General features: G+C 39.0%; 39 protein-coding genes and 1 pseudogene (1 of these 40 running past the window's edge). 17 read left to right on the plus strand and 23 right to left on the minus strand.

The window, feature by feature from the left end; translation table 11 throughout:
• The first annotated feature begins 70 nt into the window (after positions 1-70).
• From E7480_02420 to E7480_02435, 4 genes are all read left to right on the plus strand, one after another.
• Positions 71-1,582, plus strand: a complete 1,512-nt coding sequence (locus tag E7480_02420) for a DNA methylase (protein MBE6903441.1) — start codon at positions 71-73, stop codon at positions 1,580-1,582.
• Between the two features lies 1 nt (position 1,583).
• Positions 1,584-2,021 (plus strand): YolD-like family protein, encoded by a 438-nt coding sequence (locus tag E7480_02425; GenBank protein ID MBE6903442.1) that lies wholly within the window; start codon positions 1,584-1,586, stop codon positions 2,019-2,021.
• Positions 2,022-2,096: 75 nt separating this feature from the next.
• Positions 2,097-2,870: an RNA polymerase sporulation sigma factor SigG gene (gene sigG, locus E7480_02430; protein MBE6903443.1), complete on the plus strand. Its 774-nt coding sequence runs from the start codon at positions 2,097-2,099 to the stop codon at positions 2,868-2,870.
• 302 nt (positions 2,871-3,172) lie between these two features.
• Positions 3,173-5,242 carry an elongation factor G gene (locus tag E7480_02435; GenBank protein ID MBE6903444.1) on the plus strand — a complete coding sequence of 690 codons (2,070 nt, stop codon included), beginning with the start codon at positions 3,173-3,175 and terminating at the stop codon, positions 5,240-5,242.
• A gap of 81 nt (positions 5,243-5,323) precedes the next feature.
• Here the strand turns inward: E7480_02435 and E7480_02440 are convergent, their stop codons facing one another.
• Positions 5,324-5,632: a helix-turn-helix transcriptional regulator gene (locus tag E7480_02440; GenBank protein ID MBE6903445.1), complete on the minus strand. Its 309-nt coding sequence runs from the start codon at positions 5,630-5,632 to the stop codon at positions 5,324-5,326.
• Between the two features lie 145 nt (positions 5,633-5,777).
• Between E7480_02440 and E7480_02445 the strand changes: the two genes are divergently transcribed.
• Both E7480_02445 and E7480_02450 read left to right on the plus strand, forming a co-directional pair.
• Positions 5,778-5,996 (plus strand): hypothetical protein, encoded by a 219-nt coding sequence (locus E7480_02445; GenBank protein ID MBE6903446.1) that lies wholly within the window; start codon positions 5,778-5,780, stop codon positions 5,994-5,996.
• 101 nt (positions 5,997-6,097) lie between these two features.
• Positions 6,098-6,439: a hypothetical protein gene (locus E7480_02450; protein ID MBE6903447.1), complete on the plus strand. Its 342-nt coding sequence runs from the start codon at positions 6,098-6,100 to the stop codon at positions 6,437-6,439.
• A 328-nt stretch (positions 6,440-6,767) separates the two neighbouring features.
• Here E7480_02450 and E7480_02455 read toward each other — a convergent pair whose 3' ends face one another.
• From E7480_02455 to E7480_02480, 6 genes are all read right to left on the minus strand, one after another.
• Entirely contained in the window at positions 6,768-12,605 is a 5,838-nt protein-coding gene (locus E7480_02455) for a VWA domain-containing protein (GenBank protein MBE6903448.1), read from the minus strand.
• Between the two features lie 21 nt (positions 12,606-12,626).
• Positions 12,627-13,307: a TetR/AcrR family transcriptional regulator gene (locus E7480_02460; GenBank protein ID MBE6903449.1), complete on the minus strand. Its 681-nt coding sequence runs from the start codon at positions 13,305-13,307 to the stop codon at positions 12,627-12,629.
• Positions 13,308-13,543: 236 nt separating this feature from the next.
• Positions 13,544-14,653, minus strand: a complete 1,110-nt coding sequence (locus E7480_02465; GenBank protein MBE6903450.1) for a hypothetical protein — start codon at positions 14,651-14,653, stop codon at positions 13,544-13,546.
• A gap of 80 nt (positions 14,654-14,733) precedes the next feature.
• Positions 14,734-16,278: a sodium/proline symporter gene (locus tag E7480_02470; protein MBE6903451.1), complete on the minus strand. Its 1,545-nt coding sequence runs from the start codon at positions 16,276-16,278 to the stop codon at positions 14,734-14,736.
• Positions 16,279-17,277: 999 nt separating this feature from the next.
• On the minus strand, positions 17,278-18,507 hold the full coding sequence (locus E7480_02475; protein ID MBE6903452.1) for a hypothetical protein: 1,230 nt from the start codon (positions 18,505-18,507) through the stop codon (positions 17,278-17,280).
• Positions 18,508-18,515: 8 nt separating this feature from the next.
• Positions 18,516-19,901 (minus strand): alpha-glucosidase/alpha-galactosidase, encoded by a 1,386-nt coding sequence (locus E7480_02480; protein ID MBE6903453.1) that lies wholly within the window; start codon positions 19,899-19,901, stop codon positions 18,516-18,518.
• A gap of 180 nt (positions 19,902-20,081) precedes the next feature.
• Between E7480_02480 and uxaC the strand changes: the two genes are divergently transcribed.
• The 10 genes and pseudogenes from uxaC (at position 20,082) to E7480_02530 (ending at position 32,536) form a co-directional block, all read left to right on the plus strand.
• Complete coding sequence (gene uxaC, locus E7480_02485) at positions 20,082-21,476, plus strand: glucuronate isomerase (protein MBE6903454.1); 1,395 nt, start codon at positions 20,082-20,084, stop codon at positions 21,474-21,476.
• A complete protein-coding gene (locus tag E7480_02490) occupies positions 21,473-22,459 on the plus strand; it encodes a LacI family transcriptional regulator (GenBank protein MBE6903455.1) in 987 nt (328 codons plus the stop codon). The genes uxaC and E7480_02490 overlap by 4 nt, the downstream gene beginning before the upstream one ends.
• A 12-nt stretch (positions 22,460-22,471) precedes the next feature.
• Positions 22,472-23,527, plus strand: a complete 1,056-nt coding sequence (locus E7480_02495; GenBank protein MBE6903456.1) for an alpha/beta fold hydrolase — start codon at positions 22,472-22,474, stop codon at positions 23,525-23,527.
• The gene (locus E7480_02500) at positions 23,524-24,663 is read left to right on the plus strand and encodes a Gfo/Idh/MocA family oxidoreductase (GenBank protein ID MBE6903457.1); all 1,140 of its coding nucleotides are present in this window, start codon (positions 23,524-23,526) and stop codon (positions 24,661-24,663) included. The genes E7480_02495 and E7480_02500 overlap by 4 nt, the downstream gene beginning before the upstream one ends.
• A 9-nt stretch (positions 24,664-24,672) precedes the next feature.
• Positions 24,673-27,204 (plus strand): hypothetical protein, encoded by a 2,532-nt coding sequence (locus tag E7480_02505; GenBank protein ID MBE6903458.1) that lies wholly within the window; start codon positions 24,673-24,675, stop codon positions 27,202-27,204.
• Positions 27,201-28,394, plus strand: a complete 1,194-nt coding sequence (gene nagA, locus E7480_02510; protein MBE6903459.1) for an N-acetylglucosamine-6-phosphate deacetylase — start codon at positions 27,201-27,203, stop codon at positions 28,392-28,394. Before E7480_02505 ends, nagA begins: the two co-directional genes overlap by 4 nt.
• 1 nt (position 28,395) lies before the next feature.
• Positions 28,396-29,138, plus strand: a pseudogene (locus tag E7480_02515) (glucosamine-6-phosphate deaminase).
• 17 nt (positions 29,139-29,155) lie between these two features.
• Complete coding sequence (locus E7480_02520; protein ID MBE6903460.1) at positions 29,156-30,502, plus strand: tagaturonate reductase; 1,347 nt, start codon at positions 29,156-29,158, stop codon at positions 30,500-30,502.
• Positions 30,495-31,886: an altronate dehydratase gene (locus tag E7480_02525; GenBank protein MBE6903461.1), complete on the plus strand. Its 1,392-nt coding sequence runs from the start codon at positions 30,495-30,497 to the stop codon at positions 31,884-31,886. The genes E7480_02520 and E7480_02525 overlap by 8 nt, the downstream gene beginning before the upstream one ends.
• A gap of 86 nt (positions 31,887-31,972) precedes the next feature.
• Positions 31,973-32,536 (plus strand): hypothetical protein, encoded by a 564-nt coding sequence (locus E7480_02530; GenBank protein ID MBE6903462.1) that lies wholly within the window; start codon positions 31,973-31,975, stop codon positions 32,534-32,536.
• A gap of 116 nt (positions 32,537-32,652) precedes the next feature.
• Here E7480_02530 and E7480_02535 read toward each other — a convergent pair whose 3' ends face one another.
• Positions 32,653-33,195 (minus strand): YgjV family protein, encoded by a 543-nt coding sequence (locus E7480_02535; protein ID MBE6903463.1) that lies wholly within the window; start codon positions 33,193-33,195, stop codon positions 32,653-32,655.
• Positions 33,196-33,392: 197 nt separating this feature from the next.
• Here E7480_02535 and E7480_02540 point away from each other — a divergent pair, with 197 nt between their 5' ends.
• Complete coding sequence (locus E7480_02540) at positions 33,393-34,019, plus strand: hypothetical protein (protein MBE6903464.1); 627 nt, start codon at positions 33,393-33,395, stop codon at positions 34,017-34,019.
• A 181-nt stretch (positions 34,020-34,200) separates the two neighbouring features.
• On the opposite strand, the gene E7480_02545 is transcribed toward E7480_02540, so the two are convergent.
• The 15 genes from E7480_02545 to E7480_02615 all read right to left on the minus strand — a co-directional run.
• Positions 34,201-34,854 (minus strand): site-2 protease family protein, encoded by a 654-nt coding sequence (locus E7480_02545; GenBank protein ID MBE6903465.1) that lies wholly within the window; start codon positions 34,852-34,854, stop codon positions 34,201-34,203.
• A 14-nt stretch (positions 34,855-34,868) separates the two neighbouring features.
• A complete protein-coding gene (uvrC, locus tag E7480_02550) occupies positions 34,869-36,671 on the minus strand; it encodes an excinuclease ABC subunit UvrC (protein ID MBE6903466.1) in 1,803 nt (600 codons plus the stop codon).
• Positions 36,672-36,953: 282 nt separating this feature from the next.
• Positions 36,954-37,217, minus strand: a complete 264-nt coding sequence (locus E7480_02555; GenBank protein ID MBE6903467.1) for an HPr family phosphocarrier protein — start codon at positions 37,215-37,217, stop codon at positions 36,954-36,956.
• Between the two features lie 295 nt (positions 37,218-37,512).
• Positions 37,513-40,422 (minus strand): hypothetical protein, encoded by a 2,910-nt coding sequence (locus tag E7480_02560; protein MBE6903468.1) that lies wholly within the window; start codon positions 40,420-40,422, stop codon positions 37,513-37,515.
• Between the two features lie 329 nt (positions 40,423-40,751).
• Positions 40,752-42,290 (minus strand): glycoside hydrolase, encoded by a 1,539-nt coding sequence (locus tag E7480_02565; protein MBE6903469.1) that lies wholly within the window; start codon positions 42,288-42,290, stop codon positions 40,752-40,754.
• 11 nt (positions 42,291-42,301) lie between these two features.
• Entirely contained in the window at positions 42,302-44,530 is a 2,229-nt protein-coding gene (locus E7480_02570) for a hypothetical protein (GenBank protein ID MBE6903470.1), read from the minus strand.
• Between the two features lie 16 nt (positions 44,531-44,546).
• A complete protein-coding gene (locus tag E7480_02575; protein MBE6903471.1) occupies positions 44,547-45,248 on the minus strand; it encodes a hypothetical protein in 702 nt (233 codons plus the stop codon).
• The gene (locus E7480_02580) at positions 45,245-46,720 is read right to left on the minus strand and encodes a hypothetical protein (protein MBE6903472.1); all 1,476 of its coding nucleotides are present in this window, start codon (positions 46,718-46,720) and stop codon (positions 45,245-45,247) included. Before E7480_02580 ends, E7480_02575 begins: the two co-directional genes overlap by 4 nt.
• 16 nt (positions 46,721-46,736) lie before the next feature.
• Positions 46,737-47,594 (minus strand): carbohydrate ABC transporter permease, encoded by an 858-nt coding sequence (locus E7480_02585; GenBank protein MBE6903473.1) that lies wholly within the window; start codon positions 47,592-47,594, stop codon positions 46,737-46,739.
• Positions 47,595-47,674: 80 nt separating this feature from the next.
• The gene (locus E7480_02590) at positions 47,675-48,562 is read right to left on the minus strand and encodes a sugar ABC transporter permease (protein MBE6903474.1); all 888 of its coding nucleotides are present in this window, start codon (positions 48,560-48,562) and stop codon (positions 47,675-47,677) included.
• A 10-nt stretch (positions 48,563-48,572) separates the two neighbouring features.
• The gene (locus E7480_02595; protein ID MBE6903475.1) at positions 48,573-51,467 is read right to left on the minus strand and encodes an extracellular solute-binding protein; all 2,895 of its coding nucleotides are present in this window, start codon (positions 51,465-51,467) and stop codon (positions 48,573-48,575) included.
• Between the two features lie 19 nt (positions 51,468-51,486).
• A complete protein-coding gene (locus tag E7480_02600) occupies positions 51,487-52,461 on the minus strand; it encodes a carbohydrate ABC transporter permease (GenBank protein MBE6903476.1) in 975 nt (324 codons plus the stop codon).
• Between the two features lie 70 nt (positions 52,462-52,531).
• Positions 52,532-53,422: a sugar ABC transporter permease gene (locus E7480_02605; protein ID MBE6903477.1), complete on the minus strand. Its 891-nt coding sequence runs from the start codon at positions 53,420-53,422 to the stop codon at positions 52,532-52,534.
• A 97-nt stretch (positions 53,423-53,519) separates the two neighbouring features.
• Complete coding sequence (locus E7480_02610; GenBank protein ID MBE6903478.1) at positions 53,520-55,049, minus strand: hypothetical protein; 1,530 nt, start codon at positions 55,047-55,049, stop codon at positions 53,520-53,522.
• A gap of 1 nt (position 55,050) precedes the next feature.
• Positions 55,051-57,671: the 3' portion of a hypothetical protein gene (locus tag E7480_02615; GenBank protein ID MBE6903479.1), read on the minus strand. Its footprint extends 820 nt past the window's final position; only the last 2,621 of its 3,441 coding nucleotides appear in the window; its start codon lies beyond the right edge, outside the window; it ends in the stop codon at positions 55,051-55,053.

The following is a 57,671-nucleotide window of genomic DNA, read 5'->3' on the forward strand; positions in this document are numbered from 1 at the left end:
AATTATAACAGAAATGCCGAATAATATTTTGAATTACGCTTGAAAATATGGTATAATTAAATTATTCGGCATTACTTTACTTTCGGCATTATTCAGGAAAAGCCGAATTCGGCTTTTTTTGAAGTCTTTCTACGCCTCTGTGGAATGTGTTGAAAGAGGTCTTGACCCGCTGACAACAAACTTACTTGTTGCCGATGTTTCCAAAACAGAAAAAACTATCTGCCTTGCGGTCACGCCAAGCCTTAAGGCGCACGGAATATCGGGACGTGCAAGGCTGTTTGAAGCAGTCAGTCAGGTTAAGGCTGCCAATGCAAAGAGAAAGGCAAGGCTCAAGGGTGAAGATTTTACAGGCTCCTCCTACGATGACAAGGAGCTTAAGAAAAATCTCTTTCTCGCAATAGATTATATTGCGGCTCCGCCGAGAATGTCTTTATACCGTGAATGCAGTTCAAAAATTGTTGCCACATATTTAAAATATGTTTCCATAGAGGATATTTTTCCCTATAGCATTGATGAGGTCTTCATTGATGCCACTCATTATCTTGACACCTACAAAATGAATGCCCACGATTTTGCCACAATGCTTATAAAGGATGTGCTTGAAACTTACGGTGTAACTGCAACGGCAGGCATAGCTGAAAATATGTATCTGTGTAAGGTTGCTTTGGATATTACAGCAAAACATATTCCCCCTGATAAAGACGGGGTACGAATTGCCTCTCTTGATATGATGAGCTATCGCAGAACCCTTTGGACACATACAGATCTGACTGACTTCTGGATGGTTGGAAGCGCAACGGCAAAAAGACTCAGGAAGCTTGGACTTTATACAATGGGTGATATTGCCCGTTGCTCACTTGACAACGAAGAAATTCTCTATAAAGAGTTTGGCAAAAATGCCGTATTTCTCATTGATCAGGCGTGGGGCTGGGAGCCTGTTGACATTTCGAGCATCAAAGCATACAGACCTGAATTTACAAGCACAAGCTCAGGACAGGTATTGACGCGTCCCTACACCTATGATGAAACACGGATTATTATCTTGGAAATGGTTGATAAGATTGTTTTATCGCTTGTTGAAAAGGGTTTAACAACCGACCAGGTTGTCCTGACCGTTGGATATGATGTTAAAAATCTGACAGATTCAAAACGCAGAGCAGAATATAAAGGAGAAATTACAACAGACCATTACGGCAGACAGATACCAAAGCATGCCAGAGGCACAGCCAACATGGGCAGGCACACCTCCTCCACAAAGCTTATTACAGAGAAAACTGTAGAATTGTTTGAACGTATTTCAGACAAAAATCTGCTGATACGCAGACTTACAATTACTGCAAATCATCTGTTGACCGAAAAAGAGGCAGAAGAAGCTGCCGTTTCTGAACAGCTCACTCTTTTTGAAACTCCCGAAGCTTTATTGCAAAGAGATACAGAAGAAAAACGAGAAAAGCGTATGCAAAAGGCAATGCTTGATATAAAAAACCGCTTTGGACCCAATGCAATTATGAAAGCTACAAGCTATCAGGATGCCGCAACCGGCATTGAAAGAAATCAATCAATCGGAGGTCACAAAGGTTAATATGACTAAAAAGTTTCCATATGAAGATATTATCAATATTCCGCGCCACGTTTCCCCAAAATACTCACAGCCGACAATGATGGACCGTGCAGCACGCTTTCATCCCTTTGCGGCTATTGACGGATATGAGGAAATGGTGCTTGAAGAAGCCCGTGTTACCGAGGATTATATCGAGCTTGAGGAAGGAACTTTGGCTTTGCTCAATAAAAAGCTGAATATTATTCAGAATTTTATTGACAAAAAACCGACGGTTAAAATAACCTATTTTGAACCTGACGATAAAAAATCGGGTGGCGCTTATATCAATATAACGGGTACAGTTAAGTGTATTGATAAATATAAACAGCTTATCATCATGAGCGATGGCAAGAAAATCAAAATCAAGGATATTTATAATATTGAGAGTGATTTGTTTTATTCCCAAGGTTTAGAAGATTAACTTTTAATTTCAGTGAATGTATCAGCCTTTAATTGACAATAATAATTACAAAATTATTGTCATGGGGGCTTTGTTATGCAATTCGGCAAGGTTGAAATCTGCGGGGTAAATACTTCCAAATTAAAGGTTCTTTCAAACGAAGAAAAGAAACAGCTTCTTTTGAAAATAAAGCAAGGAGACACTTTGGCAAGAGAAGAATTTGTAAACGGCAATTTAAAGCTTGTTTTATCTGTAGTTCAGAAATTTGCAGGCCGTGGCGAAAGTATGGACGATTTGTTTCAGGTGGGCTGTATCGGGCTTATAAAGGCAATAGACAATTTTGATTTATCCCAAAACGTGTTTTTTTCAACCTATGCAGTACCGATGATTATAGGTGAAATACGCAGATATTTAAGGGATAACAACACAATAAGAGTAAGCCGTTCAATGAGAGATACCGCCTATAAGGCTCTGTGCGTTAAAGAAAAAATGACAAATGCAAATTTCAAGGAGCCGACTGTTGAGGAAATTGCAAGGGAACTGGACCTTCCCAGAGAGGAAATAATTATAGCTTTAGACTCTATTGTGGACCCCGTTTCCCTGTATGACCCTGTTTACAATGACGGAAGCGATGCAATTTACGTTATGGACCAGATAAAAAGCACAGCCGAAAATGACGATAACTGGCTTGATGAAATAACAATCAAAGAAGCTATAGATTCTTTGGGAGAAAGAGAAAAAAGAATTTTAAATCTTCGCTTTTTCAAAGGGCTTACGCAGACAGAGGTTGCCAAAGAAATAGGAATTTCTCAGGCGCAGGTCAGCCGTCTTGAGAAAAATGCTATAGATAAAATAAAAGAAAACAGATAAACTTTTGAGGCACTCTTCCTTACGAAGAGTGCCTCAGCTATATTCGCCTTACGGCGAGCGATATTGCTTCGCAGTGATATTATGCTTCGCATAGCTATATTGTCCTTCGGACAGCTAAGGGCGAAATTGGCTTGTTATGTGCTTTTTTTAAATCCCTTTTTGTTGCTTTTGCACTTTTTTTGTGTTGGAATTTTATACAAAACATATAGTATGTATTTTTAACAAATCTATTGAAAATTTTGAAGATTTGTTGTATAATTAATTGGTAAACTTTATTATACCCATATGAAAGGATGAACACTATGAAATTCTACCCCACCGAAAAAATCAGAAATGTTGCCCTGTTGGGACAGGGACACAGCGGAAAGACCGCTTTTGCAGAAGCTATGTTGTATATTACTAAAGCAACAGACAGATTGGGAAAGGTTGCCGACGGAACAACCGCTTCCGATTTTGATTCTGAAGAAATAAACAGAAAAATTTCTATTTCCACATCTGTAATTCCCGTTGAGCATGACGGATATAAAATCAACTTTTTGGACACTCCCGGATATTTTGATTTTGAGGGTGAGGTAATCGAGGGCGTTCGCCCTGCAGACAGCGCAATTATCGTTGTTTCAGGAAAATCGGGTATTGCCGTAGGTACCGATAAGGCTGTTAAGCTTACCGATATAAAGCATATCCCGAAAGCCTTCTTCATCTCAAAGCTTGACGAAGAAAACGCTGACTATTTTAAAATTTTACAAAGCCTTAAGGATAAATACGGCGTACACGTATGCGCTTTGAATATTCCCTTGATTGAAAACGGAGTTATTAAGGGTATTCTTAATGTTGTTGATATGATAGCCAGAGTTTATGACGAAAAGGGCAACAGAATAGTTGTAAACGTGCCCGACTCTTTAAAAGCCTTAGCCGAAGAGTACCGTGCCGCATTGGACGAGGCTATTGCCGAAACCGATGACGAGCTAATGGAAAAATTCTTCGCAGGCGAGAAATTTACCGATGAGGAAACTAAAAAGGGCGTGCGTTTAGGCATAAGCACAGGAACTCTTATTCCCGTTTTATGCGGCTCTTCTTCAACCTTTGTCGGCTTAGGCTCTGCTCTTGAAGCTATAACTGAGTTTTTCCCCGACCCCTCCATTTACACAGAGAGAGCTATGGCGGCAGCTCAGCAGCTTGAAATTGATGTTGAAACCGATTCTCCCACAAGCCTTTTGGTTTTCAAAACAGTTGCCGACCCATTTGTAGGAAAAATGTCCTACTTTAAGGTTGTAAGCGGAAATGCTACATCAGGTCAGTCCCTTTATAATTCAAGAACGGGAAATATTGAAAAATTAGGCCATATTTTCTACGTAAGAGGTAAAAAACAGGTAGAAACAGATAAAATAGGCGCAGGTGATATCGGCGTTGTAACAAAGCTTTCCGAAACAATTACAGGAGATACTCTTTGCGATCCTGCAAGAAAGCTTACCTTTAAGGGCCTTAAATTCCCCACTCCCTGTCTTTCAATGGCAGTTGTTCCCGCCGCTAAGGGCGACGAGGAAAAAATCTCCGCAGGTATGAAAAAGCTTGCAGAAGAGGATTTGACCTTTACTCTTAAAAATAATACCGAAACAAAACAGATGGTTATTACCGGAATGGGCGAAATGCATATAGACGTGCTTGTTTCAAAGCTTAAGAACAAATTCGGTACAGGCGTATCTCTGATAGCTCCTAAGGTTGCATACAGAGAGGCAATCCGTAAAAAAGTAAAGGTAGAGGGCAAGCACAAGAAGCAATCGGGCGGTCACGGTCAGTACGGTCACGTCTGGATTGAATTTGAGCCCTGTATGGAAAACGAAGGCCTTACCTTTGAAGAGAAGATTTTCGGTGGCTCAGTGCCTAAGAATTTCCACCCTGCAGTTGAAAAGGGATTACAGGAATGTATGTCAAAGGGTGTTTTGGCAGGCTATCCCGTTGTAAATCTTAAGGCTACTTTGGTAGACGGCTCATATCACGATGTTGACTCTTCGGAAATGGCGTTTAAGGTTGCTGCTTCCCTTGCCTTCAAGGCAGGACTTACAGCCGCAAATCCCGTACTCTTAGAGCCGATAGGAAACCTTTCAGTTATCGTTCCCGACAGCCTTATGGGTGACGTTATAGGCGACCTTAACAAGCGTAGAGGTCACGTTATGGGAATGAGCCCCACCAACGAGGGCACTCAGATAATAGAGGCTCAGGTTCCTATGTCAGAGATGCACGATTACGCAATTGATTTGCGCTCTATGACAAGAGGCGCAGGAAGCTTTACCTTTGAGTTTGCTTGCTATCAGGACGCTCCTGCAAACGTTGCGCAAAAGGTTATAGCAGAATCACAAAAAGAACAGGAATAAAAAAGAATACAAAAAATGCGAGTGCAGTGTTACATACTGCACTCGCTTTATTTTGTAAAGATAACAAAGTTCATAAGTTTATCACTTTTTCATTTTCTTTGCTACAGAAATGAGAACTTTCAAATCATCTTCTGAAAAATATTTCACTGTATCATTAAGTTCGTGAATAAGTATAGGCTCATTGATTTCGGTATCAAAAAATTCTTTTGGGGTAACACCTAAATACTCGCAAATTGAAAGGAATTCAGAAACCGAAGGAAGATTACGTCCCGAAGAAATACTTTGAATATAGTTTTTACTCCGTCCCAAATCGGTACTCATTTTATATTCGGAAACATTTTTTCTAATTCTCAAAACAGAAATTCTTTCTCTGATGAAAGAAGCATCCATACTTATCACCTCACGATAATATTTTATACTATTTTAAAAGGGAATATTCCCATTTCGCCTACTGATTTATATTGCATTTTCCCATTTAAAATGTTATTATGATTATAATATAGCTATTTTTGGTGTTATCGGATGGTGCGAGAATATGAAAAAAGTATATGTTTTATTTTTATATATTATTATTTTGTTTTTGCTGACAGGATGTTATTCGGGATTGAAATCAGAGACAGCAAAAGGAAATCAAAAACAAGAAACAAAAAATATCTTTTATATCAAGCCCGATAAAACAGAATTACAAAAATTGTTATACAAAGCTAAAAAATTGATAAAAACAAATTTACAACTAAGTCTGCTAAAAAATTAAAAATTGTAATTTTTTCTGTAACACAAACCATAAACAATCAGATTTCCACACAAAACGATATTAATATAGCTTACAAAACATTACAATCTGCAGTTGATAATATGGTCAAAGCAACAAAAGGAATTTATCAAATAAATTGTTCTCTTGACTGTATATCAATAAATCACGTGGGTGATGATTGGATAGAAGAAATTACATACAACGAAAAGTCAATTGAAGATGGAGATATAATAATTGCATCTCTAAAGGACGATATTACAATCATAGGAAAAGTAATAGAAAATGATAATATTCCTGATTATGGCAGCAGTTCAGTAACTATATCAGTTTCAGGAGGCGAAAAAACAACGCAGTTTTATGTGAAAGAAAACAGAGGAAGATACGCAGGCAATTCAGCTGTTTGGGAATTAAACTGTTCTGTTAAACTTTTAGAAAGAGTGTAAGAACCTGACCCGCCTACGCATTAAAAATGCGTGGCAGGTACCCCAGAACCTTGTTGTTCTCACAATAAGAACCTGACCCGCCTACGCAGAGAATATATTTTTGATAACTCTTTAAAAATATTGTGCACCATTGAGTCAAAACTACCGTGATTACCAACAGAGAATTTGTTAAGAAATAAAATAACTTCTGATAAATAATACAAGGACACAGAATAATGTTGTTCGGTGTCCCTTTTTTATATAACGAAAACCATACGACTATTGCAGAGCTTTCGTTATACAAAAAGGGAAGGTTCAGATTGAACCTTCCCTTTAATTTTTATTTGGCTTATTCTTCTCTATATTTCTTTATACCGTAGAAAAGGGTTGCTGTGAGGCAGCTTGTGCTTATGAAGAAAAGAGCAATTAACAAATTCATATAATTTGTTGAGTCAACTCCTGTGTCAGGGCTTGTAGCAGGAGCTTCGGGAGTGTAAACATTTTCAAAGACTATTTCGGAAATTTCATCGGTGCTGTTTTCTTTTGTGATAACAGTTTTTGTTACAACGAGCTTTCCTGTTGTGTTGTCTTCAACTGTGAGTTCAACAATGTATTTTGTCTTATCATAGGTTATGTTTTTAACAGCTGTATTTTCTTCATAAACTACGTATCTATATGTGCCTGCAGCGTCAATAACGAACTTGTCAAATACAATATTTCCGTTTTTGTCATTGGTTGCTGTTGCTATTGTTTTGCCCTGTTCGTCTTTAAGAGTAAATTTGAATTCTCCGCCAACAAAGCTGTAGGCATTGTCCTTAGGTGATGTAACCTTTTTAACAGCGCTGAACTCAATATCATTAGTTGACTGTACGGAGTAGGTGTTTGAGAAATCAAGGGTTATTTTGTCAGTATTCTGATTGTTGATATTAAGCTTTATTTTAGCATTTGCGCTGTCGTCGGTTGCAACTATAACAACATCATAGTCGTTGGTGTCATAAGCTACACCGGGGATATTGCCCTGTACCTCGCTTACCTTGAATTTATAAGTACCTGCTTTGTTTACCTTTACAATGTGGGAAGCCAACTGACCTTTTGCATTTATAGTTTTTGTTGCTGTGTCAGTGCTGCCGTTGTCAAGCTGGAATTCGATTTCACCATTTGCAATAGCTTGCTTGGTTTCATCGTCAAGCGCGCTTATTGTGAAGTCAAAGGAGTCGGTAGCTAACCATTCATTATTTTGACGTCCTGTAAAGCTTTTGCTTATTTCAATTTGCGCCTCGGCAGCTTCGGGATTATATCTGTTTATGATATCGTCGCCGCCGACAAACTGAGTAAGAACAGCTGTAAGATTGCCGTTTCTGTCGTCTGTTACTCTGTAGGTAGCAACAATTTCCTGAGTGCTGTAGGTGATGCCTGCAACCTTGTTTGCATCGTCAGGGATAATTTCCTTAACAGAAACAATGTAGGTGCCTGCCTTTGAGAATGTAATTGCATCAAAAATGATGTTGCCGTTAGCCGCATTGGAAACGATTGTTGCAGAAGGAAGAGTCATTCCGTCAGAGGGATTTGCAGAAACTGCCTTCAATTCAAATTGGAATTCGTTGTCCTGTAAGGGCTTGCTTCTGTCACCTGAAATAATCTTGTTGATTAAAGGTAATGTAGCAGTTGTGGGGTCGGGAGTATATGTGTTAGCAAAGACAATATCAGAAACCTCTGACCAGGTAGAGCCGTCTGAAATTTCTTTTTTGGTGGAGGTAATAATAAGACTGCCGTCTAAATTGTCTTCAACAATTACTGTAAGACGATACTTAGATTGGTCATATACTGTGCCTTTTACTTTTTCAACAGGAATAAACTCTGAAATATAGTATTCATATGTGCCTTCTTTGTCATAGGTATCATCTTCGATAAATGAGATAGCGCCTGAATATACGCCGTTATTTCCTGTTACATCTTTTGTATGGGTAACAAGACCTTGGTTGATTATTGTGCCGTTATAGTATTTTTCAACGTTAAAATAGAACTCGCCTTCCAAAAGTGTTTTGCCGGTAAGCTCTTTTGCACCGCTAAGACTTACAGGATTTCCGCTGAAGGTTGAAGAATAAACATTTGTAAATTCAGCAGCATTTTTGCCGTTGCTATATGTGGTAGATGCAATTTCAAGATTTCCGTCTTTATCGGCATCGTCAACAATTATAGTAACAGTAATTACGCTGTCATCATATTCAACTGCTAAAGAATTGCCCTGAGTCTCGGAAACGGTAAATACATAAGTGCCCGCTTTTTTGAAGGTGACGTCTTCAAAGGCAAAGGCTTTTGCAACATTATCCTTAGCATCTGTTACTGTTGCAACGTTTGAATTTGCAGGGATAACAACTATGCCGTCTCTTATAGCGTTGCCTGTTGAAGCGTTAGAGCCAAGAACAAATTCAAAGCTTTCATTATTCTTCATATCTCTGCCGATAAGAGTTTTTGTACCGTTAATATCGGCAGTAACAGGAGTGGGAGTATATACGTTTTCAAAAACTGCAACTCGCTGGTCATTGGAATACATTGGAGATACATTCAGCTCGTGGCTGTTGGGGTCAATAGAAACTACAACATCAACAGTATATATTGTGTCATCATAGGTCATTCCGTTAACTCTGTCTGCGACATCGGGAATAACTTCACTCATCTGATATCTGAAGGTTATAGAGTCAGCGCCCTGGGGAATAACGTCTTGAGCAAAGCTTACAGCGGGGAAGGTTATGTTGTGGCCTTCGTTAGATGTTGTTACAAATCTATCTGCTGTAGGCATGGGAACACTTGAAATGCTGTTGGGAACTACCATATTGTTTTCCACAACGCCTATAGCTTCAAGCTTAAATTCAAACATACCTGAAACAAGAGGATTTTGTCCTGAATTATCGGTATAATTTTTAGTTGCTACAGGAACACGTGTTACCGCATTTGCAACATAAGTGTTGACAAAGACAATAGCGTCCTCAGCTTCCTGACCGGCATTCATAACAATTTCATTGTTGACATATGTAAATAGAGGATTTGCGCTATCGTCATATAGCTTTTGAATTTCAGCATCAGCGCTCATTGTGCCGTCTCCGTTATCGGTTACAGTAACTACAAGACGGTATAACGCTCTGGAATAGGATATTCCGGGGAGATAAGCATCATTTTCGGGTTCTTGTTCCGCAATAGTATAACGGTATACGCCCGGAGCTGTAAATTCAATAGTGCCAAAATCAAAGGTTGCAGCATCGTCGCCGTTAACGGTTGTGTTAGGCTGATTTACTGTTATGCCGTTTACAGCATCATACCCATCAGGAAGAGGCGCATTGTTATAGGGTCGGATTAAGAAGGTGAAGGAGTCTGTACCAACCTGCCAATTACGTCCTGTAAGCACCTTTGTTCCGCCTAAATCATTGTTTACGGGAAAGGTTATAGGAGTAACGTTATATGTATTGGTAAATTCAGCAACAGCTGTACTGCCGTTTTGAATTGTGCCTGTTGCGCCTTCAGAGTAGGATGTAAAGCCTGCAACAGCTGTTTCAGTTACCTGATAGGTAGTGTTGGGAGGTAAGCTGAAAATAGTAGCAGTCTGAGAGTCCTTAAGATATACTTTGGGGTTAGCTGCAGAAACTGTACCTGTGCTTGCTACCGCACCGTCGGCATTGGATATAGTGTAATCATAGGTGCCGCCATTTACATTAGAGCCATTAAGGTCAATTGTAAATTCAAAGGTTGCATCGGGAGCAGTAGTACCGTTGGAAGCATTAACTGTTTTTGAAATTTTAAGATTTCCGCCTGCAGCCAAGGACAATACACCGTTATTTCCTAAATAGATTACAAATTTGCCTTCATAGGGGTCGGTGCTTCCGGGAGCGTGCTCAAAGGTGGGAGCATAAAAATCCTCGGCGGTTTGTGTGATATTTTGTACTTTTGTGCCTTCAAACTTAAGAATTCTGTTAAGACGGGGTGAGCCTGCCGATCTGTAGAGATAACCGTCTGCACCTGTTTTAATTTCAGTTCTCTTAAGCTGTGCGCCTGTACGGGCTATTGCCGCTACTTCCGTTGAGTTACCGTGATAGTATTCGTCTTTATAATAATATACGGTATCATCGTCTAAGCCTTCGCTTGCAGGTACCTGATTTTTGAATTCAGAGTCCTTATAAATGGGCATATCCTCAAGGATATAGTAGAAGCCGTTTGTGTGAGAAGGCTCAAATTCTACTGTAGCATCGCCCACTGTAGAGCCGTTTACTGTTTTTGAATTGGAGTAAAGGCTGCTGTAGAAATTTATATTTCCGTCAGCGGTAGTATTCTGAGCAAGATATTCTGCTGAAATTTTTGATTTATCTATGTAATAGGAGCCGTCATCAGCTTGCTTTACTATTTCTGACTGAAGACCTATTGAATAGATAATTCTTGCAGGGAAAGCGCCGTTGTTTGTGTGAGTTTTTACGCTACCATCCTCGTTGAGAACAACGGAGTTTACACGAAGAGGAATAACTGCAGCGGGAATTTTAATTGTAATAACTTCATTTCCGGAAGCTTCCTTTTCAACAGTGATGATGATATTGTTCAGCTCCTGCTGTCCGTAAACAGCATTGTTAACACTACCGGAAAATGTATATGTAGTTGTATTTCCGTTTGTAGCTACATTTTTTGCGGTGAATTTCTGACCTGCATATATGATAGCTTTTACATCTTTAACCTCCATATATTCGCCGATAGGGTCAGTGTAAGTGATGTATCCGTCTGTCAAGGGGTTGTCGCCTTTGATTTCGGTGGGAACCTGAGGAGAGGAGATGTTGATATTTGCAACAATCTCATCAAAAACAGTTGTAATTGCAGAGGCATTGTCTGCATCATAATAATCGTCTACATAATTATATCCGTCAACAGCGTCTACATCGTAGCCTGTAGTGGGGTGAGTTAAATAATAGTTTTTATCAGTACTGCTAAAGAAGCCGCTTGTTCCTACATTGATATTCAATGTACCTGTGTTGTTGTTAGCTGTATATGAAGACCAATAATTTTTTATTGTAGTCTTCATAGTGTTGCTTGTGTTGTCATTCCAATAGGTGCCTGGGTCAAGAGTCATATAAGCAAGATTTTTCTGGCTTCCGCTGAGATTTGTAATACCCATACCTACTGTATAAACAGTTGTAGCAAAGCTTGTATTGGCTACACCGTAATTACGGTCAATGGCTTTCTTCATATAAGAGCCTGTCAATATAGCCTTCATACCGTTGCCTGCATATGCGTCGTCGCCGGGGCCGTCATCGTCATTGTTAGAGGGAGCCCACCAGCTTCTTGAATCTGAAGAAAAGGTGGGAGCACCGTCAGAAAGAAGAATAACGGAAGGAGTTCTCTGAATATTTGTACCGTTGATATTTGCTTTTGTAGAAGTTTCATTCGCAAGCAAATTCATACCTTGGTAAAGGCCCATTTGAATATTTGTACCGCCGGAAACAGAGGTATTCTTTTCAATTGTACCGGAAGCAGTGCCGATGGCTCTTGTATACAGCGTAGCGTTATTGCTGCTGCCTGTTTCTCCGCTTAAAGTAAAATAAGAAACGTTTGAGGCTGTTTTTGTGTAGCGGTCAAGAGGAAGCAGGGTTTGCGCTGTGCTGCTGAAGGCTACAACTGCAACACGGTTATAGGGGTTCATTTCCATAAGAGAGTCTATGGCAGTATTAGCCGCCTGAACAGCGTTATAAATACGGCTTTTATTATTATCCATATTACTGCTTTGGTTACTCATTGAACCGGAAATGTCCAGAATAAGAACTACGTCTACAGGAGAATGGGATTGACCTGAAACTGACATAGAGGTTGCAAGAGCAGAATAAGCAACAAGAAAATCTTCGCCGAGATTATCTCCTGCATTTAATGTAATTGTTTCTTGTCCGCCGCCGAAGGTATCAAAGGTAACATCGTCGGTATATACAGACCTGTCAGTCCATACTCTTCCTGCGTATTCGGTGGAAGCATTGTCACCTAAGGATTCAGAATACTTTGTGGAAGTATCACGGTCTGAAACAGCATTTCCTGCGCCGCCTGCATATTCGTTGCCCGTAGCAGCAAAGGAAATCATAACAGAGGGCATAATTACTTCTAACATCAAAGTAATTGATAGTAAAACTGAAAATAAAGTTTTAGTAAGCTTATTTTTAATTGTCATAAAAAAGGCTCCTTTCTTGTTTTATATTTTCTTTTCAAAAAAGTTCATTATAGAATCAATAGCTTGTTGAGCTAAAGTCGGATAGTCAAACTGTGAAACAAAATCAATTGCCTCTTGAATTTTTTCATCAGGCACATGATAAAGAATAAAGGTTGTTTCAAGAAAACGCTTTATTTTTCGTTCCATAGTGAAATACATATTACAGGGAACTGACAAAAAGCCTCGCATAATTCCGCCCGAAGCAATCTCCAATTCAAAAAAGTCCTTGGTTTCAAGATGGGGAAGATGCTCTTTGAAAATAGTTTCCAGCTTAGCTGTTATAGTATGCTGAATAATCTCCGTAGTTTTGGGGAGAGAATATGACGCATTATAAAGCTCTCTGATATGCTCGCTTGACTCTGCTATATGTAACTGTAAGGTTGTTTCAGCCGCATAAAATAATATAGGGTCGTCAGTTGTATCCTTGAGCAGATTTTCAGCAAAGGAAAACTGAAATTCTAAAACATATGCCACAAGCTCGGCTAAAATTTCCTCTTTGCTTTTCATCTCATAAAAAATAGTGCTTGCTGAAACATTGGAGTCCTTGGAAATTTCTTTTATTGATGTGTTAGCAAATCCTTGCATTAAGAAAAGCTTAGCTGCGCTGTGCAATATTTGTCTTCTCAGCTCAGCGGCTTCCTGTGGGGATTTGATATTTGCCATATTAACATCACTTCCTTGTTAATTTAAAGTCAAATTAAAGTGCAATCTAAATTATAATTTATTCTAACATTCAGAGCAACTTTTTGTCAACTTTTTTTTAAAAACTTTTTCAACAAAGAAATGAATAGATTTTTGGTAAAAATCACTAAAGACGCAAAAATAAAGCACGATATTAAATTCGTGCTTTATTGTAACATTTTCAATTGTAAAAATTTGTTGAATTTTATTGCAGACTATTAATCTATTTTAATTCCGTACATCTGAGCGTAGCTGCGAGCGCTTGCCATATCGTTTGCATCAAAATATCTCGTATCAAAATAGAGCTGACCTAACTTGTTTTTTGCAATATCAATAGCAGAGCCGTCGGGCTTTTGATTGCAGGATATCAGCTTTTTGCCCGAGTCTAAAATCTTTTGCAACAATTCGTCCCAATTTCGCAAGGAGGGCTCGCCTGCACCGGGAACCCATTGAATTGCTTTGATTGCATCTATGCTGAGTAAATGCTCAAGGTGAGGAATTTCACCTATACCGTCCATATGATAAAGGGCATTGGGAATACGCTGTGCAGATGAAGCAAGCTCGTCCTTGACGAATTTTTCAAACATATCCGTGCTTATCATATAGGAAAAATCGCTCTGTAAAATATAGCTTGGCTTTTCGGCAAACATATTGAACCAATGAGAATATCCCTTTGCTTCGGGAGCTATAAAAGCATTGATTTTGTCAAAATATTCAAACCACGCTTTGTTTATTTCCTTTACACAACGTAAAACCTCTTCGGGCTCGTCATATAAATCCATCAAAAGATTTTCGGAGCCTCTGAAGCTGGAAAGAATATCAAGAGTACCTCCGATATCTATCATTCCCACTACGACGCTACCTCTCCATTTTTCCATAGCGGCTTCGTAAACGTTGAGTACACGGCGAAGATAAGGATTGTTTTCATCTACCTCAAAATGCAATTCCTGTATGGGAATATCTTTTTTGGGCGGGTCAAACCAAACGGTATCCTCAGCCATTACGGGTGTACAGCCTAAAAATGCCGCAATAGTTCCGGGACCGAAGGAGGTCATAGGGAAAAAGGGAAAAGCATCACCGTACCAACGCAGAGTAGAGAGATACCAATCGTGAGCGTCTACAAGTTCCTGAGGTGAAATAGAAAAATCCCACGCAGTAGAAAAAGCTATCTGCGGAGCATTTGACGGCTTTCGTGAAGATGGATTGTTGCAGGTAATAATGGGCACTATCGGACGTTCAAGCTTATTATCCCACCAATCACGGTAGGTCTGACGAAGCTTTTCGTACTGTTCATCGGAAAAATTGATTGAAGAAGATGAGTTTGACATAAAAACACCTGCTTTTTCAATAGATGTATTAAAGAAAGGGCTGTAAAAAACAAAGTTTTTTACAGCCGCTTTTAAATAAATTAATCGTCTATACTATTGTCGGTTGCTTTTTCGAAAATAGCCACAACTTCGTCGGAAGGCTTTTTGTCGAGTAATGTGAAAATAACAGTACAGATAGCGCCTGCAATAAAGCCGGGTACTATTTCATAAACCTGAGTATTTACGATAACAGCATCTGTAACGGTACTTGTAAAGAGGATAAGCCATGCGATATCAACAACAGCACCGCCGATAATTCCTGCAACTGCACCTTTATATGTAAGACGCTTCCAGAAGAGAGAAAGAATTACAACAGGACCGAAAGCAGCGCCGAATAAGCCCCAAGCGTTTTCAACCATAGCCATAATGTTTGAAGCCCAGGAATCAGCTTTTCCTAAACCGCTTGCCGCAATAGCAAAGCCTATAAGAGTAACGATAGCAACAACAAGACGGCCTACCCAAAGCATTTCCTTATCTCCTGCCTTGTTCTTACGAAAAATAGGATTGTAAAGGTCGCTTGTAAAGGAGGAGGAAGCAACTAAAAGCTGACTGTCAGCAGTGGACATAGCCGCAGCGATAATTGCAGAAAGCATAAGACCGGCAATAAATCCGGGGAATATGTTTAAAACAACCTCGATGAATACACGGCTTTGAGAGCCTGCAGGTAAAAGCATCTGAGCTAAAGCAGAGCCGTCCTTTAAAAGATAGGTACGTCCAAGCCAAGCTATAACAATTGCAGCACCTAAGGTTAAAACAAGCCATACAATAGCAACTGTTGCTGATTTCTTAATAAGCTTTGAGCTTTTAATACCCATAAAGCGAACTAAGATATGGGGCATTCCGAAATAGCCCAGTCCCCAGCCAAGACCTGAAACGATATCTGTCCAGGAAGCTGTAAAAGGATTGTTTCCGAAAGGAGCAACACCTTCAGCAAAAGCGGTTGCATAGGAAGCATCAAAGTTTCCGAACGTAACCATAAAAATAGGTGTAGCAAGAAGAGCTATAAGCATTAAAATACCTTGGAAAAAGTCTGTCCAGCAAACAGCCTTATAGCCGCCCAAAAATGTATATGCAAGAACCAATACTGCAAATAAAAGCATAGCAAGCATCTGGTGGTTGGCAAACCAAGGAATAACTGTGCCGAAAACAGCGGCGCCTGCATTGAAAGCAGAGGCAACATAAACTGTAAAGCTGATTAAAAAGATAATAGCGCATATAACCTTAAGCGCAGGGTTAGTAGTTGCGAAACGGTTTGTCAAATACTGAGGTAAGGTTATAGCATCGTTTGAAGCCTTTGTAAAACGGCGCAGACGGCGGGCAACAAAAATCCAGTTAGCTATTGTACCCAAAGCCAAGCCGATACCAATCCAGGCTTTACCTAAACCAAAAGCTATAATACTTCCGGGGAAGCCCATTAAAAGCCAACCGCTCATATCTGAAGCCTGTGCGCTCATAGCGGTTACCCAAGGGCCCATTGATCTGTTTCCTAAAAAATAATCCTTTTCACCACTGCCCTTGGAGGTGGCAAAGAAAAAGATACCTATTCCAAGCACAATGAGAAAGTAAAGAATAAATGCAATTGTCATTTTATTTCTCCCTTTACAATATTAATTCATTAAAGTATATCATAAATTTGGCAATAAAGCAAGGAATAATTTAAAAAAGAAAAAGGGGATGTAAAAAAGCGCAGAGCGCATAAAACAACTAAATAAAAGGATTATCTACTATTATCTTCTGAAAGAAAGAACAAAAATTAACAGAAAAACATTTTTTAGATAATTCTTTTAATAAATATACGTTTTATGCTATCTGCCAATTTCGCCCTCGACGTGCTCCTGTACGCCGTCGGGTAACCGACAACAAATACTTGTTGTCGCGAAATTGACAGATTCTGCTTGATTTTCCTATCCCCTAAAAAGAGAGCTGTAAAAAACGAAAGTTTTTTACAGCTCACAGGGTGTCGAAAAACCTTTCGACACCCTGATAGACTGTCCAAAAAGAGTGCAGATTTCGTCAATCCGTTCTCGTCGGCGTACGGTGGTACGGTAGAGAGCGGATTGGCGGAAAGCAGAAAAAATTAATTAAATTCCGCATTTTTATGCGGAATTTTCCTTAAAACAAAAATATAGAAAAAGAGAAAAACTCCTTTCCTATATCATTTTTAAGAATTAGCTTTAATTATTTATGTTTTTCTTTTTCTGCGGTCTGTGCCTTTTTCGACAGTCTGAAAGCAAGAACGGTTTCGTTCTTGCTTTTTTAATGAATTGCAATCTACGATTGCATGAATTGAAAGTAAATACTTTCATGAATTACCTACGGCATAAATTGTGCCCAAGGGCACATTATTGCAATTCAATTCATGGCGTAAGCCAATTTATGATGCAAAGCATCAATTCATTTCCCAAAATCAATATTTTTTTCATTTTGGGGAAATAGAGCTTGTTTATATCAAACCTCTGCTTAATACTTTTTCAAAAGCTTTAGTTTTTCTTCAAATAATACTTTATTAAGTTGATTTTAAAGAATAAAAAATATTCAATAGATGTAAACGGCGGAGCCGCACCCTTTTTTCTTTTAGGCGGGATTTATACCGCCGCTATTATGTCGCAGCAGTATAAAAACACCGATGCGCTCCAGCCCATCATTGTAGGCATTTCGTATTCGTCGGTTACGTCTAAGGTACCTGTTACACAGTTGTATTTTTCCCATAGACCGCCTGTTTTTTCAAAATTATTTACAGTTGCATTTATATATTTTGATGCAAGCTCTTTTGCTTTTTCTTCTTGCTTACTGTTCAAAAGAGCTTCTATTGCAAAAAAGTGAAGAGGGGGCCACGCATTTGGAAATTCCCACTGCAGCGGTCTTTCACCCTTGTTCTGACACGCCGCTATTCCGTGGGGATAGTAAAGAGCATCGAAAACTGTTTTTATAATAGACTGCGAGTTTTTCTCAACGTCAATATTTGCCCATAAAGGATAAAGCATAGCTACGCTGATAACATCGGAAAGAGTGTTTGTTTTATAATTATAGTCATAAAAACAGCCAGTTTTACTGTTAAAGCAATATTTATACATTAGCTCCTTGCGTTTGTTTCTTCTGTTTTCCCAAAGAGCTTCCGTTTTGGTGTTGAGCTCCTTTGAAAAATATAGCATATTGCTTTCAAATTTATAAAGAATACTGTTTAAATCTATGGGGATATAGTCAGCGCCCTTGCCGTTGTAGCGACAACAGAAATCCCAACCGCTTTCAGCCTCGGCAAGATAATTTTTTGCCATATCTATAAGGTTATCGGGCCTCTCAAGCTTTAAGCGTTCAAGCATATATTCGCCGAAAACAATAAGATAATCGTCGTCTGAGGAGTGATAATATCTGTTAAGTCCTGTGGGGGTCATTCTTTCAGTTTGCCAGAAGCTATATTCCTTTTCCAATATAGAATATGCTCTTTCAAGCCATTTTTTGTCCCCGTAAGTCTTATATAAATCCAAAACAGCTTCCGATAGAAGAGGGGGCTGACTTCTTTTCATTCCTATATGGGAATTGTCGTTGCCTACGTGCCCGAATTTTTCCACCTGATAAAGCATATTTTCAACGTTTTTGAGAGCCTGCTCAGACTCGTTGCTTTTGATAAGTCCTATATTTATAAAATAAGTGTCCCAATAAAACTGAGTTTTGCAAAAAAATCCGTTCATAGACGGAGTTGAAAAGGGATAGGGCAACGGATAAATTTCTTTTTCGTCAACCTCTCCGTCAAAAAGACAGTTTTCCCAATTTTTATATATGTAATTTTTTACTTTGTCTATTGAAATTTTGTCCATATTAAGCCTCAATTAAATTTAATATATTTTTTGGTGTTATCTATCATTTTATCAAAAAGCGTCTTTGCGTCTGAAAGACTGAGGGTTACCTGCGGGTCATTGCAAAATGCCTTGAAGGCATCATAGGGTCTTGCGTTGACTGCGGCATCTACAACGGTTTCCTGATTGTATACGTGTCTTGCAATAAGACCTAAAACAGAGTCGGGAAGCTTGGGAGCACTTATAGGAATTATCTGATTGTTTCTGAATACCGCATTTGTTTCCACTACGGCATCTAAGGGTAATTCCTTTATCTGATTTTTATTTGGCAGATTTACATTTGTAACAAGGTCGCCTAAGCCTACAAGAGCTTTTATCTGCCTTACTCCCTCTTCGCCTGTGGGAGTTATTGTAAGCTCCTTTTCGTTTCTTACATATTTTTGTGTTTCCTCAAGCTTTTCCTTTAAGGACTGCTTACGCCATTGGGCAGTAGTTATTGAAAAATGCCATTCTTTAATTGTTTCAAGGTCTTTTAAATACCAATATCTCGGTGCAAATTCAGCTAAGTGACGGTCTCCCGCCGCCGCCATTACGCCGTATCTCTTATAAAGGTCAAATTTTACTCGCTCGTGGGAAACAAAGGTGTTGCTCAGCCATAAGTCCTGCTCCTTTTCCCAATATCCGCTTTCGTAATGCTTTTCAACGAATTTATCGTAAATTTCCATTAAGTCAATATTCTGATAGCGAGCGCTGTTTATCCAGGTAAAATGGTTTATTCCCGAAACGCTTACCTTGATTTCTTTTCTGTCAACCTTTTCCATTCCCGTAAATTCACTTAAGGCGTTGGAAAGAAGCTCCTGCGCTCCGAAAACCTCGTGACAGCACCCGAAAGCCTTTATCTGCGGGAAAACTTTATAAAGGGTGCGTACGCACATAGTCATAGGATTTGTATAGTTTATAACAAAGGCTTCGGGACAAAACTCCTTTATAGCTTCTGCAATTTCCATATACATAGGCACAGTTCTTAAGGCTCTTAAAATACCGCCGGGACCCACAGTATCGCCTACGGACTGATAAATGCCGTATTTCTGAGGCTCTTCAAGGTCGGAAGCCATTTCGTCAAAGGTGCCGGGTAAAATGGAGATAATAACAAAATCGGCACCTGTCAAAGCCTCCTTCAAAGAGGTAACAGCCTTATAAACCCAATTGCTCTGAGCATTTTCAAGAGTTGAAATTTTATTACCTATAATTTCATTGTCATAGGCTGCCTGCATATCTATATCATAAAGCTTTACTGTGCCGCAAAGGCTTTTTTCCAAAGCTAAATCGCTCATAAGACCTCTTGCCCAGCCTCTTGAACCGCCGCCTATATAGGCTATATTTATACCCTCTGCAAAATCCTTGTAAATTTTCATACTATTTTCTCCTTTTTTGTAACCGCTTACAATATTGCAAAATTACACAAGCTAATAAGCCTATTATATCCATATAATATATATTTGTCAATATATTTTTTCTTGATATCTCTTGACAAAAGGGTAAATATGCTTTATCATAGTAAGCGGTTACATTGTTTTTTGAAAGGAAAAGGCTATATGATAATAGGCGAAAAATTTTTACTGAAAAATGAAACTGCTTTCAAGCTTTATCAAAGCTTTGCAAAGGATATGCCTATCATTGATTATCATTGTCATATCAGTCCCGAGCAGATTTATCAAAATGCTCATTTTGAAAATCTCACTCAAATATGGCTTTACGGGGACCATTATAAGTGGCGTCAGATGCGCCTTTTCGGAATAGATGAAAAATATATTACAGGGGGCGCAGGCGATTACGAAAAGCTGTATCAGTTTGCCGCAATTTTGCCTAAGCTTATCGGCAACCCCTTATACCATTGGTGCCATTTAGAGCTTAAGCGTTATTTTGATATTGATTTGGAGCTTAATTGCGAAAATCTGCCTGAGATTTGGGAGATAACCTGTCAGAAGCTAAAGACCTTAGGCGTGCGGGACATAATTAAAAAATCGAATGTCTATGCTATATGTACTACCGACGACCCCGTTGACAGCCTTGAATATCACAGTCTTATAAAAAATGACTCAAGCTTTGATGTAAAGGTTTTGCCTGCTTTTCGTCCCGATAAAGCAATTAATATTGATAAGGACGGCTTTTTCTCTTATATTGAAAGGCTTTCCCTTTGCACAGGGATAAAAATAAACTGTCTTTCAGCTTTGGAAAAGGCTCTTTTAAGCCGTCTTGATTATTTTTGCAAAATGGGCTGTGTTGCCGCCGACTGCGGTATTGAATACATACCCTTTGAAAAAGCAGATTATTCAAAGGTTGATAAAATATTTAAAAATGCCATTTCGGGCAAAAAGCCCTCTTTACAGGAAAGCGATATTTTTAAAACTCATATTTTGCTGTTCCTTTCAAGAAACTATGCAAAAAGAAACATTGTTTCCGAGCTTCATTACGGCGTTGAACGTAATGTAAATTCCAATATGTTTGACCTTTTAGGAGCTGATACGGGATATGATACTGTTTTGTCTGATAGTGTTTCCCGTCTTGCTGAGCTTTTCAACGAGCTTGACAAGAGGGAAGAACTTCCCAAAACAATAGTTTATTCCATAAATCCCAACGATAATTTAATGATAAATACTGTCTGCGGTGCTTTCAGTGAGAGAAGCGTTAAAGGTAAGCTGCAGCAGGGCAGTGCCTGGTGGTTTAACGATACAAAGGAAGGTATGGAGGCTCAGCTTAAGGCTATGGCATCTGTTTACGGCATTGACTGTTTTATAGGTATGCTGACTGACAGCCGAAGCTTTTTATCCTATACAAGACACGAATATTTCAGAAGAATTTTATGTAATTATTTCGGGTGTCTCATTGAAGAGGGTGAATATCCCCTCAACGCTTCAATAGGTGATATTATCAAAAACATATGCTTTGAAAATGCCAAAAAATATTTCTGTTTAGGTGAAAACAAATGAACATATACGATATTGCAAGGCTTGCCGGTGTTTCCACAGCTACGGTATCAAGAGCCATAAGCGGAAAAAACATCAGCGAGAAAACAAGAAAGAAAATTCTTGAAATAATTGAAAAGGAAAATTTCCGTCCCAACTCCTTTGCACAGGGCTTAAATCAGACAAGCGTCAAAATCGTTGGTATTCTTATTTCGGAAATTGACGATTTATATTATGCCAAGGCGGTTTCAGTGCTTGAAAAACAGCTCAAGCTCAACAATTACGATATGATTTTATACTGCACGGGAACTGACCTTTCAACAACCTCTCAATACATAAGTCAGATGATATACAGAAATGTAGACGCTATTTTTATAATAGGCTCGAAATTTCATTCTCAGCAAAAGGCTGTATCAAAGCTTTTAAAAAATACCGATATTCCTACAATAACGATAAACTTAGAAACAAATGAGGATTATATCTACAATGTAATTTCCGATGAGTTTGAAGCCTTTAAAAATGCGGTAGCCTTTTTAAATCAAAAAGGGCACGATAGCTTTCTTTATATGTATGATACCGACTCTGCAAGCGGATTAAATAAGCTTAACGGCTTTAAAAAAGGAATTGACAAATGTCAGCTTGATATAAAAAATCAGCATATTTTAAAATGCAAGAGAAATATAGAAAGTGCAAAGCAGACAGCTCTTGACATTTTAAAGAAAAACCCAAAAATAACAGCGGTTATCTGCTCTGCCGATGAAATTGCCGCAGGTGTTGTAAAGGCGGCTAAGGAGCTTGACATTTCAATTCCCAAGGATTTGGCGGTAATAGGCTGTGATAACTCCGTTATTTCCGATTGCTCAACTCCTGCAATAACCTCTATTGACAACAGGGTGGGCACTCTTTGTGAAATCGGAGTAAATCTTTTTAATTCTTTAGTTGACAAAAAAACAATGGCTCAGAAAAATGTTGTGCCCTGTGAAATTATCGAAAAACAAACTACCTAAGGATGTGAAAAAATGGCAAGAAATTTTAAGCCCACAGTATATTGGGACAGTATAGCTTCTGAGCATATCCCGAAAATGAGCTTTGAAAGCTGTAATGAAAGCTTTGAAGGCTGGCATAAAAAAGCTCTTGAAAAATTAAAAGCTCTTATGGGAGAGCTTCCCGAAAAGGTGCCTTTAAATGCTGAAATTGAATTTAAGCAAGAGGACAACGGCATTATAAGAGAAAGAGTTGTTATAGATACAGAAAAATATATGTCGATGCCTATGTACGTTATTTATCCTAAGGATATAAAGCCCGACAAAAGCACTCCTGCCATTCTCTGCTGTCACGGACACGGGCTTTTCGGTAAGGACTGCGTTGCGGGAATACGCTCTGACGAAGCTCATATAGCTGATATAGAGTCCCAGAATTACAATTACGGCGAGCTTATGGCACGCCACGGGTATATCACCTTCTGTCCCGATTTGAGAGGCTTCGGGGAAAGAAACGACAGAATAGACCCATTCCCCGGCAGAGATGCCTGCAACATAAACTTTATAAAAGGCGCTCTTTTTGACAGCTATACCTTAGCTTTAAACATATTTGATATGATGCGCTGTATTGACTATATGCAGGAGAGAGCCGAGGTAAATGCAGATAAGATAGGAATTATGGGTCTTAGCTACGGCGGCACAATTACAACCTTTACTGCGGCTCTTGACGAAAGAATTAAAGCTGCCGACATTATCTGCTATGTAAATTCCTTTGAAAAATTTGCAATAAACAGAGCTAATTTCTGCGGTGCGCAAATTCTTCCCGGGCTTTATAATTATCTTGATGTTTCGGATATTGCAGGTCTTATTGCGCCCCGTCCTTTACTTATTGAAATGGGACTTTATGACGATTGCTTTTATATCGAAGATACAAAGGCAGGCTTTGAAAAGGTTGAAAAAATATATACTGCTGCAAATGCAAGGGAAAAGCTTTTTGATGATGTATGTCCTGTAAAGCACGCATTTTGCAATAACAAGGCGTATTCATTCTTTGATAATTGCTTTAACTTTAACAAAAAGGAGTCAATTAAATGAATATAGGAATTATAGGAACAGGCAGACGCTCAGCGGCATATGTTGAGCTAATAAACTCAAATAAATATGAAAATGTAAAAATAACTGCCCTTGCAGACAGTAAAAGTGAAAATCTTGAAGGCTGTAAAAATCTTTATTTTAAAGATAAAGAGGTTTCCTGCTACGATAATTACATTGACCTTTTAAATGACAAAAATGTAGATGCAATAATAATTTGCACTCCCGACACAACACACAGAGAAATAGCAATAAATGCAATAAAATACGATAAGCATATTCTTTTGGAAAAGCCTATTGCCACCACAGCGGAGGATGCAAAGGCAATCTATTTTGCCTGCAAGGATTACAAAAAGACTATCTGCTTAGGCTTTGTTTTAAGATATACTCAGTTTTACAGAAAAATAAAGAGCATTATAGATAACGGAGATATCGGAGAGGTTATTTCCATAGAGGCAAAGGAAATGCTCAACTACACTCACGCCAGCAGCTTTTACCGCAGATGGCACCGTGACAGCTCTACAAACGGCGGTCTTTTAAATGCAAAATGCAGTCACGATTTGGATATACTTTGCTGGCTTGCAGGAAAAAACCCCGAATATGTAAGCTCCTTTGGCGGCTGTACTCATTTTGTGGAAAATGAAAAGGCTTCCGACATCTGTGATAACTGCAAAATTAAAGATAGCTGTATTTATGATTACAATACTATTGATTACGGCTGTCTTGCACCGGTTGACAATAATTGTGTATACAACTGCAAAAAGGATATAATTGACCATCAGGTTTTAAATATTCAGTTTGGAAATAACGTAACGGCAAGCTTTACTCTTTCTCTTTTAAGCGCTTATGAAAACAGAAGCATTATGATTTTCGGCACAAAGGGAACTATAAGCGGAGATTTCAATGCACGCACCATAACAGTTAAGGATTTACGTCCTGACAGTGCAATTACTTATCATTTGCCCGAGCAACAATGGGGACATAACGGCGGAGACAGCGGAATAATGGCAGATTTCATAAAATCAGCTTGCTCCGATAAGCCCATAAACGACGTAAAGTCAGGATATTTAAGCTCAATACTTGCCCTTAATGCAGACATAAGCAGAAAAACAAAAAAGATTGTTCCTATTGAACTGTAAGGTGATAATATGTCAAAGATATCAAATGTTAAAGTAAACGGCTTTGTCAAGCCTGTGGGCATTGACAGTAACCCCGTTTTCTCCTGGAATATCACAAGCAACGAGCAAAGCGTTTATCAAAAAAAATACCGCATTTCAGTATCTTCAAGCAAGAAAAATGACGGGGATATGTGGGACAGCGGTTTTGTTGAAAGTCCCCTGTCTGTTGCCATAGAATACGGCGGGAAGACGCTTTCAAGCGTTAAAAAGTATTATTTTAAGATAGAGCTTTGTCTGTCTACAGGCGAGCTTTTAAACGCTGTATCGAGCTTTGTAACTGCCGCTATGAGTGAGGATTGCTGGCAGGCAAGGTGGATAACAGGCGAAAATCTTTTAGTGAGAGATTTTGAGCTTTCCAAAAAAATAAGCTCAGCCTATCTTTTATGCACAGGCCTTGCTTATTACAGGCTTTATATAAATTCAAGGCTCAATTCCGATACAGGTCTTATCCCCTCATATACAGCCTATGACAAGCGTATTGAATATCAGTGCTACGATATAAAAAATGAGCTTAATGAGGGCAAAAACACCTTGGGTATTCTCTTGGGTACACAGTACAAAAGAGATTTTGACGGCAGCTATGAGAACTATTTTCTCAACAGATACTATGCTGAAATTCCCAAAGCCTTTTATCAGCTTCATATAACCTATTGCGACGGCACAGAAGAGGTTATTTTTTCAGACGGAAGTGAAAGAAGCTACAGAGGTCCTGTAGTTTACAGCAGTCTTTACGACGGCGAAACCTTTGACTCAAGAATTGAATGGCTTGACAAGCTTTCCCCCGACTGTAAGGAGAAATTTACTCAGACTACGGTGCTTTCAAATGTAAAGCTTCAAAGATGTGTTCAACAGCTTGAAAGCGTAAAAGAAATTAAAAAGGCTTCTCCCGTAAGCATAAGTGAACGTGATAACGGTGATTATATAGTAGATTTCGGAAAAAATGTTGCGGGCAGAGTAAAAATTAAAATAAAGAACTGCAAACGTGATGAAAAAGTAGTTATAACCCACGCAGAGCTTTTGAATGAGGACGGCACTCTTAACAGAGAAAATCTCAGAACTGCTCTTTGTAGCGATACCTTTATCTGTAACGGAAGCGAGTATGTCTATGAGCCTTATTTCATTTACAGAGGCTTCAGATATGTCTGTGTAAGCGGATATTCAGATATCCTTAACCCCGAGGATATCTGTCAGGTAGAAATCCGAAACGCCGTTGAGGATACAGGCTATTTTTCATCTTCTTCAAGGCTTATAAATAAAATACATAATGCTATGAAGCTGACTCTTTCAAATAATATGCACAGTATTCCCACAGACTGCTGTCAGAGAGATGAACGTCAGGGCTGGCTTGGGGACGGTCAGGTGGCGGCAAGCTCCTGTATTCATAACTTTAATATGCAGAACTTTTACCGCAAATGGCTTGACGATATAAGTGATATTCAAAACAAAGAAACAGGCGCAATAGAATATATGAATGCCCCCCGTTTCAGCGGCGGAGAATGTCTTTCCTGGACTTGCGCCTATGCCGTTTTGGTTTACTATATGTATAAATTTTATGCTGATATACCCTGTGTAAAAAAACATTTTAAAGATTTACAGAAGTTTTGTGAGTATTTGCAGACACGTGAGGACGAGCAAGGTCTTTTAACTCTCGAGGGCTTGGGAGATTGGCTCGGAATTGCATACACCGATGAAAAGTATATAAGAGATGCTCTCTATTATGATATCATTGTCAAGATGTCAGAAATGGCAGAGGCTTTAGGGGACACAAAATCGGCAAAGAAATATACTGACAAGGCAGAAAAAATCAAAAAAGCATATAACGATAATTATTACTATACCTATTGGGGACTTCATCCCACCGGCTATTACGGGGATTGCTACCGTGTCGGCCAGCTTCCCAATGCCCTTGCCCTTGCCTTTGATATGGTGGATGAGAGCCAATATAACGATGTAAAAGAAAAGCTTTTATTGGAAATAAATTCTGTAAGAGGCTCAACTCAGCTCACTACGGGACTTGTAGGTACAAAGTATCTCTTTGATGCTCTTTTGAAAATTGATGCTTCCAAAACTGCCTTTGATTTATTTAACCGCCGTGATTTTCCCTCCTGGAGCTTTATGCTTGAAAAGGGCGCTACTACCATATGGGAGCGCTGGCAGTATATGACGGGCAACGAAATGAATTCCCACTGTCATACACCCTTGGCGGCGGCAGACGAATGGCTCTATAAAGGAATAGGAGGCTTCAGGGACAGCTTTTATGATAAAGACAATATAAGAGTTTTTGAAATTTGTCCTGCCTTTGAGCTTGATTTGAAGAAGGTCAGAATGTATCAGAAAACCCCTTGGGGAACGCTTGATATTAAATGGAGCAAAAATGCCGATAATCAAGTTGCTTTAGAGCTTAATATTCCTGCAAACACTAAGGCAAAGCTTTTAATAAACGGAAAAGCTACGCTTCTTGAAAACGGAATACACAGCTTTAGCTTTAAAAAGGGTGAATAAAAATAAAAAGTATAATTATAAACGGCATACTTATAAGTAATGCCAAGGAGCAAAACGGGCTTGCCCTTATTTTTGAAAATTCAAAAATTCATTCTGTTGTACTACAAAACAGCGTAAAGCTTTCTGAGCTTGAAAATATAATTGATGCTAAAGGAAATTATGTCAGCGCAGGCTTTATTGAGCTTCACAGCCACGGAATTAACGGCTACGATTTTATGGATAACGATAGGGAGGGCATAAAAAAAGCCCTTTTGGACTATGCTCGCTTCGGTGTTACGGGAATTTTTCCCACAACCTTAAGCTGTCCTTTTTCGGAGCTTGAAGCTGTTATAGAGGGTTTAACAAAGGCAAGCAAAGAGAATTACGACGGCGCTGAGATTTTAGGACTTCACCTTGAAGGCCCCTACTTTTCAAAGGAGCAGTGCGGCGCACAGGCTCCCGACGTGCTTTGCAATCCCTCTGATAAAAAATACAAAGAATTTATAGAAAAATATCCCCTTATAAAAAGGTGGGATTTAGCTCCCGAGCTTGACGGCGCTTATGAAATGGCAGAGTATATGAGTAAAAAAGGAGTTGTCAGTGCAGTAGCCCATACCGACGCTTCCTTTACAAAAACAACAGAGGCTTTTGACCACGCAACAATAGCTACCCATTTATATTCGGGTATGTCTAATGTAAGACGGGTAGACGGTTTTCGTCAAGGCGGTGCAGTAGAGGCTTGTCTTTTGGATAAAAGAGTATTTACAGAAGCAATATGCGACGGTATTCATCTTCCCCCTGAGCTTTTAAAACTCATTTACAAAATAAAAGGAAGCAAAAAAATGTGCCTTGTTACAGATTCTATGCGAGGTGCGGCTATGCCCGAGGGCAGTAAATGTATGTTAGGACACAAAAAAAGAGGAACTGAGGTTGTAGTTTCTAACGGTGTAGCGTGGCTTCCCGACAAAAGCTCCTTTGCAGGAAGCGTTGCCACCTTTGATGTGCTTTTGAGAACAGCTCAAAAAATCGGTATTCCCATAGAAAAGGCTGTGCAAATGGCAACCGAAGCTCCTGCAAAAGCTATGAAGCTTAAAAACAAGGGCTTTTTAAAGCAAGGTTTTGACGCCGACATTGTAATTTTTGATAAAAATATAAATATTCTTCAGACAATATGTAACGGTAATATAGCATATAAAAAGGAAGGTAAATAAAATGAAAATCAACTTAAGTAAAACCCCCGCAGAATTAGGAGAAAACGCAGCAACACTTACAGCAGAGCTTTTAAACAAAGCAATAAACGAAAACGGCTCAGCAAGACTTGTTCTTTCGACAGGAGCTTCCCAGTTTGAAACAATAGGAGCACTTATTAAAAAGGATATTGACTGGTCAAAGGTTGAAGTTTTCCATTTAGACGAATATATCGACTTAAGCATTGAGCATCCTCAAGCTTCAGAAAATACATAAAGGAGCGCTTCGGTGATTTTGTAAATGCAAAGGCGATAAACTACGTTGTTACAGAGGGCGACATTGAAGAAAACATCAAAAAGCTTACCGAGGAATTCAGAAAAGCGCCCATTGACGTTGCTTTGATAGGCATCGGCGAAAATGCTCATATTGCTTTTAACGACCCCCCTGCAGATTTTGAAAACAAAAACGCCTATATAGTTGTAAACTTAGATGACAAGTGCAGAAATCAACAGCTGGGTGAGGGTTGGTTTGAAAATATCGACCAAGTGCCTAAGCAGGCAGTTTCTATGACTGTTTTTGAAATTATGAACAGTAAAAACATTATTTCAGCAGTACCTCATAAGGTAAAGGCAAAGGCTATAAAGGACACTCTTGAAAACGAGCTTACACCATATATCCCTGCAACTATGCTAAAGCAGCATAATAGCTTCTATCTTTTTGTTGATGAAAATTCTGCAAGTCAGGTAGACATAGAAAAATATATGTAATAGAAGGAACTTTATAAATGAAAATTCTGCAATTCGGAGAGGGCAATTTCTTAAGAGCTTTTGTTGACTATATGATTGATTTTTCCAACGAAAAGCTAAGCTTAGACAACAAGGTTACTATTGTAAAGCCGATAGAATACGGCTCTCTTGATGCTTTTAAAGAACAAAATTGTCAGTATACTCTTATTACAAGAGGAATGACAGATGGTCAAAAAATAGATTTTGCAAGAAAAATAACCTGTGTTGACAAGGCAATAGGCGCTTATGAGGATTTTGATGAGCTTTTAAGCCTTGCCAAAGATTGTGAATATAAAATAGTTATTTCCAATACTACCGAGGCAGGAATTGCAATAACTGAAGAGGACAGCTTTGAGGAAAATCCCCCCAAAAGCTATCCTGCAAAGCTTACCCGTTTCCTCTATGAGAGATTTTGCACTGTAGGGGGAGAAATGTATATTCTGCCCTGCGAGCTTATAGAAAATAACGGACAGGCTCTTGAGAAATGCGTTATGGAAACGGCAAAGCGTTGGAAGCTTTGTCAGGAGTTTTTAAGTTGGCTGTCTGAAAGCTGTTATTTTTGCACCACCTTGGTTGACAGAATAGTTACAGGCTTTAATAAAGAGCTTTCAGAACAGTATAAGGATAAGCTTCTTGATATCGGCGAGCCCTTTGCCCTTTGGGTAATTGAGGATAAGGGAGATATCAGAAAGCTTTTGCCTCTTGATAAGGCAGGGCTTGACGTTGTATTTACTGATGACGTAACCCCTTACCGTGAGAGAAAAGTGCGTATTCTCAACGGCGCGCATACTTCAACAGTGCTTGCTGCATATTTAGCAGGTAAAACGATAGTGCGTGAATGTATTCAGGACAGCGTAATTTTAAAATATATGAAAAAATGTATTTTAGACGAGGTTATTCCTACATTGTCCTTAGATAAAGAGGATTGTATGAATTTTGCAAAAAGCGTTTTTGAACGCTTTGAAAATCCTTTTATTGACCATAGCCTTCTTTCCATATCTTTAAATTCGGTTTCAAAGTGGAAATCAAGACTTCTTGGCTCATTTAAGGATTATTATAAAAAATTCAATACGCTTCCCCCTGTTATAACCTTCTCCTTTGCCGCTATGATTGCCTTTTATTCAAAGGTTGAAGAGGTAAAGGACGATAAGGCGGTTTTAGAGTTTTTTGAAGCAAATAAAGCTGATAGCAATTTTGTGGAAAAGCTATGCCAAAGAGCAGATTTTTGGGGCGAGGATTTATCTCTCTATCCCGATTTTTGCAAAACGGTACAGGAAAATTTAAAATTGATTGAAGAAAAGGGAATGTACGAGGCTATGCGTCTTGCGGTGGATAAAAATGCTTAAAATTTCCGAAAAGGATAACGTTGCCGTAATAACAAACGGCGAAAAAAGAGGACATAAGCTTGCGTTGACAGATATCAAAAAGGGCGAAAAAATAATTAAATACGGATATCCAATAGGCTGTGCAACGCAGGATATAAAAGAGGGAGAATGGGTACATTCTCACAATATGAAAACAGCTTTAGGGGACATTATTGATTATACATATACTCCTGAAGAAGCTAAGGTTTTCAGCACTCAGAAAGATACCTTTATGGGTTATGAGCGTTTTGACGGCTCAGTAGGTATAAGAAACGAAATATGGATAATTGCCACAGTTGGCTGTGTTTCGGATAACGCTAAAAAAATAGCGGCTCTTACCGATACCTACGCTTTTACTCATCCTTACGGCTGTTCTCAGTTAGGTGATGACCACTTAAACACTCAAAAGGCGCTGTGCGGACTTATAAAGCATCCCAACGCAGGCGGTGTGCTTGTGTTAGGGCTTGGCTGTGAAAACAACCGTATACAAGAGCTAAAAAAAGAGCTTGGACAATACGATACAGAGCGAGTATTTTTCTTAGAGGCTCAGAGTGTAGAGGACGAAATTGAAGAAGGCGTAAAGATAGTAAACAAGCTCAAAGAGCTTATCAAAAAAGATGTACGCACTAAGCAGCCCCTTGAAAAGCTTATAATAGGCTTGAAGTGCGGCGGCTCTGACGGCTTTTCGGGAATTACTGCAAATCCTCTTGTAGGAGCTTTTTCTGATATGGTTATTGAAAAAGGCGCAAGCACAATACTTACCGAAGTTCCCGAGATGTTCGGCGCAGAAACAATACTTATGAACCGTTGCAACAGCAAAGAAATATTTGACAAAACGGTTGATATGATAAACAGCTTTAAAAACTACTATAAATCAAATAATCAGCCTATCTATGAAAATCCATCTCCCGGAAACAAGGACGGCGGAATTACAACTCTTGAGGAAAAATCCTTGGGCTGTACCCAAAAAAGCGGTTTTGCACCTGTTGTTGACGTGCTGTCCTACGCTCAACCCTTAAAAATAAGAGGTCTTAATCTTCTCAATGCGCCGGGTAACGATTTGGTTGCATCTACTGCCCTTGCAGTATCGGGAGCACAGATAGTTCTCTTTACCACAGGCAGAGGAACTCCCTTTGGCTGTCCTGTTCCCACAGTGAAAATTTCTACCAATACTCCTCTTTTTGACAAAAAGAGTAACTGGATAGACTATAATGCGGGAGTTCTTCTTGATAATCCCGACATAAATACTCTGGCAGAGGATTTTTATAGCTTTATAAAAAATATAGTAAACGGAGAACAAAAAGCCAAAAACGAAATAAACGGATACCGTGAAATTTCAATATTCAAAACAGGGGTAACTCTGTAAAAAACTTATATATTTGCTCAAACGTTGAAACTTTAAAGGGGTTATGATATAATAAAATAAAATCACTTCGTATAGGAGGTTATAATATGATTGATATTGAAAAAATGTTGTATGACAAGGTCAAATCTGAAATGTCGAATTGGGATGAGGACGGCATTTATGCTATTTCGTTCTTCGTTTATTCTAATGAAGTATACGAGTATAAGGATTTTACAAATGTTTCGATCTGGGCTATCAGTTATAACACCGAGGCAGATTGCGAAGGAGCAGGTCCCCTTGATGAAGAAAGATGGAACTATGCTTTTTGGAGACAGGACGAAGCAAGTATAATTGATGTTGATGAGCCTGATGAATACACAGAAGCGTTGTATCAATGGTATGAGGAACAGGGTATAGAAAATATAGGCTTCGAATGTGCGGAAAATAGGTATGTTCCTGTGGGTCATTATGAATTGATTGATATTGCAGCCAATGTTGCAAGGAAGCTGCAAGAAGAGGGTTTTATTGCAAAGCAATTCAAAAAAACACTTCCCATTATAATTCACGGACTTGAATGTGACTTGTATGAAATTGAAGCAACAAAAAAAGCAAACCCCAACGGAGAGGCAGATACATATATCAAAGCAATGAAAGAAATGGGAGCATTTTAATTATTTGCTGTTTATTTAATTACAATTAGTATTTTATATCAAAATAATTACATATTGGATACAAAAAGGACTATGATTTTTTGTCATAGTCCTTTTAAAGTGCTTATTACAAGAGCTTATTTCTTTTTTATATCGTATCTGACAATTCCGATTGCTATTGAGCAAAGAGTTAAAATTTCACATATTGTTGCGCCTACAGCTACGTTTATAATGTTATATATAAGCCAGGAGGGTGAGCTGATAAGTCCAAAGCCTCTGATAGCCTTTGCGCTTTGAAGACGGTAGCTGATAGTTGTTGCTGTCATACCGATAATCGGGAGAAATTCTATTATCATATTAAACAGGCTTATTTCTTTATTAAATACGGTAAAGGTAAGAATATAAGAAATAACATAAAGAGATATGAAAAAGATAAGCCATAATATATTGTCAGCCTTTAGCTTTTTCTTATTCATAAAAACAACAGAGCGAAACATCGCAATAGTATTCATTATTCCGCCAACCGTTGCTCCCAGCATAAAAAAGTTCATAGAGAAAAAGAGAGAGCCGAGAAACTGAATAATCATAGCTCCCTTTGCAGTCTTTTGCTGATAAGAGAGAATATTGAATATCATAGCGATAATTCCAAGCGCCTGCGCAAATATTTCAAAAGTAGTCATTATGTATTGCCTCCGATTCAAATGGCATTATAGCATAAAAGACATATATTGTAAAGATTAAAAGAGAAGGTTCAAGCTGAGCCTTCTCTTTTAATGCGCCAAAGGCAGTATTTACACAATTACAGATTGAAATTCATTTTTTTATTCCTTGGGAATATACTTATATTAAGTGAAAAGTATGCAGGAGGAATACAAAAATGTTAATGAAAATAAAAAAAAGCATTATATCTTTTTCTTTTGTTAAATTGGCAAAGCAAAATGCAAGCTATATATTTTTAGGACTTATTTTTTTTATAGGCCTTTGTGTCGGTGCTTTTTGCGTAAGACTTACAGGCTACAGCACTCAGATAACGCTGCTCGATGCTTTTACCTCTGTAATTTACATAAGGGCGGAATACGGATTTTTAAAGGTATTCTCTGCATCGTTAATTACTGAGCTTTTTTATTATATTATTATTTTCATATTCGGGCTTTCGGTGGCAGGAATTGCCGTTTCCTGCGCTGTTGTTGCCTTTAAAGGCTTTTGCATCGGCTTTTTTATCGGCTTTGTTTCAAGCGTTTTCGGTCTGTCGGGCGTTTGCGCTCTGCTTCTTGCGGTAATTCCCGGTATGCTGTTATCTCTTCTTTTGCTTCTTATTTTTTGCGAGCACGCTCTTCAGTTTTCTTACTACGTAATAATTTCAAATAAGGTCTCATCCCAATATGAGCGCCCCACCGTAAAAGGCTTTTACAAAAAAGGGATTGCGCTCTTTTCTATTTCTTCCATCGGCATAATCTATCAGACTCTTGTCTGCCCGTCGGTTATAAAGCTTATGTTAGGGTAGAACAAACAATCCGAACCCGTTTTAAAAAGGCGGATTTTCGTTCATCCTGCGTTAAAATACTCGTTAATCCATTGAGGATTAACTCCGTTTTTGCCTTGTCTTACCAAAAATCCTCTCTTTTTAAAATCTTCGACCTCAAAGCGAAAAGATTTTGAGGCGTGTTCTGATTATTTGTTCTACCCTAGGGTAAAATATTTAAAATAAGCCGTGCCAAAAGAATAAAAGGGGTTAAAACTGCATCTGTCAAAAAGCCTAAAACTCTATCAAAAATTCCCGTAAGCATTAAAATTATAAGAATAATAAAAGAATATCTTTCATAAAACATTACCTTTTGAAAAACGCTGTTTGGGAAAAAGTATAAAAGAAGACGTGAGCCGTCCAAGGGCGGAAAAGGAAGCATATTAAAAATTGCCAGTACCACGTTAAAATACAAAAACATATGGAAAAACTGAGAAAAATATTCTATAGGTATATATTTTAAAGAGATTACCCACAACGGCACTGCAATAAGAGCTAAAATCAGGTTGGAGGCAGGGCCTGCTATACTTGTCAGCATCATATCTCTTTTGGGATTTTTAAAGCTCATACAGCCCACAGGCACAGCCTTTGCCCAACCAAAGCCGAAAACCAAAAAGCAAAGTGTTCCCACAAGGTCAAGATGCTTTAAGGGATTTAAAGAAAGTCTGCCTCTTTCCTTTGCTGTATTGTCCCCTAATTTATAGGCGACAAAGGCGTGGGAAAATTCGTGTATGGGGAAAGAAATCAAAGCTATGGGTATTACATATATAAGCTTATAAAAAAGCTCATAGAAAAAAGAATAATCTCCTGTAAGCATTTCAAATTACTCCTTTACTGTCTGAAAAAATCATATATTTTCTGAGCTAAATCTCTGTTTATGCCCTTTACATTTAAAAGCTCTTCCACACTTGCCTCACGTACTTTCTTTACAGACTTAAAATGCTGCAATACGGCAAGTGCTTTTTTATTTCCTATACCCTCAATCTGAGTAAGCTCAAAGCTTTTAACGTTTTTTGAACGGCGCTGCTTGTGAAAATCTATTGCAAAGCGGTGTACCTCATTTTGCATAAGACTTGCCATAATAAAGGCTTCGGGATTTGGCTGCAATAAAATTTCCGACATATCCTCTCTGACAAGAGATTTTGTTCTGTGGCGCTTATCCTTTTTAAGTCCGATAACGTTTATTTTAAGCCCCGCAGCCTTAAGCACTTCTATAATTGCGCCAACCTGCGCCTGTCCTCCGTCTGCTATAATAAGCTCAGGCAAATCCCCAAAGGAGCCGTCAGTATGGGAAAGACGCCTTGTAACTGCCTCTTTCATAGCTCCGCAGTCATCACCTGCTAAGGCAGAATTGATTATAAATCTGCGATAGAGCTTTTTTTCGGGCTTACCGTCAACAAAAACTGCCATTCCGCAAACGGTATCGCTTCCCGCTGTCTGAGAAATATCGTAAATTTCAATTTTAGAGGGCACTTTAGGCAGTGCCGCAATATGTGAAAGCTCTGTAAGACGTCTTGAAATTTTATCGGTATGACCGTTATGCTCCAAAAGATATTCCTTTGCATTTTCATTGGCACGCTGCAGAAGCTTTTTGCCTGCCGAAGCCTTAGGCATTACAATTTCAAGCTTTCTTTTGGACAGATGCTCAAGATACTGCTTTAAAAGCTCCCTATCCTCAAGCTCTGTATCAAGATAAATAACCTTGGGAATATCACTTTCCTGCTCATAAAACCTTGTCAAAAACTCAAAAAGAGTATTGGAAGAGGGTTGCAGAGCATCAAAAACATAATTGAAGCTACCAAGCATTTTTCCGCCACGCACTCTTATAAGAGAAACACAAATGCTTTTGTCGTCATTTACAAGAGCTACTGCATCGGCATTTACCTTTTGGTCATTTATAATAGTCTGCTTATCGGCTATATTTTCTATTGCTTTAAGAGTATCTCTGTAATATGCCGCTTTTTCATAATCTGTACGCTCCGACGCTTCAATCATATATTTTTTTATGCTTTGAGATGCTTCTGCCGTTTTGCCTGCAAAAAAGTCGGTTACGTTTTTAATAATTTGTCTGTACTCCTGCTTATCTATCTGCCCGCTGCAAACGCCCATACATTTCCCTATGTGATTATTAAGACAGGGCTTTGATTTGGTGAAGCTTGAACAGGTGGGGAGCTTATAGGCTTTATTTACCGCATTTACAAGGTACAGCGTTTGTGTTTTAGAGCCAAAGGGCCCGAAATATTTTGCGTTTTTATCATCCCTTCTGTAAGCCATTGTAACTCTCGGGAAATCTGATTTTATATCAATTTTTATAAAGGGGTATCCCTTATCGTCTTTAAGTAAAATATTGTATTTGGGTTTGTTTTCTTTGATAAGATTATTTTCAAGAAGCAAGGCTTCCAGCTCGTTACCTGCTATTATTATTTCAAAATCGTATATAACAGACACCAAAGCATAGGTCTTTTCATTGTGGCGCTCTACCGAATTGAAATAGCTGTAAACTCTGTTTTTGAGAAATTTTGCTTTGCCGATATATATTATATTTGAGTCCTTATCAAGCATCTTGTAGACTCCCGCCTTCATAGGAAGTCCCAAAGCTTTCTGACGCAGATACTCAAGCCTTGAATTGTTCATAGCCTTACTCCTTTCCCTATGCGGCAAAGTCTTGCCGCAATTATATTCGTGCTTCGCCCGAGCGATATATCTTCGATGCGATATGCGGCAAGCCGCGCGATATACGGCTACGCCGTGAGAAAAGACACGAATATAATATCGCTTTTGCTTTTTTAGCAAAAATATCGCTGCAAACGGCAGTTTGCAATATCACTTGTAATATTCCCCTAAAAATCAACGGAGACAACTTGTTTGCAAAGTGTCTCCGTTTTGGGAATCCCATTATTTCATCTTTTATTTAGATTAGTCAGCAAAATTCTTCTCAATAAGATTGATAAGAGAATCTACCGCAACAACCTCGTCAGCTCCGTCAGCGATGATTGTTATCTCTGTGTCCTTAGTAATGCCAAGGGACAAAATTCCCAAAAGACTTTTTGCATTAACTCTGCTGTTGTCCTTATCTACCCAGATAGAAGCCTTAAATTCATTTGCTTTTTGGATAAAGAAGGTTGCCGGACGGGCGTGCAGACCTACTATGTTCTTAACTACTACATTTTTTGAAACCATATTTTTACCCTCCGTTATATCAATATGCAATCTGTCAAAACAAACTGCACCTCTTTTATTCTACTATTATGATATATTTTAAGCATAAAAAAGTCAATTATTAAAGTATATCAATATGCAATAAAATAATCCAATTTTTAGTTGAATTTTAACAAAAGAAATTTTGCATATTTTTTGTCAACAAATAGCTTAATATCAGCATTTTCGAGGTTATTAAAATATGATTTTTTGTTAATTTTATTGTTGAATAAGGAATAATGAACGCCCACAACGCAAAAGCGCTGTGGGCTATTATTTATATGAGCTTAATCTCCTCAATGCCGAATTTTACAAAGGCATAGTCCTCGCTGTAAGCTTCACTCTGGCAGTCTTTCCAGCTATCCTTCATACTGAAGGTTGTAGGTCCTACAAACAAAGGCTCAGGTTCATTCTTTGTGTGGAAGGGTCCAAAATGGTTTCTGCCTCCGCTTGAAAGCGTTATTGTTATTTTGTTTGTGCCTACCTTGAGGAATTTGCTTATATCAAGCTCATCCTCAAGCATTATAACGCCTGCATTTTCAGAGTTTACCTCTATCTGTGCCGCTGCATATCTACCCTTAAGCTTTAAACGGTAATCTTTTCTTGTAAGCTCAAAGGGATTTAATTCAAGTCTTATATCCCCTGCAAAGAATACAAAGCCTTGGGTATTTATACTCTTGCAGTCCAAATCCTTTTTAGTGTCTGTTATTGCAAAATTATCCTCTGCAATATATACAAGCTCGTTTAATTTCTGCTGAACAGATGTAACTGCAAAATCACCCTTAAGACAAATGGGCTCAGGCTCTGTATCATAGGTCAGACAGTTTATAACGCTTTCGGTTACGTCGGGCATATCAAATAGAGTATAATACACCTTTTCAGCCTGGGAATAGTCTATTTCAAGAGTTATTTCGTTTGTACCTTCAGAAACATAGGGCAAAATATCGTGGCGGAAAACTCTTTCGCCGTCATCCTTAAGCTGATGTGTAATAGCTATTTTCTCTTTGTTTATCCAAAGATTATTTATATTTGTCTTTTCTGTTTCAAGATACAGGCTTTGGGGAATATTGTCTATAGAAAAGCTGTATTTTAAAAATACCGTTGTATTTTTTCTCTGCTTTAAAAGATAGTCAGCTATTCCGTATATTGAATAGCGTTGGCTGTATTCCTTGTTATCAAAGGAATAGCTTGCCTTGTCAAGCACAAGACTGTTTTCGGTAAAATCAAGCACCTTACAGTCTGTAGAAAGACGTATTTCTTCTTTTTGAGTGTCCTCTTGCTTGCTTAAAGGCTCTGCACTGTCATCAAGCTTTAAAATATAAGATTGACCGGGGGCAAATTTCAGCGTAATCTCTATAAAATCGTTGCCTTTACTGTAATATACGGGGCTTTCCTTTTCGTTTTCTATATCGTATAATATAGCGCCGCCTGCTTTTATTTTGTAAGTAACTGTTTGCTCTGCGTTTTCAGAGATGTTGACAGCATACAAAAACTCTCCCCATGATGAGCTTCTGAAGGTAGAACGCACCTGAGTATTTACATCGTTTGTAAATATCTTTTCGCTCTTAAGCTCTTCGAAAGTACAGTTGCTCTTGAGAAAATCAAGCTGAGTCTTTTTGCCGTTTACATACTGCGGACATTGACCGTCAAGATAAATTCTTCCGCCGCCCTTTACAAAGGCTTCTAAGAGCTTAACTGTTGATAAGTCAAGACCCTGCATATTGGGGATAACTATTTTTTTATAGCTGCATTTTCCTAAGGTAAGAACGCCGTTTTCTACGCTTCCGTACTTTTCGAGTAAGCTTTCGTCTATATAATGATGTCCTATATTAGCAGCGCCCAATCTTTCAACCAACGATGCAAAAGCGCCTTCCAAAGCTTCAACGGATTTATAGTCTTCCCCACGCTTATAGGTGAGATATGCCGAATGAATAGGATGTATAACCGCAACCTCTGCAAGCTCATTACTTTTAGCAAGAAGCATTCCCAATTTTGAGAAATAGTCAGAAAAAATTCTGAAATGCTTAAACCAAGGATTACTCTGAGCAAAAAATGCAGGATAATCGTATTTTCTGCTTCCTCTTATGGAATAGGGTGTCAGATGTGTACAAAGCAGATTTACTCCGTTTACATATTGCCATTCAAGTATTCTCTTTAATTCTTTGGGGGTAACGTCCCAGCCTGCGCCTGCAAAAATTTCTGTAAGCACCTTTTCTTTTCCAAGCTGCATAGCAACTGAGGATACCTGACGGGGTGTAGTTTCGTGGGAAACATATCTGCCAAGCCAATCACAGCCGGGAATATGCTCATACTCATAAAAGGGCATAACACCTGCACAGCACCACATCTGAGTAGACATAAGCTGTTCTTCAATAGCGTGGCCTGTAAGCTGACAGTTGTGCTCCTCACACCAGTCATATATCTGCTTTCCAAAGGATTTTGCAAACTGCTTATTCATTAAGCGCCAATATTTAAAGCGAGTTTCATAGGACTGCTCGCAATCAATAAAAAGCGCACCTAAGGTATCTAAAAGCTCTTGTCCATACTCTTTCTTATATAGCTCCAAAATAACGGGTGAATACGCAGTATCCCATCTGAAATACTGAGGCTCATCGGTAAAAAATCCAACTAATTTATTGCCGAATTGACTGCCAAATCTCTCGTAATATTTTTCGTGAGTTTCTTTTATAAACTTTGCTACAATTTCTTCGTTTAAAATATCTACAACGGATGAGTTTGTCTTATCATAAACGCAGATATATTCAGCACTGCCGTTATCAGAGGTAACTCTTTTAATATTATTGTTATCAAGAACGTATACCCCAAGAGCCTGTGCATCAAAGCTGTTTTTGGTTTCGCAGACAATATAATGGGCAAAGTTCTGACTGTCCTCCAACAGCTTCATACCTGCAAAGCCGCTGGGCCAACCGTTTTCGTCATAGCACCAGGCGTCCATTGAGCATTTTTCAGCCTCGTCCATACATACCTTTATAGCTTCAAACCATTCGTCGCTTAAATACTCGGTAACAAGACCGCTGCGTGCGTGCATAAAGAAGCCGCCCATTCCTGCTTCCTTCATCATTCTTACCTGTCTTTTAAGCTCCTCGGGACAAAGCTTATCGTTCCAACTCCAGAAAGGAATGGGGCGGTATTTGTTTAATTCTTTTTCGTCAAATATTTTACTCACAAAATCACCCTTTTGATTTTTTACAAAAACCCCGCATCAGCGTGTTATCCTTAACGGAAAACACGCAGCGATATAAATTCCTTGCGTAATTTGCGATATTCCCTACGGGAGCGATATAAGGCTACGCCTTGCGATATGCAAAAGCGTGAGGGGGAATTTATATCATATCGCGTTGGAGCGAGGCGACAACATATCGCACGAGCAAAGCGAGTATATCGCGTTTGCGTGGCAAACATATCGCCTAACAAAAAAGAGAGGACATTTCGGTTTGTATACTGATTTGTACTCTCTTTCTGCTTATTATCATTATATTATTTTCTATCTCTGTGTCAATCGTTTACTTTTCTGTATATAGGTAATACGTCAAGGGGAGCGTCTACTGTTAAGGTTTGTCCGCCCTTTATTATTTCACCGCTGCGGCTCTTCCAATTGCCCTCAGGGAATTTGATTTCTCTTGTTATTTTGCCCTTTTCCATAACGGGAGCAACAAGAATATTGTCGCCAAGCATAAACTGGTCAATAACCTTTTCAAAGCCTTGATTGGGGAAAACATATTCCATATATCTTACAACAGGCTCACCTGTTTTTCTTGCGTGCTCTGTCAAGGCTAAAATATCCTCTATATATTCCATACGCACCCAGGAAATATCACGGCAAAGACCGTTGTGATACTCGTCAAGAACTCTCCAGGGAGAGATTGAAAACTGAGTCATAGGCATAAGCGCCGCACACTGAGCGTATCTTACGAAAAGCTCCTGGTCAAGCTTGTCCTGGTCCTCTAAGAAGTCGGTAAACTGACCGCCGCCAATCATATCGGGGCAGGTATAGGCATATCCTAAAATGCCCTGTGCAAGCTGACAGGGAACAAGTGCCGCTACACCGTTGTCAGTCCAGGAATGGTTTTTATCTCTTAATCTGTGTACAAGCTCAAGTCCTGCCGCCTTCCAGCAAGCACGGTACTCGTTATACTTAAATCTTAAGCCGAATTTTGCCCACGCTTCGCTCTGTCCGTTACTGTCTGTCTTAGCGTAGATAACATCGTCATCAGAATAGAAATGGCCGTCGCCTGCATCAAGCTTAAAACCGTCTATACCGTATTTATCCATAAGATATTTATGCTGTTGATAGTACCATTCGGCAACTTCGGGATTTGTAATATCTACAACAGAGGAGAAGCCGTCCCACCATTGTTTTATGGAGGGAAGTCCCCACTTGTTCATAATAAGATAGCCTTTACTCCACGCATAGCGGAATTCTGCAGTGTCTGCAGAGATAAAAGGACAAGTCCAGAGCATAACCTTATAACCCATAGCGTGAAGCTCGTCAACCATAGCCTTAGGGTCTGTAAACTTTGATGTAGAAAACTCGAATTTTCCGTAATAGTCATTCCAACCGCAGTCAATCATAAAGACGCCCTTGGTGGGATAGCCCTCTTCCTTTATTTTCTTGGCGTAGTTGATAATTCCCTCTTGATTTTGGTTATACATAAGCTCAATCCAGGAATTGTACTGTATTCCGTCAAAAAATTCCTTAGGGGGAGCAACCTTTGAGGTGGGGAAAAATCTTTGAGATGCTAAAAGATATGTCTCTCTTAAATTACTTCCGCCTTCAAAAATCTGAGGCTTTTCCTTTATGCCTGTAATTACAAGCTCGTCCTTTTCGATTTTATATGTATATGCGCTTTCGCCCCAGATGTATCTTCCCTTATTTGATACAAGCAACGGAGATGCCTGATTATATGTGTTGTTAGGGTCAAGATTTCTGGAAATCTCGCTGTTTTCGCAAAAAGGCGCTTTTATACCGTCGTCACTGCAGCCTCCCCACCAACATTCATTTTCAAGCAGTTTTATATTCATTGTATATTCCATAATGTCCTCCGCTATATTATTTTGCAATCTTTAGCTTTTATAGTAATTGAGTCTATTTCTTCGTCCTTGTCCCCAAAGTTTACATATATAACCTTGCCGTTTTCAAAGGTTGTCTTGGTTATATTTCCAAAGACCTCGTATTTGTCAATAAAGACGTTTTGTAAACCGTTGTGCAGCTCTGAGAATTTCTTCTGTTTCTCTGTTATATCGCTGAAATCCTCGTAATAACAGTTGTAAAGGAAATTCAAATCAGTTTCACGGATTTTACTGTTGTTTTGTCCCACAACGGAATATTTCAAAAGTGTTCCCGTTGCAATAGCTCTCAAAAATTCCTCTTGAGTATTTTCTGCGAAATTGAGAGATTTTCCGCTTATCTCCAACAAGCCGTGCATAACTATCTGATAGAAAGGAACTGATTTATATTCAATATCAAAGCCCGAAGATATCGTGGGAATGTCTGTAACGTGGTCCACAGCCTTAGCTGTATATATATTGCCTCCGAAAGCCATACTGTAAAGCTTGTCAGCAGTTAAGACAGCCTTTGTCATATTTTCTGCATTGTCTTTTCTGTCGCAATATTTTTTTGTGTTGTAATCGGTGTAAAGGCTCTCTCCCAAAGATTCAAAGGCAATTCCTATATTTTTCTTTGCGGCAGATTTAATAAAGTCTTGAGTGTATTTAGCCGCCTTTGAGGGCGCAAGATAATAAGCGTTGCTCTTTACCTTTTCGCCTGTGCTTAGCATATATGTATTAAAACGTGCTGTCTGACGGTCAAGGCTTGTAGCTGTATTTAAAAAAGTAAACATAAACAACGGATTTTTATAAGCTATTGTAGGCTCAAAAACCGTAGCTATATTTGTGTTAAGCTCCTGTGCCTTTTGGCTTAGCTTTTTGAAGCCGCCCATTCCGCCGACCTTACCGTCAAAGCTTAAGCTCTTATCGTAAATGTCCTGATATCCGCCTTTATCAAAGCCGTATAAAATCGTATTGACCTCATAATCGCCCTTTACTGCTTCTAAAATTCTTATAACATCATCAAAGGTTGTAGCAGTAACCTTTTTATCTATCATAAAGCCTAAAAAGCTTTCTTTTATTTTTGTCAATCCGTAAAACTGTAAATTGAGAGATGGATTTGCTTTTTTATCACTAAGCTTTTTAAAGCCGTTTTTCAAAAGATAATTGCGGTATGTTTTTGCTATACCGTTATAGTCGGTGTCCTCAGTTGAAAAACAAAACTTAACCTTGGGATTTTCTTTAAGAGTTTCATCTCTTATTAAGAATATATCTCTTGCATTCCAGTCCTTATCCGAAAGAGAAGCGTTGTCAGTCTGTCTGTAAATAAATTTAGTGTATACATTTGCATACTGAGAGGATTTTCCTGCAGGATTTGCCACTATGTAAGCGTTGTAATCTCCGCTTTCAACAATGGCGGTGATAGCCGAGGTTCCCAATGAAGCGGCGTAAACGGGTAAATTTATTTTTTCATTTACCGTTGTCTGCTTAACGAGATTTTTGGTCATATCTCTGCCGTAAATCATTTCCTCGTAAGTGTTTGCGTTGCTGTTATCCCCCGAAAAATCAACCAGCATACCGCTTCCGTCGGGAATAACCAGATAACCCTCGCTTCCCATTTTTCCGGAAACCATATACGGCATAAGAGAAATATCAAAAATTTTCATTGTACCGTATTCGTTGATTTTATCATACAGTATTTCAACAATCAGAGAGTCATCCTCTAACTGATATCTCACGGGAATAATAAACTGCTCACTTTTACGTGAGAAATCGTATTCTATCTGAACTCCGCTTCCGTCCTTGTACTTACGTATTTTATACGTTCCTCTTTTAACGGAAGAAACCTGACTGCTTACTGTGTATTTATTGCTTTTGTCATCACAGAAGGAAACAAGCAAAGCCGACGTCATATCGTTGATAGTTCCGCCGCTGCCCTGCGCAATAGTGTCGCTTGCGTAATCCATAGGGATAGAGCTCCACATATGCCCTGTCTGTTTATCTTTTATTGTGATACAGGTTCTGTTTTCAAGGTTTATATACATTTCAAGCTTATCGTTCTGAGCGTAAAGCTCTCCGATACCCTCTGTATTTTCCTCTATTTCAGAATCAAGCTGTTCTTCCTCTGTTGCCGGTGTCTCTTCGTTTTGTGCATATATAAATGCACTTGAGGATAAAAACACAAGCAATAGAGCTAAAAACAGTACTAATGCTTTTCTTTTAATCATATTATCGTACCTTCCGCTAACTTCTCAATACAACCTCAAAAGCTATTGTCTTAACAAAGGAGAATATTTGCTGTGCTATGCTTATAAAAAGCAGTGCAATAAACAAAATAAAAATCATCATAACTACCGTTATAAGTGAAGACGCTATGGTTTTCATCAAGGTAAATTGATGTATTGTTATAAACGCACACAAAGCAATAAATCCAATCCATACGACAATCAGAGTGTCAAACAGGGTGTAAAACATAGCTTCGTCTATACAAATGAAATTTGTAAGTAATACTACAAGAGGTGTAAATATTATTCTTGGAAGCATCGCATAATTGGTAGCAATCCATATGTGGCTGAATTTTCCTTCACCGTCAAAAAGAGTGGTGGTTGCCCAGTTTGTAATGCACCATAAAACGATTATCATATTGGACTTTAAAAACTCTGCAAATATGTTAAAGTCCTCCGGCCTGTTCATATTAAATATAAAGCCTACTCCGGAGTAAGATATCAGCTGAACAACAAAATTAAGAATAAACAAAACAGAAGCTATCAAAACAGAGCCCTTATTGCTGAATCTTATTTCGTTAAATACCTTTATAGGATGAAGCATTGACCTGAAAGCGTAATAAAGCTTCATTCTGTCAAGATTTCTCCAACGCAGCTTATCCCAATCGTATTCCTTGAAAGATGTTATTAAGCTTGATTTTACTTTACCTATATAGCTCATATCTCATCTTCCCTTCCTTTTATCAGCCATGCTCTGAACTTACTTAAGAATATTTTTAGTGCAATTATAACTATTATAGCTCCTGCCAATAAAATAAGCAGATTATCTCTTATAAACTCCTTGCGGTATTCCTTGAAAGCATCGGAATAGCCCTGTCTGTCATTTGCTTTTTTCAAATAGTCAAGAGCTTTTTTGTATTCACCCTTTTGTAAATACGCTTTTCCTATGCTCTTGTAGGCAAGAGATAAATTGTTGTTCTCCTTGAGGATTTCTTCAAAGCCTTCGATTGTTTCCTCGTATAAGCCCTCGCTGTAATAGGTTAACATTCCCTTGAGCTTATTCATATATTCGGTAGGCTCTATAACTGTAATGTTGTTTTTCTCAGCATCTAAAATCAAATATTTGCCGTTTACCATATCTATTGCGGTAGGATTTAAAAAGTCGCCCTTTTTATTGCTTTTTGTTCCGTAAACGGTTATTAAATCGTTGTCCTTGCTGTATTCGAAAAAGCGGCATCTCTCATTGTCGAGCAATACCATATTTCCGTCCTCGCCCACAAAAACGTCAACAAAAGAGTTGTCTACCTTTATACCCTTTGACCACTCTACGTCAATATCACCGTAATTGTTCTTTGAGTAATATGTATTGTAAGAATTTATCTTGAGTACATTGTTGCCCAAGGCATTGAGCTTCTTTGCCTCGTCAATGGAATTGTCGGTTTTTAAGGTGGTGGTATATATAAAGTTGTCCTTATCAATATAAAGATTTGAATACTCGGTAGGAATTTCACGCTTTGAAGACTCTCTTTGCTCCTTTGTGAAAATTTTCTTCCACAAATTGTCAGCAAGCACCTGAACTGTTACCTCAATTCTGTTGCTTCCGTAGAAGTTGAGGAAATCTCCGTCATTGTTGTAATAAATAAGGCCCTGATAAAGACCGAAGGCTACAACGTAAACACCGCCCGCACTGTCCAGTGCAACCTTGTAGGGCTTAAATACAAAGTCCTCTGTAAGTACGTTTGTATCGGGCTTTTTATACTCTGTTATAACATTTGCGTCCATATCGGATTTTATAACACGTGCATTTCCGCTGTCACAAATATACAGATATCCGTCCTTGCTGACGTATACGCCGTAAGGCTCAAGCAGGGTTGGAATTTCTGTGTTCTTAAATTCCTTTATCTCTTTTTTATACTGCAAATTTTCATCGAGTATAACTATTCTGTTATTTCCCGTATCTGCAATATAAATATTTTTATCTCCGTCAACAAAAAGGTCCTGAGGAGTCTTTAAGCTGTCAATTCCCAAATCCTTGCCGCTGTATACACCGCTTAAGGAATATCCGTTAGGGGCAGGAACTGCGCTTCCGTAATCGTTATATAAATAATTGTCTGTTTCCTGTGCGAAAACGCTTGTGGAACACAGTAAAGCCATTGTCAGCACAAGAACAATTATGCGCTTCATTTTTTTCAAAACATATCCCCCCTGCTTATCCCTTAAGTCCCGAATATGCCATTGTCTGTATAACAGATTTCTGACTCAAAAGGAAAATTGCTATCGGCGGTATCATTACGACAACCGAAACAGCAGAAGCAATTCCGGCCTTTGCTATACCCGAGGTGCTTATCTGCGACAGCGCCAGAGGCAGCATTTTCATATTTTCACTGTAAATAAACTGTACGCCTGTTGTGTTCCATATTCCCTGGAAGGTGAAGATAACAAGAGTCAGCCACGCAGGCTTAACCATAGGCATAACAAGCTTCCAGAAAACCTTGTATTCCGAGCATCCGTCTATAGTTGCAGATTCCAGTATTTCGTTGGGAATGGTAGACATAAACTGTGTCATAAGGAAAACACCGAAGGAGCCTGCTAATGCAGGGAAAATAAGAGCAAAGTAGGTGTCAACCATTTTGAATTTAGAAATTATAATGTATTGGGGAATAGCGGTAACCTCAGGTCTGAACAAAATTGCCGCTATAATAATCTGCATAATCAAAGCCTTACCCTTGAAGTTGAACTTTGAAAGAGGATATGCCGCAAGGGAAGCTATAATTATGTAAACAACCGTAGTAACAACAGCAACAAAAACGCTGTTGAATAAATATCTTTCAAAAGGCACAAGAGAATTAAGCTGTACTGTAAATAAGGACAGATAATTTTCTACTGTGGGATTGATAACGAAAAATCTCGGCGGATACAAAAACAACTCATTGATAGGTTTAAATGAATTGATAACGGAATAAATAATAGGAATAGCTGTAAATATGCCGAAAAGGAGCAAAAACAGTAAAACAAGCATATTTCCGCCTAAAGAACGGCTAACCTTTTTAGTACGCAATAATTTCATTTGAAATTCTCCTAAATATACGACCTTGCATTTGCAAATTGATATTGCAGGCAAGCACCGCTGTTTTTTTAATGTTCGCTTTAGCTTCCAACCTTGCTCAGCATCTTGCTTATAAGCTTCCAGGTTGCAAACATAAAAACAAAAAGAACAACTGCAACAGCTGATGCATATCCCATTTCAATTCTTACGTATCCGTAGTCGTAAATATGTAAAACCATAGTATGTGTCGAATAGTCGGTGCTGGGGAAGCCTGTCAGGGACATACACTGATAACCCACTGCAAAAGCACCTGAAACTGAAAGTACAGCGCCTATTAAAAGCTGAGGAATCATCTGAGGTAATGTGATATACCACATTTCTTGCCAACGGTTTCTGACACCGTCAAGGGCTCCCGCTTCAAAAAGCTCGGGATTAAGACTTTTAAAGCCCGCAACAAAGGCAAGGAAGCCTGCGCCCATACTCATCCAAAGCACAACTATAATGCAGACATATATGTTGATTTTAGGGTCTGTGAGCCAATAAATCGGCTCTTTTATTATTCCCAGCTCCAACAGCTGACTGTTGAGTAAGCCAACAGAGTCGCTGCTGAAAATAAACATCCATATAAAGTATACGTTTCCTGCTATTGAGGGGGAATAAAACAGGAAGGTAAGCCAGGAGCTTGTAAACTTTGACATATCGCTTATAAACCAAGCAATTACAAAGCTCAGAAGATAGCCCAGCGGTCCTGTAATAATACCTAAAAGCAGCGTATTTTTTAATGCTATAAGAAATACATCGTCCTCCAGCATAAGCCTGAGATAATTGGCAACTCCCGTAAAACGAGGTGTTTCAAGCATATTATAATATGTAAAGCTCAGCACAAATGAAGCCAGAATAGGAATTACCGTAAACACAAGAAATACGATAAGCCACGGCGCCATCATTGTATAGCTGATAATATTTAATCTTTTGCTGTTATTATTCATCTTTTTTCACCTATTCTAAGCCAAATTCCTGACGCTTACGCTTAAGCTCATTATTCATATCCGACGCATATTTATTAAGCACTTCACGGTTGTTGTAATAGTAATAAACAACCTTTCTGAAAGCGTTTGTTAAATTACGGGTGATATAATAGCTTGCCGGTGTCTGATAAATATCGGAAATGCTCTCTCTTGCATCAGTGAGGTTTTTCATTTCGCTCTGCGACCACTTCAAAGCATCAAAGGCTTCCATATTGGCAGTGTTATATCTTGCAGAGGTGCCGAGAATTGTTTCAATTTCATTTCCGAAACGGGTTTGTATGGAAGCGCTTGTCCACCAGTCAATAAACTGGATTGCTTCCTTTTGTCTTTTACTTGCCTTGGGGATAATTGCCGAAGAGCCTGTACAGGACTGAGCTCTGTTTATTCCGTTTTCGGTTTCTACACCGGGAACAGGCACCATTTCCCAAAGATTTCTTATTTCGGGCGCCGCAACAGAAAGCTGATTATACATTGTAAAGGAGATAATGCCCATAGGCATTTCACCTGTTCTGAAACGGTTGAAGAAATCAAAAGCCAAGGGTAATTCATATTGCTTGTAAAGGTCTGTCCATATGCTGAATGCCTTTACAGCTTCTTTTGTTGTAAGAGTAACCTCTGATAAAGCCTCGTTGTAAATGTTTCCGCCGTTCTGAAGCAGAAGCATTTCAAAGATTGACTGATTTTCGGGTATTCCCACCTGCATATTCTTTTTCTGCAACTTTGAAACTACATCATAAAACTCTTCCCAGGTGGATGGAGGAACAAGTCCCTGCTCTTCAAAAATATCTTTTCTGTAGAAAAGCATATTATAGCCCTGTGTTTCGGGCACACCGTATACTCCGCCGTTATATATGTTTGCTATCATAGCAGAGGGGTGAAATCTTTCTTTTATTTCTTCGTATTCTTCAAATTGAGATATATCTGTCAATGCGCCTCTCATTGCAAGGTTTATAGGCATACCCTTAGGCACGAAAAGAGCCACGTCGGGATAGTTTCCGCCTACGATTGCCTGCAGGAGAGTGTCTGAGGTGTTAACCAACGAAAGATTTACCTTAAGTCCTGTTTTGTTGGTAAGGTCCTCGTCTATAATTCTTTTGAGAAGCTCTGCCTGGTCACGACCTGAGGAAATTCCCGTTGTCATCATATCGTTTACGCTTACCCAGATTTTTAAAGGACTTTGATTTTTTTCATCGTAAGCATTACCGATAGAGGTATAGTCCTCAAAGAAAGAGAATACAAAGGACTGAAATCTGTAAACTAATTTTTCTATAATGTTTGCTTTAAAGGTATTTGCCTTTGACCCGTCGGGAAGCACCTGAATATAGTCAAGCATCAAGGGCTGCTCCTTAAGTCTTAAAAGAAGCTCTGCAAGTCCGCTGATGTTTTGCTTGAATCTGTCAAGTCTGCTTGCCTCTGAGGTAATGTTATGAGTATCCTCTATGAAGCTGTCAAGCTGTCTTATAAGGTCATAGAAGAAGGCTGCCTCAGTACCCGATGAGCCTGCACGGTTTTCGATAATCTCAAGCTCGTCTACAAGTGTTTTATGAGCGCTTTTCAAGCTGTCTACAAGACCGTCAATTTCATCGTCCAAAAGATAATCTCTGTAAGGGTCGGGTGATATTCCCGTTACCATTACTATTTTTCTGTATATTTCATTTAGCTCTCCTACTGCGCTTTCAATAACACGAAGAGTTCTCGCATATTCGCCCAGCTTTGCTTCAAGCTTTATAATATGCTCGCCCTCGGTGAGATAAAATTTATAGGGAGCTCCGTTTTCGTCCTTTAAGGTATCTGTTTTCCAGTTAAGGCTGTATCCGAATTCAACCTCGTTAAGCTCGTCAAACAAAACCTTATCGTCAACAGTTATTTTGCGTATTGAGGTAAGACCTCTTTTTGAATTCTGACAATATTTAAAGGAAATATTGTAAAGTCCTGCCTTTTCTACCTTAACCTTATAGCTTACCCAGTCGCCGCAGTCCTTCCAGGTGGAAGAGCCGCCAACGATATTAAGCTTTATTTTTGCAGGGTCAGAGGGGCTTATATCGGGGCTTGAACGGTCAAAGCTGGGGTAAATTCTTGCAGTTGAGCGAAGGAAGGGCTTTTCAGCTTCAATAATAATGGGAGAAGCCTCGGGCACTTTTTTATCGCTTATGCTTTTGAGATATTCTTCATATGAAGGGGCTTTTTTATCTGCATTTAAAATAACGCTTTTAACTGCAAAGCTTTCCTTTAAGCTTTTAATTGTAATTAAGTTTTCGCCCGCCTCTAATTTAAGTAAAAAGGCTTCGTCAAAATATCCCTCTTTATCACGCAAGCCTTCAGTACATAAAGCCTGTACCTCTTTTTGCAGAGGAAGCTGTTCGTTGCCTCTGTTATCCTTTTCAAATCTTTCAACATCTTCTGCAAGGTCATATTGCCAGAGCTTAGGCAAGAATATTCTTTCAGCCTCTGTAAAAGGAATTTTTGAATTAACCAAAAGAGAAATTTCTATATCTGCGCCTGTACTTTCATAGGAATAATACTGCATTGATATAGGATAAAGCGCCGTTTTTTCAACGTTTACTTTAAATGTTATTTCAGAGCCCTCTTTAACAAGGGGAAGCCCTTTGTCATCTGAGATATCCGCAAAATCGGTATGCTCATTTGCAATATTTTCTTTTCCAAGGCTAAGAGTGCCGTCAAACACTTCAATATTGCTGTTTGCGTCAAAATACTGCTGATAGTTTATATTTTTTTGCTCTGCATTTTCTGTACTGTCAGGCGTTGTGCTTTTTGTTATAGTTCCGCCCGTTTCGGCAAAAACAAAAAGGCTTGACAAAAGAAGCAATGCAAGAACAAAGCATAATATTTTTTTAAAGCCTGTCAAAATTATCCCTCCCGGATTATTATCCTACAATACCTGAATTTTCTACACCTTGTATGAATTTTCTCTGTAAAATTACATAGAGAAGAAGCGGAGGCAGTATTACCAGCAGACAAAATGCCTGTTGCATAACAACTACTTGATACGGGTCGTATGACAAGGTGTGCATTGTCAGCTCCAACAGACCCTTAAGACCCGAAAGCTTTGTGGATACTGTGGGGAAGCCTGCGCCTAAATAGATAGAGGTCAGATAATAATCGTTCCAGTACCATACAAAAGAGAACAAGAAAATCATAACGATTAAGTTTCTTGCGTTGGGAAGCATAATTCTGAAAAAGGTCTTTATTCCGCCGCAGCCGTCAACAAGAGCTGCGTTTTCAAGCTCTATGGGAAGACCTTTAAAATATTGCATAAAGAGCAAAATGAAAAGGCCCGAACGAATACCCATACCGAATAAAGCATTGATAAGGAAGGACAAGGGCTGTCCCAACAAAGAAAAGCCGAAGCCTGTTCCTGTAAGCATAGTTTTAATGCCCATTATGTCAAAATCTCTGTAATTGAGATATGTGGGCAAGGATACCATCTGGGGAGGAACAACAATTGTAAATATAACGATTATGAGCATAATGGCCTTACCCTTGAACTTATATCTTGCAAAGCCGTAGCCGACAAAGGCGGAAATAAACAGCTCTATCACAGAACAGGAAAGGCTTAAAAACAAAGTGTTCATCAAAGCTCCTGTATAGTCTGTAATTTCCATAACAAGCTTAAAGTTTTCCAAGGTAAAGTGTCTTGGTATCCAGACTATTGAAGGGTCATATACGTCTGCAGTAGTTCTGAATGCCATACTTATCATATATAAAATGGGATATATAATGATAAAGACCATAAACACTAAAAATATAAATCTGAAAATTTTATAGCAAATATCAAGCAGATAAAATAACGGTGAGGAATTAACAATTCCGTCTCTGCTGATTTTCTTATCCTTTGGCATATATTTTTTCTCCTCTTGAGTATATATGATGGCTCGATGCAAGGCATCGGCACTAACTTTCAAAATTCAATTATTTGTTGTAGTGTATCTTTCTGCCAAAGAGCAGATAAACTATTCCTACAAACAGCATAACCGTAATAAAGTAAATCCAGAACAGCGACGACATATATGAGAGTTGGAAGTTTTTATAGCCTGTATCTACAATATATTTCATTACGGTATTGTCATAAGAGGTAAACAAATCAATAACTGTATAAATAAGAGAAACCAAAATATAAGGTGAAATCATGGGAAAGGTAATTTTCCAGAAGGATTCCCAGCTTGTTGAGCCTTCCACCGCCGCAACCTCGTAATAAACGCTGGGGATAGCCAAAAGACCTACAAGGAAAATAATTACCTGCAGACCGCTTTGCCATACAAGGTCCATTATGTTACTGATAAGTGTTGAAAGGAAATTAACAACACTTTGCGGAACGTCGCTCTGTAAAAGAAGATTGGTAAGCAATGCGGGATTAAAGAGGTTTGAGGTTGAATCTCCGCCTCTTGCAATTTCGCTTAAGCTTTGCTTGATAATAGACGTAACAATGCCCGTTGCCAGAATAAAGGGAAGGAAAAACATAGCACGCATAAAGGTACGTCCTATAAATTTCTGATTGAGAATTATGGCAACGAATAAGCTGAAAAATACTATGCAAGGCGCCAAAAGCACCATTTTTTGAATTGTTTCGGTAAAAAGCCTGAGAAAGTCTGCGTCCTCTACAAAGGGCTTAATGTAGTTTGCAAAAAAAATTTCCAAAGGACCGACAAAAAGACCGCCCTCAGCAAATTTAACATCACTGAAGGAATATCTTATCGTTGTAATAAGCGGATAAAGGAAAAATACAATTATTCCGATTATCCACGGACTTACAAAAAACAAGCCCATAAAGGATTTTTTATTTTCTAATGTTAACCTACGCATATGTATATCCTCTTAAAATCAAAATTTACGCCTTTTATTTTCTATCTTATTTGCCGGTATAATCAAAGTTATACCGGCAAATAAATATACTATTTGTTTAATTGTCGCTAATATCTACAGAAAGTTTTACATATTGGAAATATGTTGTGGGAGTTCCGGGGCCAAAAGTACCGCCGATATAGAACTCGTCCTTATCTATTTCTACGCAGGATGTAAAGTTCTTGTTGTAGAATACGGGATAATGCAAATAGCCGTCAGTGTGCTTTCCTGACTGAACGTTATAAATTGTAAGCGGGTCGCCCCAGGTTACAAGGTCTCTTGATGCTCTTAGCATAATTGAAAGACCCTGACTTGTCCACGCCTCTTCAACGCCGAGATAATAGGGAGTTCCCTTAACCTTGGCAACGCTGAAGCGTACAATCTGGTCATTTATAATGATTGAGCTTTTTCCGCCTTTTTTATAGAACATATCTCTGCTGTTCTTGTCAAAGTTCTTGGGTAATGCATCCTCTTCCCATTTGCCTGAGAAATATGTTTTGAAGCTTCCGGGCTTACCTAATTCGGAAATAGGAGAACGGGCAACCTTAAGGCCTGCCTGTCTGCCTGCCTCGGAGTTGGTTTTAGAGGTATCAAGATAGTAAATATAAACGTATTCACCGTCGGAAAAGCCTGTGGGATGACGAAGTCCCTGAGATGCCTGCTCACCCTTTGAGTTGAGATAACCTGCAGAGGGCCATATAACAGGACCTAAGTCGCCATCGTTAAAGGTTTTTGTTCCAACATCCTTTGACGGAAGCACTGCCATACTTGTAAATGCAAAGTATGTGCCTGAGCTTTCCTTGTAAACGCCGTCAGGACCTGCGCCGTCATACTCGTCTTGGCTGTAAACCTTATCTAAAGGAAATACAGTATTGTTGTAGTATACGGGGCCTGTACCCAAATCAAAGCGCTCATTCTTATTTTCGCAGTGCATAATTGCAAGAAGGTGCTCTTCCTTACCCGCCGGCTTAACAGTCAGCGTGTTGAAAATACCGTAGTAATTACGCATCCAATAAGGCTCGTTTGCTATTGTTTCGGGCTTCCAGGTCTGCTGTCCGAAGTTTACGATTGAAGAAGATGACATAGTCTTCTTAGAGCTTGTATTAAAAACATTGCTTGTGGACTTGAGAGTTTTGCCCGAATTAAATTCAGCCATACCTGTCCAGCTTGTAGCTAAGAATGCCTTCACCTTTCCGTTAACCATCTGTAAATACGGAGGCATCTCAATATAATAGCCCATTTGCTTAACCTGAGCAGCAATAGGCTCGTTGTTTTTAATGTCAATTGTTCTGCTTGCAAGCTTTACCTTGGGAGCATTTGTATAAGTAATATTGATATCTATATCATCATCCCCTATATCTCCTGAAGGCTTGGACGAACTTGCAGAAGGCTTGGAAGAGCTTGGTGTACTGCTGCTTTCGTCCTTTGAAGCAGAGTCAGACGAAATGTCTGACTCTGTATTCACCTGTGAAGAGCTTTCCTCTTGCAAGGAGCTGCTTGAAGGGTCTGCCTCTTTCCCATTGTTACAGGAAGAAAGAGAAAACACTGCAACCAATGCAAGAAATAATGCTGTAATTCTAAATTTCATACTATTTCTTTCCTTTAGCTGTTCTTACTGTTAAGCATCCAATCATAATCATAGACGCCATAAGTAATGTTACAAAAATCAAAAGTGTTGTATCGCTTGTGTCGGGTACTTTTACATCGGAAATCTTGTAATTTCCTTCGGAGAGGAAGTATTCTCCGCCCATTGTAATTTCAAAGCTTACATATCCGCCTTCAACTGTTAAGCCCTGCTTAACAACCTCAGCGTCCTCAGTTAAGAAGTCGTAAAGGTAAGCGTTTATCTCTGTGTCATCCTCAAGACCTGTATATATTCTGAGAATTGCTTTTTCTGCGGGGAGTTCATCCTCAACTGTTGTAATAAAAGTAGTTTCAAAGGGGTCAAAGCCTGTAAGCTCAACTATAGCATCCTGGAAGAAGCTTCCGTTAAGCAGGATATTTGTTTCAAAATCGTCTTCCGTATTTGTTATATCCTTACCGTTTATAGTCCAGCTGTAAAGAACCTTTTCTCCGTCTGTAACCTCAACTATAATATTCTGGTCCTCACCCTGAAGAGCTTCGAAAATTACAGAAGAAATTTCATAGGGAGATGTAGATGTAATAACAATGTCATTATCTGTATTGTTGATTTCATCAAGTATTTTATCAATGGTTATTTCATCCGAACCGGGCTTTGTCAATGTTCCGACAGAAGCGCATTCTCTGTCCTCCCAATCAGCAGGAAGGAAATCGGTTGCTTCTGTGTTGAATGCTCTTGTATACGCCATTATATCGTCAAGATACGCAGCTCCGCTTTCTCCGCCGATGTACTCTATATATGCATAAAATGCAGGACTGAAGGATGAATCAGCCATTGATACATCAAAATCGGGAGAAGGATGTGTTACTACAAGAGAGTCAAAGGGAAGCTGAATATAGCCTTCCCAATCATAAGGCAACTGAATATCAACGCCGTTAACTGCAACATATTTCCAGTTTGTTTCGCCGCCGCTGATAACCTTTACATAGCTGCCGTCCTTAAGACCGAGAACTGCAAAATCAGAGCCCTTATTGCCTTCAAAGCCTGGCTTGAAGCCTAAAGTATCTGTTGCGCTTGTTGCGTTCTTGCCGGGTGTTTTAACATATACTATTATACCGGACATATCAGTTACAGGACCATACTGCTGTATGGGTGCTTTGAAAGCGCATTCTCCGCCGTCTGCCCAGGTAAGAAGTCCGTCAGGATACTCAAATTTAGCAGATACTCCGCCAATTCCTGCAAAATCGTCGGAAGCAACAGCTGTACCTACTATGCCGTCAAAGTACCACTGTCCGTTAGGCTTCTGAGCCCAAGCGCCCTTTCTGGGTGTGCTTGAAACTGCAGCTGCTCCGAGAAGGTCTGTGTCCTTTGCAAACTTGTCAAAATCTTCAAGCATATAAAGACCTGTTGTAACCTCGGGAGCTCCGGGAAGCTCTATTGAGGGAGCAAAGCCTGTAGAACCGTCATCGGGACCGATTACGCCGACAATTCTGTCGATATACATACTTACATTTTGCTGAGGCTCGTGAGTCTCAATAAAGATGTATTCGATTTTGCTCTTGTCAAGCTCGGGACCGGGGTTTGAAGGATTCTTAGTCATTCCGTCTAAAGGAATGTTGTATGCAATCAATTTATTACGGGCATCGAAGAACCAAGTCATATTCTTCTGACCTGAAGAATAGTCATTGTCAATGTATGCGCCTAAATCAGCATCATAAATTTTACCTAAGTTGTTACAGTAATAAGCATATCCGTCAGTGGTGTAAACGCCGAAACGGGAAACCGCCTGTCCGCCCATATGTCCCTGAGGAGTACACTTTTCACCGTATTTGATAAACATAATAACTGTGCTGAGATTTTCAGCATCAATCTGGCTTACGTCTACCTTGAAGAACTTAAATCTCCATTGGTCGTTTACTGTACCTGTAATCTTAAGAGATTTTGTACCGTCAACCTTAAATTCTTCAGTGATTTCAGCAGTAGCATCAGCAGTAGCCTCATCGTCAAACAAATTGTGGCCCTTGAAGGCATCTTCCGCAGAAATGTTTTCGAAGTCCTGTATAACTGCAAAGTTATTGTTTGAGCCGCCGTTTCCGCCGTCGCCATTACCGCCGTCGCCGCTTCCGCCTTCACCTGTAAAGCCTAAAGAGTTATCGTAGTCGCCCTGAACGCCGACAATTCTGTCAACATAAAGGCTCTGACCGCTCTTGGGCTCGTGGGTATACATAATAAAGGAAGTAATCTTTGTTTTGTCAAAGTTTGAGTCAATGGGAACAACAACTGCAATTTCTTTGCTGTTTGCAGGGCTGAACCAAATCATATTGCCGTTTCCTGCAGAATAGTCATAGTCGATAAAATTGCCTGAAGCAACGTCATATATCTTTCCGATGCTGTTGGAAAGCTTTTCCTGTCCGTCTGCAAGAACGCCGAACTGAGCAACTACCTGAGTTCCGCTTTCCTGAGTACAGCTTGCAGGCAATTTAAGGAATGCAATAATTGTACTCATTCTGGAAAGGTCAATATTTGCTGTATTAAGATTTACAGAGAAAACGCCCCAATCGCTGTTATTCTTTGTAACCTTAAGGGATTTTGTGCCGTCAAAAGCATATTCGGTAGAAATAGCAGCAT

The sequence above is a fragment of the Oscillospiraceae bacterium genome (assembly GCA_015067255.1).
GTDB lineage: Bacteria > Bacillota > Clostridia > Oscillospirales > SIG519 > SIG519.

Bases quoted from the DNA above. Each gene is read 5' to 3' on its own strand.
- E7480_02425 (MBE6903442.1), top strand. From the start codon at position 1,584: ATGACTAAAAAGTTTCCATATGAAGATATTATCAATATTCCGCGCCAC.
- sigG (MBE6903443.1), top strand. From the start codon at position 2,097: ATGCAATTCGGCAAGGTTGAAATCTGCGGGGTAAATACTTCCAAATTA.
- E7480_02435 (MBE6903444.1), top strand. From the start codon at position 3,173: ATGAAATTCTACCCCACCGAAAAAATCAGAAATGTTGCCCTGTTGGGA.
- E7480_02440 (MBE6903445.1), bottom strand. From the start codon at position 5,632: ATGGATGCTTCTTTCATCAGAGAAAGAATTTCTGTTTTGAGAATTAGA.
- E7480_02445 (MBE6903446.1), top strand. From the start codon at position 5,778: ATGAAAAAAGTATATGTTTTATTTTTATATATTATTATTTTGTTTTTG.
- E7480_02450 (MBE6903447.1), top strand. From the start codon at position 6,098: ATGGTCAAAGCAACAAAAGGAATTTATCAAATAAATTGTTCTCTTGAC.
- E7480_02455 (MBE6903448.1), bottom strand. From the start codon at position 12,605: ATGACAATTAAAAATAAGCTTACTAAAACTTTATTTTCAGTTTTACTA.
- E7480_02460 (MBE6903449.1), bottom strand. From the start codon at position 13,307: ATGGCAAATATCAAATCCCCACAGGAAGCCGCTGAGCTGAGAAGACAA.
- E7480_02465 (MBE6903450.1), bottom strand. From the start codon at position 14,653: ATGTCAAACTCATCTTCTTCAATCAATTTTTCCGATGAACAGTACGAA.
- E7480_02470 (MBE6903451.1), bottom strand. From the start codon at position 16,278: ATGACAATTGCATTTATTCTTTACTTTCTCATTGTGCTTGGAATAGGT.
- E7480_02475 (MBE6903452.1), bottom strand. From the start codon at position 18,507: ATGGACAAAATTTCAATAGACAAAGTAAAAAATTACATATATAAAAAT.
- E7480_02480 (MBE6903453.1), bottom strand. From the start codon at position 19,901: ATGAAAATTTACAAGGATTTTGCAGAGGGTATAAATATAGCCTATATA.
- uxaC (MBE6903454.1), top strand. From the start codon at position 20,082: ATGATAATAGGCGAAAAATTTTTACTGAAAAATGAAACTGCTTTCAAG.
- E7480_02490 (MBE6903455.1), top strand. From the start codon at position 21,473: ATGAACATATACGATATTGCAAGGCTTGCCGGTGTTTCCACAGCTACG.
- E7480_02495 (MBE6903456.1), top strand. From the start codon at position 22,472: ATGGCAAGAAATTTTAAGCCCACAGTATATTGGGACAGTATAGCTTCT.
- E7480_02500 (MBE6903457.1), top strand. From the start codon at position 23,524: ATGAATATAGGAATTATAGGAACAGGCAGACGCTCAGCGGCATATGTT.
- E7480_02505 (MBE6903458.1), top strand. From the start codon at position 24,673: ATGTCAAAGATATCAAATGTTAAAGTAAACGGCTTTGTCAAGCCTGTG.
- E7480_02520 (MBE6903460.1), top strand. From the start codon at position 29,156: ATGAAAATTCTGCAATTCGGAGAGGGCAATTTCTTAAGAGCTTTTGTT.
- E7480_02525 (MBE6903461.1), top strand. From the start codon at position 30,495: ATGCTTAAAATTTCCGAAAAGGATAACGTTGCCGTAATAACAAACGGC.
- E7480_02530 (MBE6903462.1), top strand. From the start codon at position 31,973: ATGATTGATATTGAAAAAATGTTGTATGACAAGGTCAAATCTGAAATG.
- E7480_02535 (MBE6903463.1), bottom strand. From the start codon at position 33,195: ATGACTACTTTTGAAATATTTGCGCAGGCGCTTGGAATTATCGCTATG.
- E7480_02540 (MBE6903464.1), top strand. From the start codon at position 33,393: ATGTTAATGAAAATAAAAAAAAGCATTATATCTTTTTCTTTTGTTAAA.
- E7480_02545 (MBE6903465.1), bottom strand. From the start codon at position 34,854: ATGCTTACAGGAGATTATTCTTTTTTCTATGAGCTTTTTTATAAGCTT.
- uvrC (MBE6903466.1), bottom strand. From the start codon at position 36,671: ATGAACAATTCAAGGCTTGAGTATCTGCGTCAGAAAGCTTTGGGACTT.
- E7480_02555 (MBE6903467.1), bottom strand. From the start codon at position 37,217: ATGGTTTCAAAAAATGTAGTAGTTAAGAACATAGTAGGTCTGCACGCC.
- E7480_02565 (MBE6903469.1), bottom strand. From the start codon at position 42,290: ATGGAATATACAATGAATATAAAACTGCTTGAAAATGAATGTTGGTGG.
- E7480_02570 (MBE6903470.1), bottom strand. From the start codon at position 44,530: ATGATTAAAAGAAAAGCATTAGTACTGTTTTTAGCTCTATTGCTTGTG.
- E7480_02575 (MBE6903471.1), bottom strand. From the start codon at position 45,248: ATGAGCTATATAGGTAAAGTAAAATCAAGCTTAATAACATCTTTCAAG.
- E7480_02585 (MBE6903473.1), bottom strand. From the start codon at position 47,594: ATGAAATTATTGCGTACTAAAAAGGTTAGCCGTTCTTTAGGCGGAAAT.
- E7480_02590 (MBE6903474.1), bottom strand. From the start codon at position 48,562: ATGAATAATAACAGCAAAAGATTAAATATTATCAGCTATACAATGATG.
- E7480_02600 (MBE6903476.1), bottom strand. From the start codon at position 52,461: ATGCCAAAGGATAAGAAAATCAGCAGAGACGGAATTGTTAATTCCTCA.
- E7480_02605 (MBE6903477.1), bottom strand. From the start codon at position 53,422: ATGCGTAGGTTAACATTAGAAAATAAAAAATCCTTTATGGGCTTGTTT.
- E7480_02610 (MBE6903478.1), bottom strand. From the start codon at position 55,049: ATGAAATTTAGAATTACAGCATTATTTCTTGCATTGGTTGCAGTGTTT.